Genomic DNA, 57,671 nt, shown 5'->3' with positions numbered 1-57,671 from the left:
TTTTTCGCAGGCAACGGCTATCAACCAACAACCGGAAATGGCGATAAGGATCACCGTTAGCACCATGGCACGCTTCATCTGGCTTTGCGTAATCATGCCTTTTTGCATGCCGCGCAATGGGCCAATGCGGTCTTCTTTATCGCTACCTTTCACCGCGTCACCGTAGTCATTGGCCAGATTGGACAGTATCTGTAACAGACCGGCAGTGAGAAGAGCCAACAGTGCCACGCCGGGCTTCAGATTGCCTTGCCATGCAGCAATCGCAGAACCCACAACGATAGAGGCAAAGGCCAACGGTAGGGTTCGTGGTCGTAAACTTTCCAGCCATGCTCGGGCTGGGGGGGTAGGGGTTGATTGGCTCATTTTTCGTTTCAGTAAGTCAAAAGGCGGTGCCTGTCTTAAAACAAATGTGGGAGGCAATGCCTCCCACATAGATAACTGACAGGACAGTGATAAAACGATTATAAGATAAAACGGCTCAGATCTTCATCCGCTACCAGTTCATCCAGATGATTGCGCACATATTCGGCATCAATTGTAATGGATTGGCCGCTAATTTCACTCGCATCGTAGGAAATGTCCTCCATCAGACGCTCCAACACGGTGTGCAGACGGCGCGCACCAATGTTTTCAGTGCGCTCGTTAACCTGCCACGCTGCCTCGGCGATACGGCGGATGCCATCGGCGGTGAAATCGATGGAGACACCTTCTGTGGCCATGAGCGCCTTGTACTGTTCGCTCAGCGATGCGCTTGGCTCTGTCAGGATACGCTCAAAATCTTCAGTGGTCAGCGCTTGCAACTCTACGCGGATCGGCAGGCGGCCCTGTAGTTCCGGAATAAGGTCAGAAGGGCTAGCGGTCTGGAAGGCACCCGAAGCGATAAACAGAATGTGGTCGGTTTTTACCATGCCGTGCTTGGTAGACACCGTACACCCTTCAACCAATGGCAGCAGATCGCGTTGAACGCCTTCGCGAGAAACGTCCGGGCCAGAGCTCTGACCGCTACGTTTACAGATTTTGTCGATCTCGTCGATGAACACGATGCCATGTTGTTCAACGGCTTCGACAGCCTGCTCTTTCAGTTCTTCCGGGTTGACCAGTTTAGCGGCTTCTTCTTCTACCAGCAGCTTGAAGGCTTCTTTGATCTTCACTTTGCGTGGCTTCTGTTTCTGCCCCCCCAGGTTCTGGAACATCGATTGCAACTGGTTGGTCATCTCTTCCATGCCCGGAGGAGCCATGATTTCGACGCCAATCGGTGCACTTGCCAGATCGATCTCGATTTCTTTATCGTCTAGCTGACCTTCGCGCAGTTTCTTACGGAATGCCTGGCGGGCTGCAGAAGGCTCTTGCTGCTCTTCCGGTTGGCCCCAGTTATTCTTGGCTGGCGGGATCAACACATCGAGAATGCGTTCCTCTGCCATTTCTTCTGCGCGGGTACGGTTTTTCTCGATCGACTGTAAACGCACCATTTTCACGGCAGCATCTGTTAGATCGCGAATGATAGAGTCTACTTCTTTACCCACATAGCCCACTTCGGTGAATTTGGTGGCCTCTACCTTGATGAAAGGGGCATTGGCCAGTTTGGCCAGACGACGAGCGATCTCCGTTTTACCAACACCGGTTGGGCCGATCATCAGAATATTTTTTGGGGTTACTTCGTGACGCAGCATCTCGTTGAGCTGCATCCGGCGCCAGCGGTTGCGCAGGGCAATAGCGACAGCACGTTTGGCTTTGTTCTGGCCAATAATGTAGCTGTCCAGTTCACTGACGATCTCGCGCGGGGTCATTTCAGACATGGTATTCGATCCTTACGCTTTGGAAGGCAATTCTTCAATGGTGTGGAAATGGTTGGTGTAAATACAGATGTCACCCGCGATGCTGAGAGATTTCTCAACGATCTCACGGGCGCTCAATTCGGTATTTTCCAACAGCGCGCGCGCGGCAGACTGGGCATAAGGGCCACCGGAGCCTATCGCAATCAAATCATTTTCTGGCTGGACGACGTCACCGTTGCCGGTGATGATTAACGAGGCGTTTTCATCTGCCACCGCGAGAAGGGCTTCCAGCTTGCGTAGCATGCGGTCGGTACGCCAGTCTTTTGCCAGTTCAACGGCGGCTTTCACCAAATGGCCCTGGTGCATTTCCAACTTACGTTCGAACAGTTCGAACAGGGTGAAAGCATCAGCTGTACCCCCGGCGAAACCGGCAATCACTTTGTCGTTATAAAGGCGACGGACTTTCTTGACGTTGCCCTTCATTACCGTGTTGCCCAGTGTGGCCTGGCCATCGCCACCGATCACTACCTGGCCGTTGCGGCGTACGCTTACAATTGTTGTCACGAGCAGACCCTCGTTGCAGACGGAAAGAAGTCCCCGCAGTCTCTGAGGGTGCAGAGACTACGAGGCATATTGAGAGTATAGATGGGGGGAAATTAACGCTTTTCAACCCCCAACGGCGAGGGGAATGCAACTTGACATGCCGCTACCCTTCAGATTGGCCAGGGCTTTATTCGCTGCAGCACGGGAGCTGTATGGGCCCAGCATAACGCGGTTCCAGCCTCCACCAGAGGTGATGCGGCTTTCGATACCTTCAAATGCCAACTGTGCCCGCACGGATTCAGCCTGATCGGTAGCGCGGAACGAGCCGCATTGCACCATCCATTTCTGCTTCTGCTCAGGTTTGGCTTCCTGCTTGGCAATTTCCGGTTTCACTTCCTGCTTCGGTTCTGATTTAACTTCTTGTCTTATTTCAGGTTTTACTTCTGGTTTTGGCTTCTGTTCTGCTTGCCGGGTTGGCTCCGGCGAAGTAACAACCTGTGGTTTGGATTGCTGATGCTGAGGTTGTTGCGAAGCGGCACCATTATTGAACGGATTACGTGGTTGTGCTACCTGTTGCTGTGCTGGTGGCTGTTGTACTTGTTGCTGCTCTACCTGCGGTTGCGGTACTTGTTGTTGTAGCGGCGGCTGACGGCCTGCATTACGCGGCTGTGTGGGACTGTTATAAGGCACTTCAGACAGTTGCGTTGGACGCTGTTGCATATCGGCCTGCATTTGTTCCAGCAATTGGCGTTGCTCATTGGTCAACTGAGTCTTGGAGTTGAGCTCGCCCCCAGCCGTTGGCTCGGTTGGCGACTGAACGCCAATCTGGCGGTTCTCCAGCTCTTTGATATAACGCCAGCGTTCTTCCGGTTTCGGCGGTAGGCCGTTACCCGGACGCGTGTTGTGCGCGGGGATGACTGGTGCATCATCTGGTTTGTTGTGCGTAATGAAATAGAGGCCACCGATAAACACAACCAGAAGGGCAACGGCAAGCGCTACCACGGTTTTGGGTACTTTCGGAGAACTGCGTTTTTTACGGCTGGTGCTCTTGCGACGCGCTGCTCCTGAGCGCCCGCTGCCTACATAGTCTCTCTGTGCCACTGTAATTCCGCTGTGTCCTGATGAGTTAAAAGCCTATCCCGTACTGAATTCTATGTTGGGAGGCTATTTTTAGACCACTCCGCATCAGCTTATTGCCCACGATTCTTGTGCCTGGAGCTGTGCTGGCAAAATGGCCACAACAATAATTTTCACGCCTGCCTGATAGGCACTGGGTCAGTCATGTTACTTAACCCAAAATTATTTGACTAGCGTTTCGGGGCCGCAGTGCTACCCCTAATGATCAATTCGCTATCCAAAAGCCGCGATCCGCTGTTTACCATTTGCCCGTGTAGCTGCTCCAATAGCAGTAACATTGCTTGCTGACCAATCTGGAAGCGGGGCTGAGCCACCGTAGTTAAAGGTGGGTCACAGTACTGGGTCAACTTGATGTCGTCAAAACCTACAATGGAGAGATCCTGCGGGACACGGAAGCCCATTTTTTTAGCCTGGTATAGCACACCAATAGCCATGGTATCACTGTGACAAAAGACAGCGGTGGGCGGTTTCGGTAAGGCCATCAGCGACGCCAACGCTTCTGCCCCTGCTTCATAGGTGAAATCACCACGGGTAATATAGCTACTCTCAACGTCAATGCCATTGCGGCGTAAGGCCTGAATATACCCCTGCAGCCGGTAATGGCTGAGCGGCATATTTTCCGGCCCAGCCACACAGGCTATTCGCTTGTGACCAAGTTGATGCAGATAATTAACGGCTTCAAATGCAGCGGTCAGATTGTCGATGTGAACCGTGGGTAGCTCCAGTTCTGGTGCAAATTCGTTGGCCATTACCATGGGGGGCAGGTTGCGTTGTTCTTCCTTGCTGGCGTCGAAAGGCAGATTTGAACCGAGCAGTAGCATGCCGTCAATTTGCTTGGTGATGATCAGATTGACGAAGGTACGTTCCTGCTGGTTTTGCTGAGCGCAGTCACCGATTAGCACCAGATAGCCATGTTTCGCGGCGGTCTGCTCGATCCCCTGGATCACGTCGGCAAAGAAGGGATCGCAGATGTTCGGGACGATCACCAGAATGGTGCGAGATTCATTACGCTTGATATTCCGTGACAAGGCATGGGGTGAGTAGCCCACGGCCAGTACGGCCTGTTCCACTTTCTGGCGTGTTGGTGTTGACACCTTCTCTGGGTTCATGAGTGCACGCGACACGGTTGCCGTTGAAACGCCGGCCATTTCGGCAACGTCTTTCATGGTTGCCATGGATAATTCTTTCTTGTGTTCCAACGCCTTTCTCCTTGCGTCAGCCCCATGCTAACGCGGCTACTTCAGTTTGCTCACAAATTCTGGCGTGTGGTGGTGTAATAATTTTTTTAGCGCCATCCACGTTCAAACATTCTGTTACTTAATCGAAAATGCCTGCGCAGACATTCTAAACAGATTACGGTTCGCTTTTGTTACCTAATTTGCATAAAAAGTGTGATGTTAGAAGGTTTTTTCGTATCCGCTCGCAAAACCAGGGGTAAACGTTTGCACACTCAGCCCTGAATCAGGTTTTCTCGGTCTAGCTATCGATAGGATCGACGTCCAATGTCCATTTCACTTTACGCGCCTGCGGCAAGGTACCAATCAATGGCAATGTGCTCTTCATCAACTGTTGCAGGAGACGCCGCGAAGGATGTTGCAATAACAATTGCCAACGGAACCGGCCACTGCGTTTTGGCTGTAATGCCGGGACCGGCCCCATAACCCACAGTGAGTCATCTTTTAGTGGGCTTGCCTCTAACAGATTGCGCAGTTGTTGTAGGAACAACGGGGCTTGCTGGTTATCGTGGTCTTCCGAACGCAAGATAATGTGGCTGGTATAGGGCGGCAGGAATACGCTGTTGCGCTCCGCCAGCGTTTGCTTGGCGAAGGCATCGTAACCTTGCTGCAGCAGGATCTGGAGTAATGGGTGTTCCGGATGGTGGGTTTGCAGCAGGACTTCTCCCTGTTTGCCTGCGCGCCCGGCACGGCCAGAGACCTGAGTATAAAGTTGAGCGAAACGCTCAGCAGAACGAAAGTCGGCCGAGAACAGGGCACCATCAACATCCAGCAGTGCGACCAGTGTCACGTTCGGGAAATGGTGGCCTTTTGCCAACATTTGCGTGCCGATCAGGATCCGTGGGCCGCCGCGGTGAATATCAGCCAGGTGCTGCTCCAGTGAGCCTTTACGGCTAGTGGTATCGCGGTCGATACGGGTGATGGCGGTTTCTGGAAACAGAGGCGCGAGTTCGTTTTCCAACTGTTCGGTCCCCACGCCAATGGAAACAAGATGTGTCGAACCGCACTGCGGGCACTGGTATGGCACCTGGCGTTGGCTGTCGCAGTGGTGGCAGCGCAACTGCCGCTGATTCTGATGGAACGTATAGTAGTGATCGCAGCGTTGGCACTCGGCGATCCACCCGCATTCATGGCAGAGCAGAGCCGGTGCGTATCCCCGTCGATTCAGAAACAACATCACCTGATTGCCGTTTTTAAGGTGATGCTGCATGCTTTTCAACAATGGTTGAGAGAGCCCGACCTTCAGCGGTAACCCTTTCAGATCGATCAGGTGCTGATTTGCCGGTTTGGCATTACCTGCTCGTTGGGTCAGTTTGAGCTGGCGATATTTACCCAACTGCACGTTATGCAGCGTTTCCAGCGCTGGAGTGGCGGACCCCATAACCATTGGGATATCTTCTGCGTGAGCGCGAAAGACCGCCAAATCGCGGGCGTGATAACGCCAACCCTCTTGCTGCTTATAAGAGCTGTCGTGTTCTTCGTCGATAATGATCACGCCCAGGCGTGAGAAGGGGGTAAACAGTGCCGAGCGTGTACCGATCACAATTGCGGCCTCGCCACTGCGGGCACGCAGCCAAACGGCAAGCCGCTCGCTATCGTTAAGGCCAGAGTGCAGAACCTCTACCGGGGCATTGAAGCGTTCACGAAAGCGGGCAATGGTCTGAGGGGTTAAACCGATCTCTGGCACCAGCACTAGGGCTTGTTTACCTTTCGCCAGGATGTTTTCCAGGACGCTGAGATAAACTTCCGTTTTTCCTGAACCGGTGACACCGGCCAGTAGCCAGGCGGCGAAACTGTCGTCCTCGCTGCGAATCGCGCCCACTGCCGTAGCCTGTTCGGTATTGAGCCTCAGGCGCTCACCAAGGACTTCAAAGCCTGGCCGCCAGTCCTGTGCTGCTACTGCTTGCGCACTCAGTTCACTCAATCCTTTGGCGCGTAATGCTTGCAATGCGCTTTCGGTCAGGTCTAGTTCGCCGATCTGATGGCGATACAGCGGGCGTTGCAGCAGGGCCGCCAGTGCCTGTTGCTGCTTTGGCGCGCGTTTCAGGCTCTCCAGTGGGGTGGCGCGCCCCTGCTCGGTGGCAAACCACTGCCAGAGCGGTGCGGCTTCAGCGGGCTTTCCCTGCCGCAGCAGAATCGGCAAGGCGTGAAAGAGCACTTCACCAATCGGGTAATGATAGTATTCGCTGGCCCACTGCAGGATACGCCATAGGCTGGTGGAAAATAGCGATTGGTTATCCAGTAAGCCTTCGACGGGTTTGAGCTTTGCCAAGGGCAGTTCACTGGTCTCACTGCAACCGGTGATGATACCTATTGCCCGCTGCTTTCCCCAAGGCACACTGACGCGCGCGCCGATAACCGGCTGCAGGTCTTCTGGCAGCAGATAATCGAAGGTACGGGCGAGGGGAACCGGCAAAGCGACGTGTACAACAGGCATGTGGCTATCCAGATGGAAAAAGATGTGGGCTAGTTTACACTGCCGGCCGCCAAATGTGCTGATCCGATTGCGCAGTGTATTTTATTCTGTATAATTTGCCGCCTTTGGTATAATTCCATATCAAAATCGATCATCAACCACGTGTGGTGTCTGGCGGAATAGGGCTGGATAGCGACACGGCCTTAACAGAGGTTTCCCATGAAACAAGGTATCCACCCAAAATACGAAGAAGTTACTGCTAACTGCTCTTGCGGTAACGTGATCAAAATCCGCTCTACTGTGGGCCATGATCTGAACCTGGACGTTTGTGGCGAATGCCACCCGTTCTACACTGGCAAGCAGCGTGATGTTGCTACCGGTGGCCGCGTTGACCGCTTCAACAAGCGTTTCAGCGTACCAGGCACTAAGAAATAAGATTTCTTACTGTCAGATGAAAAAGCCGCAAACGCGGCTTTTTTCTTTTTCTGCGATCCACAAACCACCTGCTCTAAGGGCGGTTTATGGCTTCCGCCACCTGAGCTTAGCCGATGGCGGCGGTATCAATATTCCCAAGTGTCGGGATCAACACCCAATTCACGCATCAGCACTTTCGCGGCTTCCGGGATTTCATCATTGCGTTCTTTGCGCAGATCTTCATCGTTCGGCAGCGGTTGGCCGGTAAAGGCATGCAGAAATGCTTCGCACAGCAGTTCACTGTTGGTAGCGTGGCGCAGGTTATTTACCTGGCGACGAGTGCGTTCATCAGTCAGGATTTTCAGCACCTTCAGCGGAATGGATACCGTGATTTTTTTTACTTGCTCGCTTTTTTTACCGTGTTCAGCGTAAGGGCTGACATACTCGCCGTTCCACTCAGCCATGGGATACCTTAAAATTTGTCAGAAAATTTACAACATTCTAAAAACCGGCTAATTATGCCCGATCTTCACTGTTCTCACTAAATAAATGTCAATCTTACGCGACAAGGGTCACCGAATCCGGTTTATTAATAGGCATAGCCTATACATATCGGGGTAACATCTTATTGTGATAACAAACCGCTACAATTTTAGCGGGTATTGTCTCTTTGCTCAATCTATACGCAAAGAAGTTTAGATGTCCAGATGTATTGACGTCCATTTGCTCTGCGGTTAATCTTTAAACCCAATCTTCCCACTTTCCGAGAGCTGAGCCATCCCATGACGCGTAAACCAGCCACGATTGCCGTACGTAGCGGCCTGAATGACGACGAACAGTACGGTTGTGTCGTCCCGCCGATCCACCTTTCCAGTACCTATAATTTCACCGACTTCAACCAGCCCCGTGCTCACGATTACTCACGCCGCGGAAACCCGACGCGAGATGTGGTGCAACGTGCGTTGGCGGAGTTGGAAGGGGGAGCGGGGGCGGTGATGACCGGGAGTGGGATGTCTGCAATCCATCTGGTGACAACGGTTTTTCTAAAACCAGGCGATCTGCTGGTGGCGCCTCATGACTGTTACGGCGGCAGCTATCGTCTTTTCGATAGCCTGAGCAAGCGCGGGGCGTATCGTGTGCTGTTCGTTGATCAGGGTAATGAAGCTGCCTTGCAACAGGCATTGGCGCAAAAGCCGAAACTGGTATTGATTGAAAGCCCAAGCAATCCACTGCTGCGGGTAGTGGATATCGCGGCGATCTGTGAAGCGGCACATGAGGTCGGTGCGCTGACCGTCGTGGACAACACATTCCTGAGCCCGGCGCTGCAGCAACCGATTGAACTGGGCGCCGATTTGGTTGTGCATTCCTGTACCAAATACCTTAATGGCCATTCCGATGTGGTTGCTGGGGCGGTGATCGCCAAAGATAAAGATCTGGCCGTCGAACTGGCATGGTGGGCGAACAATATCGGTGTTACTGGCGGTGCGTTCGACAGCTATTTGCTCTTGCGAGGCATGCGTACCCTGTCACCGCGTATCAAGGCAGCGCAACATAATGCCGAGGCCATTGTCAGTTATTTACGGCAGCAACCGCTGGTCAAAAAGCTGTATCATCCTTCCCTGCCAGAGAACCCAGGCCATGAGATTGCCTGCCGTCAGCAGCGCGGTTTCGGCGCTATGCTCAGCTTTGAGCTGGACGGTGATGAAGCGCTGTTGCGCCGTTTTCTGTCCGCACTGGAACTGTTCACTCTGGCGGAATCATTGGGTGGTGTTGAAAGCCTGATCTCCCATGCGGCGACCATGACCCATGCCGGCATGGCGCCTGAGGCACGAGCTGCGGCGGGTATTTCCGAAAGTTTACTGCGTATTTCCGTGGGAATTGAAGACAGCGAAGATTTGATTGCCGATCTGGAACAAGCCTTCCAGGCGGCGGCAACGAGGTAAGCATGAATGCAATTGCGTTAGCAGGGCCGGTGAGTGGGCGTCAACTACACAAATTTGGTGGCAGTAGTCTGGCAGATGTGAAGTGTTATCTGCGGGTTGCCGGGATAATGGCCGAATATAGCCAGCCAGGTGACATGATGGTGGTCTCTGCGGCTGGCAGTACCACTAACCAATTGATCAACTGGCTCAAACTCAGCCAGAGCGATCGCCTTTCCGCGCATCAGGTGCAACAGACTCTGCGCCGTTATCATAGTGAACTGATTGGTGGGCTGTTACCACCAGAAACGGCGGAACCGCTGATTGCCGAATTTATCCGCGATCTTGAACGTTTGGCAGGATTGCTGGACGGCAAGGTGGATGATGTGGTCTATGCCGAAGTGGTGGGCCACGGTGAAATCTGGTCAGCACGGCTGATGGCGGCAGTGCTCAATAAACTGGATATGCAGGCAGCATGGCTGGATGCGCGTGATTTTCTACGCGCTGAGCGTGCTGCACAGCCACAGGTAGACGAAGGCCGTTCGTACCCGTTATTGCAGCAGTTGCTAGTGCAACACCCAGGCAAACGCCTGGTGGTGACGGGTTTCATTTCGCGCAACGACCACGGTGAAACCGTGTTGTTAGGGCGTAATGGTAGTGACTATTCGGCAACCCAGATTGGGGCATTGGCGGGTGTGGCACGGGTTACTATCTGGAGTGACGTTGCGGGTGTCTACAGTGCCGATCCACGTAAAGTGAAAGATGCCTGCCTATTACCTCTGTTACGTCTGGATGAAGCCAGCGAGCTTGCGCGTCTGGCGGCACCGGTTCTGCATACCCGTACACTGCAGCCTGTGTCTGGCAGCGATATCGATTTGCAGCTGCGTTGTAGTTACCAGCCGGAACAAGGCTCTACGCGTATCGAACGTGTACTGGCTTCCGGCACCGGTGCCAAAATTGTGACCAGCCACGATGAGGTTTGCCTGATCGAGTTCAGTGTGGCATCACAGCATGACTTTAAACTGGCGCAGAAAGAATTGGAGCTGGTTCTAAAGCGTGCACAGATCAAGCCGCTAGCTGTCGGTGTTCATCCTGACCGTAACCTGATCCAACTGTGCTATACCGCTGAAATCGTGGGTAGCGTTCTGCGTATTCTGCAGGAGACGGTGCTTCCCGGTACATTGCAATTGCGCGAAGGGTTGGCACTAGTGGCGTTGGTGGGGGCCGGCGTGTGCAAGAATCCATTACATAGCCACCGTTTCTACCAGCAACTGAAGGGGCAACCCGTCGAATTCATCTGGCAGGCGGAAGATGGCATCAGTATGGTGGCGGTATTGCGTCAGGGGCCAACCGGTTTGCTGATCCAGGGTTTACACCAGACACTGTTCCGTGCAGAGAAACGTATCGGTCTGGTGCTGTTTGGTAAAGGGAATATCGGTTCACGTTGGCTGGAATTGTTTGCGCGTGAGCAGAAAAATATCTCAGCGCGCAGCGGTTTTGAATTTACTTTGGCAGGAGTGGTGGACAGCCGCCGCAGTTTGCTGGATTGCGAGGGGCTGGACGCTAGCCGTGCGTTGGCATTCTTCGAGGAAGAGGCCAAGGAGCTGGACGAAGAGTCGCTGTACCTGTGGATGCGAGCGCATCCGTTTGACGATCTGGTGGTGCTCGACGTTACTGCCAGCCAAGATCTGGCGCAACAGTATCTGGATTTTGCCAGCTATGGTTTCCATGTGATCAGTGCCAACAAACTGGCTGGCGCTTCGGGCAGCAATAATTACCGCCAGATCCGCGATGCGTTTGCCAAGACGGGGCGTCACTGGCTGTATAACGCTACGGTAGGTGCCGGGTTGCCGGTAAACCATGCCGTACGCGATCTGCGTGACAGTGGCGACAGTATCCTGGCGCTGAGCGGGATTTTCTCTGGCACCCTGTCATGGCTATTCCTGCAGTTTGATGGCACCGTGCCATTTACCGAGTTGGTTGAGCAGGCTTGGCAACAAGGGCTGACTGAACCAGACCCTCGCGTTGACCTGTCTGGGCAAGACGTGATGCGCAAGCTGGTGATCCTGGCGCGTGAGGCTGGTTATGACATTGAACCTAATCAGGTGCGCGTTGAATCATTAGTTCCTGTGGGTGCAGAGGAAGGCTCTATCGATCAATTCTTCGAGAACGGCGATGCGCTTAATCAGCAAATGTCGCAACGTTTTGAGGCGGCGAACGAGATGGGACTGGTGTTGCGCCATGTGGCACGCTTTGATGCGAATGGTAAAGCACGGGTTGGTGTTGAGGCCGTGCGGCCTGAACATCCCTTGGCCTCGTTGTTGCCCGGCGATAACGTGTTTGCGATTGAAAGCCGTTGGTATCGTGACAACCCGTTGGTGATCCGTGGGCCGGGTGCCGGGCGTGATGTGACGGCTGGAGCTATTCAGTCTGATCTTAACCGTTTGGCGCAGTTGCTTTAGCTTTTCCAGGGCGCGGTGTATGTCCGCGCCCTTTCGCTGCCTGCGATCATGAAATTCTCTCATGCTGTTTGAGGATTACTCATCGTATTCCCCTCACTTTCCTGTTGACTCTTTAGGCTATATACGGCATTTTCTATGTGTATCTAGACGTCTAAACGTATAGACGCTTAATAGAATAAAATAAAACAGTGATCGATAAGAGGCGGACAGGGTATGAGTTTTTTTCACGCAAACCAGCGGGAAGCGCTGAATCAGAGTCTGGCAGAGATAAGCGGCCAGATTAATGTGTCGTTCGAGTTTTTCCCGCCGCGTACCAGCGAGATGGAAGATACCCTGTGGCAGTCAATTGACCGGCTGAGCAGCCTCAAGCCCAAGTTTGTTTCCGTCACTTACGGTGCAAACTCAGGCGAACGCGACCGCACTCATAGCATTATCAAAGGCATTAAGGACCGTACCGGTCTGGATGCTGCACCGCATCTGACCTGTATTGATGCCAGCCCGGCACAACTGCGTGATATTGCTACCGACTACTGGAATAGCGGGATCCGTCATATCGTCGCTCTGCGCGGCGATTTGCCACCGGGCGGAGGCAAACCGGATATGTATGCTGCCGATCTGGTTACTCTGCTGAAAGACGTCGGTGATTTTGATATCTCCGTTGCAGCCTATCCGGAAGTTCATCCCGAAGCGAAGAGTGCTCAGGCCGATTTGATCAACCTGAAGCGTAAAATCGATGCCGGTGCCAACCGTGCCATCACCCAGTTTTTCTTCGACGTAGAGAGCTATCTGCGCTTTCGTGACCGTTGCGTATCCACGGGTATCGATGTAGAAATCGTGCCTGGCATTCTGCCGGTATCCAACTTCAAGCAGTTACAGCGTTTTGCCACTATGACCAACGTGCGTGTACCGAGCTGGATGAGTAGCATGTTTGCCGGTTTGGATGACGATGCGGAAACCCGCAAGATGGTCGGCGCCAACATTGCCATGGACATGGTGAAGATCCTGAGCCGTGAAGGCGTTAAGGATTTCCACTTCTACACGTTGAACCGTGCGGAAATGAGTTACGCCATTTGCCATACTTTGGGTGTGCGGCCAGCGGTGATATAACACCTTGATTAACGGAAAAAGCGCTGTGTTGTCACGGCGCTTTTTTAATTTCAGGCAGGTATAAAAAAGCACCGCGATGCGGTGCTTGAGGTTGATGACAAAGTCGCCTTCTGACCCGAGATACCCGGGCCTAGCGCACCGAGGGGCGCTCCGACGGCTTACGCCGTTACGACCCCATCGGCACGCTCTCCCTAATAACGGGGTTTGTCAGCAGTCTGAAGCACCGCGATGCGGTGCTTTCGGAGGGGCTAGCCGGTGTTACGCATCCCGGCAGCGACACCCGCAATGGTGACCATCAGCGCTTGTTCAACACGTGCATCCGGTTGCTCCTGCTGGCGCGAACGGTGCAACAGCTCGGCCTGCAAGACGTTGAGCGGGTCGGTGTAAACGTTTCGCAAGGCAATGGACTCGGCAATCCATGGCAGATCCTCCATCAAATTGTCGTCGTTGGCGATAGTCAGAATCACTTTGATGTCACTTTCCAACTGTTCGCGCAGCTGTTTACCCAGCGGCCAGAGGGATTCATCCACCAGACGCTGATCGTAGTATTCGGCCAACCACAGGTCGGTCTTGGCGAACACCATTTCCAGCATCGCGATACGGGTGGAGAAGAATGGCCAATCGTGGCACATGGCTTCCAACTGATCCTGCTTACCGGCCTTAACGGCTTCCTGCAGACCCGCACCGGCACCTAACCATGCTGGCAACATCAGGCGGTTTTGCGTCCAGGCAAAGATCCATGGGATAGCACGCAGGCTCTCTACGCCACCGTTCGGGCGTCGTTTGGCCGGGCGAGAACCCAACGGCAGTTTCCCCAGTTCCTGTTCAGGCGTTGCGGCGCGGAAGTAAGGCACGAAGTCCGGGTTTTCCCGCACATAGCCGCGGTACATTTTGCATGAAGTTTCTGACAGTTCATCCATCAGTGAACGCCACTCTTTCTTCGGCTCCGGCGGTGGCAACAGGTTGGCTTCCAGAACGGCACCGGTATAGAGCGCCAGGCTACTGATAGTGACTTCTGGCAGACCGAACTTGAAGCGGATCATCTCGCCTTGTTCGGTTACGCGCAGGCCGCCTTTCAGGCTACCCGGCGGTTGTGACAGTAAGGCCGCGTGCGCAGGCGCACCACCACGACCAATCGAACCGCCACGGCCATGGAACAGCGTCAGCGCGACCCCGGCTTTCTCACAAGTTTTGATCAAGGCATCCTGCGCACGGTATTGCGCCCAGGAAGCGGCCATCACGCCTGCGTCTTTTGCCGAATCTGAATAGCCGATCATCACCATCTGTTTGCCTTGAATAAAGCCACGATACCAGTCGATGTTGAGCAGTTGCGTCATTACGTCGTCGGCGTTGTTCAGATCGTCGAGGGTTTCGAACAGCGGCGCTACCGGCAGCGCGAATGGGCAACCCGCTTCTTTTAGCAGCAGGTGCACGGCCAGCACGTCAGATGGTGTACGTGCCATGGAAATCACATAAGCGGCAATCGAACCTTGCGGTGCTTCGGCGATAACCTGACAGGTTTCCAGCACTTCCCGAGTTTCAGCACTCGGATCCCACTTCAACGGCACCAGCGGGCGCTTGGAGTTCAGTTCGCGGATCAGGAAAGCCTGTTTGTCTGCTTCCGACCAGCTTTCATAATCACCTAACCCCAGATAACGCGTCAGTTCGGCAATGGCTTCTGTATGACGGGTGCTTTCCTGGCGCACATCGATGCGAACCAGAGGTACGCCAAAGCAACGCACGCGGCGCAGGGTATCCAGTAACTGCCCATTGGCAATGATACTCATGCCACAGGCCACTAATGATTGATAACAGGCATACAGTGGCTCCCACAGTTGTTCGTTGTTTTCCAACAGATCGTGTGGGCGCAGTACGCGTTCGCCTTTCAGACGGCCTTCAAGATAGGCCTGGGAGTTCATTAATTGGCTGCGCAAGCGCTTCATCAATTCGCGGTAAGGTTCCTGTACCTCATCACCACCGGCCAGCAAACGCAGTTCCGGGGTACATTCGGTCATCGACAACTCGGATACCAGCACCTGGATGTCGCGGGTAAACAGATCGCAGGCCTTCCAGCGGCTCAGTAACAACACGTGTCGGGTAACTTCCGCCGTTACGTTCGGGTTACCGTCACGGTCGCCCCCCATCCAGGAGGTGAAGCGAATAGGTACCGCCTCTACCGGCAAGCTGTAATCAATGGAGTTTTCTAGTTGCTCGTTAAACTCACGCAGGAAGGCAGGCACGCCTTCCCACAGGCTGTTTTCCACCACCGCAAAGCCCCACTTGGCTTCGTCGATAGGCGAAGGGCGATTTTTACGGATCTCGTCGGTATGCCAGGATTGCGCAACCAGTTGACGCAAACGGCGCATGATTTTATTGCGCTCGTAGTCCGCCAGATCGTTGTGATCTAGCTGGCTGAGGCAGGTGTTAACCTCAACCAGTTTATGGATCAGGGTACGGCGAGTAATTTCTGTTGGATGCGCCGTGAGTACCAGCTCGATAGAGAGATCATCCACCGCTTTTTGTAGATCTCTATCGCTGAGTTTTTTGTCTTTCAGCCGTACAAACAGTTGGGCCAGTGCTTCCGGATTACTGGCGGCTTCACCATGAGGTGAAATACTGTGATATTGCTCGGCAACGTTGGTCAGATTCAGGAACTGACTGAAGGCGCGGGCAACGGGCAGCAGTTCATCGTTAGACAGGTTTTGCAATGTTGATAGCAACTCCTGGCGATGCGCTTCATTACCGGCACGTGAAGATTTGGAAAGCTTACGGATAGTTTCAACGCGATCGAGAATATGCTCGCCCAGCGCTTCTTTAATGGTATCGCCGAGCAATTTGCCGAGCATACTGACATTACTTCGCATTGCCGAATATTGTTCGTTCATATAACCCCTGGCCCAATTCTATGCATACTCATTCTCCCGGGTTGCGGTGTTGCTCACCACCACCTGAAAGCCGCGAGTACATGATTTCTCATCTTGTAAGTAAATTTCACGTGTCTGGCAAAGACCGACTGTTTTTCCAGCCACGTTCCTGTCCAATCATCAATTGACACTATTTTCAGCAAAAAAACATCAATTTCAGCACATTTTCTGAAATTTAATTACGGGCCGCCGGTTATCAGTCTGGCTTATTGGCCTGATTTTCAACCGTTAAAGAGCTAAGGGGATGGTAAATTATCCCCCTATATTTAGTGTGGATTTATTGCTGGCAGAAATGGTCAACCAACTGCCCTAACAGCTTGCGCGTCGGTTCAATAAACGCGGTATCGAGATATTCATCCGGCTGATGTGCCTGATTGATCGAGCCGGGGCCCAGAACCAGCGTTGGGCAGACCTCCTGAATAAATGGCGCTTCAGTGCAGTAGTTGACGACTTCGGTGCGTGAACCCAGAAGTTTTTCGATTACCGCCACCATATGATGATCGGTTGGGCATTCGTAACCTGGAATGGGCGGATGGAGTTCATCTATCGACAAACGTCCTGGCCAACGCTGGCTAACTGGCTCCAACGCTTCATGTAACAGTTCGTTGATGTTATCCAGCGTCATGCCAGGCAGCGGGCGGATATCCATATGCAATTCACAGCAGGCGCAGATCCGGTTAGCGGCATCACCGCCACTGATATGGCCGAAGTTCATGGTTGGATAAGGGACGGCGAACGCTGGGTTGTTGTAGCGCTCTTGTAGCGTCTTGCGCAATTCCATCAGATGACCGATGGATTCATGCATCAGGTCGATCGCGTTAACTCCACGCGCCGGATCGCTCGAATGACCCGATTGGCCGACGATGCGGATTGCATTGGAAATATGCCCTTTGTGCGCACGTACCGGCTTCAGGGAGGTGGGTTCACCAATAATGGCGAAATCCGGGCGAACCTTGCTGGAAGCCGCAAAGTAACGTGCGCCAGCCATCGTCGTTTCTTCATCTGCCGTTGCCAGAATATACAGTGGCTTAGTCAGCTTGCTGGCATCAATATCGCGAACCACATCCAGGATAAAGGCAAAGAAGCCTTTCATGTCGGCAGTACCCAAGCCGTAAAGCTTGTTATCGTGCTCGGTCAAGGTAAAGGGATCTCGTGTCCACCGGCCTTCGTCGTACGGTACCGTGTCGGTATGGCCCGCCAGCAGCAGGCCGCCACTCCCTTCACCAATGCTTGCCAGCAGGTTGAATTTGTTGCGGGTACCTGGCACGGGTTGTACGTCGACACGGAACCCCAAATCATGGAACCAGCCCGCCAGCAAGTTGATTAATGCTTCATTACTCTGATCGAGAGCACCATCGGTGGCACTGATCGATTTTGTCGCAATCAATGCCCGGTACAACTCAATAAATGGAGGTAATTTCATCTTCACTGTTGACAGCCTTTGGTTAGGATAGTATCAATATTCATGCATTTATTTTGAATAAAAATACAGTAAGCAGGAGCGTAAGGGAACTATGCCCATGTGTGTGTAAAAACATCAACGCTCTACCACGTGGGTGAACCGCGCAACAACGCGACCAAACCCTATTACCTGGGTCGCCAGAGACTCTGATAGCTAGCCAAGAAGGTGAAAGGCCACATGTTGAATACGCTGATTGTTGGTGCTAGCGGTTATGCTGGAGCAGAGCTCACGGCTTACCTGAATCGCCACCCACATATGAACATAACCGCTTTAGCGGTTTCAGCGCAAAGCACAGATGCAGGAAAATTGCTTTCTGACCTGCACCCTCAATTGAAAGGTATCGTCGATCTGCCTTTGCAACCGCTGGTTGACGTTGCTGAAGCGGCCAAGGGTATCGACGTGGTGTTCCTCGCGACCGCACACGAAGTCAGCCATGACATCGCTCCGGCCTTTTTGGCGGCGGGCTGTGTGGTGTTCGATCTTTCAGGTGCTTTCCGCGTACAGGATATTGATTTTTATAGTCAGTATTATGGCTTTAAACACCAGCATGCGGATTGGTTGGCGAAGGCTGCGTATGGGTTGGCGGAGTGGCAGAGTGAAGAGATCCGCCAGGCCCAACTGATTGCCGTACCGGGTTGTTACCCAACGGCGGCACAATTGGCGCTGAAACCGTTGCTGGAGAAGCAACTGTTAAATCTGGATCAATGGCCAAACATCAACGCCGTCAGCGGTGTCAGTGGGGCCGGGCGCAAGGCCAGCATCGGCACCAGTTTCTGTGAGGTCAGCCTGCAACCTTACGGCCTGTTTAACCATCGCCATCATCCTGAAATTGTTGCTCATCTTGGGGTACCGGTCATCTTTACCCCCCATCTGGGTAATTTCCCACGTGGTATTTTGGAAACTATCACCTGCCGCCTGAAAACCGGGGTGACCGAGCAGGATGTTGCTGCGGCATATCATGCGGCCTACGACCAAAAACCGCTGGTACGGATATATGAAAAGGGCGTCCCAGCACTGAAATCAGTGGTGGGCTTACCCTTCTGCGATATCGGTTTTGCCGTGCAGGGTGAACACCTGATTGTGGTAGCAGCGGAAGACAATCTATTGAAAGGTGCGGCAGCTCAGGCGGTTCAGTGCTTGAACATCCGTTTTGGGTTCCCGGAAACCCAGTCATTAATCTAATGTCTGCCCAACAGATTCCAAGCTGCAACGATGCGGTAAGCGGCGGCTTGAAAGATGGCGGGCAAGTGTGAGTAAAACAGCAATGAATCCATTAATTATCAAGTTGGGTGGCGTACTTCTGGACAGTGAAGAGGCGCTGGAGCGCTTGTTTTCCGCGCTGGATATCTATCGCCAGGAACATCAGCGGCCGCTGGTGATCGTGCATGGTGGCGGTTGCGTGGTGGACGAGTTGATGAAGCAACTCTCCCTGCCGGTCGTCAAGAAAAATGGTTTGCGTGTTACCCCAGCCGATCAGATCGACATCATAACGGGTGCCTTGGCGGGTACGGCGAACAAAACTCTGTTGGCGTGGGCGGTAAAACATAAAATCGATGCGGTTGGGCTCAGCCTTGCCGATGGTGGGAGCGTTGTTGTCACGCAGTTGGATCCCGCTTTGGGTCACGTAGGCAATGCGCAACCAGGTTCTCCGGCACTGCTCAATACCCTGTTGGCTGCCGGTTATCTGCCCGTGATCAGTTCCATCGGCATTACTGCCGAAGGTCAACTGATGAACGTGAACGCCGATCAGGCGGCGACGGCGCTGGCGGCTACGCTAGGGGCAGATTTAATTCTGCTGTCGGATGTCAGCGGCATTCTCGATGGCAAAGGGCAGCGTATAGCGGAAATGACGGCGCAAAAAGCAGAACAACTGATTGCTCAAGGTATCATTACCGATGGTATGGTGGTGAAGGTGAATGCGGCACTGGATGCAGCGCGCACGCTTGGCCGCCCGGTGGAGATCGCCAGTTGGCGCAATGCCGAAAAGCTTCCTGCTCTGTTTAATGGTGTGCCGATTGGTACCCGGATCCTCGCTTAAATTTAGTATTAAAAAGGAATAATACAATGCAAAACAAAGGCATCAAGAAAATCGTTCTGGCGTACTCCGGTGGCCTGGATACCTCGGCCATCATTCCATGGCTGAAAGAAAACTACGGTGGTTGCGAGGTTGTCGCCTTCGTAGCGGATATCGGTCAGGAGCGCGGCGATCTGGAAGGCGTTGAGCAAAAAGCGCTGCAATCCGGTGCCTCTGAGTGTCATGTTGTCGATCTGCGTGAAGAGTTTATCCGCGATTACGTTTACCCGGTGCTGCAGACCGGTGCGTTGTACGAAGGCAGCTATCTGCTCGGTACATCGATGGCGCGTCCGATCATCGCCAAAGCCCAGGTTGAGCTGGCATTGAAAGTAGGCGCTGACGCGCTGTGCCATGGTGCGACCGGTAAAGGCAACGATCAGGTTCGTTTTGAAACTACCTATACCGCATTGGCGCCACACCTGAAAGTGGTGGCTCCTTGGCGTGAGTGGAACCTGCGTTCCCGTGAAGCCCTGTTGGATTACCTGAAAGAGCGTAATATCCCAACTACCGCGTCGCTGGAGAAAATCTATAGTCGTGACGAAAACGCCTGGCACATTTCCACCGAAGGTGGCGTGCTTGAGAGCCCGTGGAATGCGCCAAACAAAGATTGCTGGGTATGGACGGTCGATCCACTGCAAGCACCGGATCAGCCAGAGCAGGTAACAGTTACCGTAGAGAAGGGGCGCGTTGTTGCCGTCAACGGCGAAGCCATGAGCCCGTACAAATGTCTGGAAACCCTGAACGTGCTGGGTGCCAAACACGGCGTTGGCCGTATCGATATCGTGGAAAACCGCTTGGTTGGCATCAAATCCCGTGGTTGCTACGAAACCCCAGGAGGCACCATTATGGTTGCCGCACTGCGTGGTGTTGAGCAGTTGGTCCTGGATCGCGATAGTTTTAAATGGCGTGAGCAGTTGGGCCTGGAAATGTCCTACGTAGTCTATGATGGCCGTTGGTTTGCGCCACTGCGTCGCTCCATTCAGGCTTCTGCGCAGGCACTGGCTGAAGAAGTTAACGGCGAGGTGGTATTGCAACTGTACAAAGGCCAAGTCACGGCAATCCAGAAAAAGTCTGCCAATAGTCTCTACTCAGAAGAGTTTGCTACCTTTGGCGAAGACGAAGTTTACGATCACAGCCATGCTGGTGGCTTTATCCGTCTGTTCTCGCTCTCTTCCCGTATCCGTGCGTTGAACGAGAAGAAAAAGTAAACTTGGTTTAGCGTCAGTTTAAAGGGGTGCAGCATGCTGCGCCCTTTCGCATACTTATTCAGGAGTAAAATTATGGCACTTTGGGGCGGAAGGTTCAGTCAGGCGGCAGACCTGCGGTTCAAACAGTTAAATGATTCTCTGCGCTTTGACTATCGCCTGGCGGAGCAGGACATTGTTGGTTCCGTCGCCTGGTCAAAAGCACTGGTAACCGTCAATGTATTGACGCCTGCGGAGCAACAGCAGCTTGAGCAGGCATTGAATGTGCTGTTGGAAGAGGTGAGAGCCGACCCACAGGCGATTGTTAACAGCGATGCTGAAGACATTCATAGTTGGGTAGAACAGAAACTGATCGACAAAGTCGGCGATCTGGGTAAAAAACTGCATACCGGCCGCAGCCGTAACGATCAGGTAGCGACCGATCTGAAACTGTGGTGCAAACATCAGGTCAGCGAACTGCATCAGGCACTGGTACAACTGCAGCAGGCGTTGGTAGAAACCGCTGAAGCCAATCAGGATGCGGTCATGCCCGGTTATACCCACTTGCAGCGCGCACAGCCGGTGACTTTTGCCCACTGGTGCATGGCGTATGTTGAAATGCTGGCGCGTGACGAAAGCCGCCTGCAGGACACCCTGAAGCGTCTTGATGTTAGCCCGTTAGGCAGCGGTGCCCTTGCGGGCACGGCGTATCCGATCGATCGCGAACAACTTGCCGGGTGGCTGGGTTTTGCTTGTGCCACGCGCAACAGTCTGGACAGCGTTTCTGACCGCGACCACGTACTGGAACTGCTGTCTAATGCCGCCATCAGCATGGTGCATCTGTCGCGTTTCGCCGAAGACCTGATCTTCTTCAACAGCGGCGAAGCCGCATTTGTCGAACTTTCGGATCGGGTAACCTCGGGTTCATCGCTGATGCCGCAAAAGAAAAACCCGGATGCGCTGGAGCTGATCCGTGGCAAATCTGGCCGCGTGCAAGGGGCGTTAACCGGCATGATGATGACGCTGAAAGGCTTGCCGTTGGCCTATAACAAAGATATGCAGGAAGACAAAGAAGGGTTGTTCGACGCACTCGACACCTGGATGGATTGCCTACAGATGGCCGCGCTGGTACTCGATGGTATTCAGGTGAAACGCTCACGTTGCCAAGAGGCAGCGCAGCAGGGTTATGCCAACGCCACAGAACTTGCCGATTATCTGGTCGCCAAGGGAGTACCATTCCGTGAGGCGCACCACATCGTTGGTGAAGCGGTGGTTGAAGCAATTCGTCAGGGAAAACCGTTGGAAGACCTGCCGTTGGAAGACCTGCAGAAATTCAACAGCGTGATTGGTGACGATGTTTATCCGGTATTGTCACTGCAATCCTGCCTGGATAAAAGGGCTGCCAAGGGCGGCGTTTCTCCACAACAGGTCGCAAGTGCGATTTCTGAGGCTAAGAAACGTTTGGGGTGATAGCGTTTTAACAGGGCTGAACTTACTCGGCCCTGATTGAGCCGGGCACACAGGTAGCGGTTCAGGCTGACACCTTCCTCCATGGCGTTGATTGGCAAACGCCGATGCTGCTCTGGCGTTAGGCGTAGCACCAGTTTGGGGTGTATTACGCAAAAACCGGGCACAGCGGCCCGGTCTGATGTTTTGCAGAGATGAATATTTATTCACCAGGGCAGCGCTGGCAGCGTTCCGCCTCTGACTCCCCCAGCTTGAGTTTGGCTTGCAGATCGCGCAGCGCGGTACGCAAGCCTTCTTCGATCACCGGGTGGTAGAACGGCATATCCAGCATCTGGTTGATGGTCATCTGTTGCTGATGCGCCCAGGCCAGCAGATGAGCGATGTGTTCCACTTCTGGGCCAATCATTTCAGCCCCAAGGAAACGGCCTGTACCCTGTTCGCCGTAGACGTGCAGCAGGCCCTTGTTACGCAGCATCACGCGGGAACGGCCCTGATTTTCAAACGACACCTCGCCAACTTCAAAACAGCCACAGGCACTGAATTTCTGATTCAGTTCACGGAAGGTGGAACCGACCATGGCGATCTGCGGGTCTGAGAACACCACAGAAATTGCGCTACGGCGCAGGCCCGGGTTAATTTCCGGGAAGCTACCGGCATTTTGCCCGGCAATGCGTGCCTGATCGCTGGCTTCATGCAACAGTGGCAACTGGTTGCTGGCATCTCCGGCAATGAAAATATGCGCTACGCTAGTCTGCATGGTGAGACGATCGGCATGTGGAACGCCTTTGGCATCGAGCTGCAGGTTGGTATTTTCCAGCCCCAGTTTGTCCACATTTGGCCGACGGCCCGTGGCAGCAAGCACATAATCCACCATGGTTTCCTGGGTTTGGCCTTGCCGGTCCTGATAGCGGATATAAACCTTGTCACCTTCACGCTGCATGATGTCTACTTTGGCGTCTGGGTCGAGATAGAACTCCTCACCCAGCTTTTGCGCGGCATATTTGCGAACGGTACTGTCGGTCAGTGGGCCAACGGCACCACCCACACCAAAAACCTTTGTCTCAACACCGAGACGATGCAGGGCTTGCCCCAGTTCCAGCCCAATCACACCGGGGCCGAAAACTGCAACAGACTGGGGAAGTTCATCCCAATTAAAAACATCATCATTGATGATCAAACGATCCCCCAGTTCGTTCCAAGCTGCAGGCCAGCTTGGGCGTGAACCGGTGGCAATCACAATCCGCTGCGCCACGATGCGTGTATGATCGTCAACCTGCAGGGTATTGTCGTCAATGAAACGGGCGTAACCCTGAATTTTGTCCGTTGCAGGAATGCTTTCGACACCTTCCAGTACAAAGCCGACAAAACGATCGCGTTCGCGTTTGACGCGATCCATCACTTCGCGGCCATTGATGACTGTTTTGCCGGATGAATACACGCCAAACCCCGGAGCTCGTTCGAGCTGATGCACGGCTTCTGCTGCGGCAATCAGTAATTTGGAGGGCATGCAACCAACACGTGCGCAGGTGGTGCCAAAAGGTCCCCCCTCGATCATCACCACGCTGGGGGTAGAAAGTTTGGCTGCGCGATAAGCGCCCAGACCGGCAGTACCGCCACCGATAACGGCGACATCGACATTTAACTGTTTCATATCCGCTCCTGAATACCTCTTGATTTGCAGACCCTGGTGTTTAAAAAAGGGCGGGCTTGGCCCGCCAAAGGTTGATGTTTATTCCCCTCTGTTTTTCAAACGGCGGAAGGTTTAACCGCCTATAAAATTCATTGGGTGTTTTTTATCATTCAGGCCGACAGAAAGGTTTCCAAGTCATCGCTGCCACCAATATGGCGGCCACCGATGAACACCTGCGGTACGGTAGCGCGGCCGCTGACAGCTCGCAGACTGACCGTTGTCGCATCTTTACCCAACATGATCTCTTCATATTGGATGCCACGTTCTTGCAACATCTGTTTCGCTTTGGCACAGAACGGACAGCCTGGTTTGGTAAACAGGGAAACCGATTCTTGTACTTTGAACTCGGGGGCCAGGTATTTCAGCATGGTGTCTGCATCAGACACTTCAAACGGGTCACCCGGCTTGTTTGGTTCTACAAACATTTTTTCCACTACGCCATTACGCACCAACATCGAGTAACGCCATGAACGTGGACCAAAACCTAAATCGGCTTTCTCGACCAGCATGTTCATGCCTTTGGTGAATTCACCGTTGCCATCAGGTACGAAGGTAATATTTTCGGCGTGTTGGTCTGCTTTCCAGGCATTCATCACAAAGGTGTCGTTTACGGAAACACACAGGATGCTGTCGACGCCGTGTTGTTTGAACACGCCGGCCAGTTCGTTATAGCGTGGCAAGTGGCTGGAAGAACAGGTTGGGGTAAATGCGCCTGGTAAAGAGAAAACGATAACGTTTTTGTCTTTAAACAGATCGTCAGTAGTTACATCAATCCACTGGTCACCTTGGCGGGTGTGGAAAGTAACTTGAGGGACTTTTTTGCCTTCTTGACTGGTAAACATTGATTAACCCCTTAATTAGGAAAATAAATTTCTAGCGCTGGTGATGTGCCATTTCGTTGATGAGCATTATTCACGCTGGGGGTTGATAGTTCTAATCACTCATTGCTATCTTATCTATCGTCATGAGCTATCATGGTATAGAGGACAACAATGAATATTCGTGATTTAGAGTACCTGGTCGCCTTGGCCGAGCACCGCCATTTTCGGCGTGCTGCCGATTCGTGCCATGTCAGCCAGCCCACACTGAGTGGGCAGATCCGCAAGCTGGAAGACGAGTTGGGTGTGATGTTGCTCGAGCGAACCAGCCGTAAAGTGTTGTTCACTCAAGCGGGTTTATTGCTGGTGGAACAGGCGAAAACTGTGCTGCGCGAAGTTAAAGTCCTCAAGGAAATGGCAAGCCAGCAGGGTGAGGAGATGTCCGGCCCTCTGCATATCGGTCTGATCCCCACCGTCGCGCCTTATCTACTGCCGCAAATTATCCCAACGCTGCATAAAACGTTCCCCAAGCTGGAAATGTATCTGCATGAAGCACAAACCCACCAGTTATTGGCACAACTCGATAGCGGCAAGTTGGATTGCGCGATCCTGGCCTTGGTGAAAGAAACCGAAGCGTTTATCGAAGTGCCATTGTTTGATGAGCCGATGAAGTTGGCTGTGTATTCCGATCATCCATGGGCGCACCGCGATCGTGTGGCGATGTCTGATCTGGCCGGAGAAAAACTGTTGATGTTAGAGGATGGGCACTGCTTACGTGACCAGGCTCTGGGCTTCTGCTTCCAGGCCGGCGCTGATGAAGACACCCATTTCCGTGCAACCAGCCTGGAAACGTTGCGCAACATGGTCGCAGCAGGCAGTGGGATCACGTTGTTGCCAGCGCTTGCCGTACCGCGTGAACGTGAACGCGATGGCGTCTCCTACCTGGATTGCTACAAACCGGAACCGAAGCGTACCATTGCTCTGGTGTATCGCCCCGGCTCCCCGCTGCGTAGCCGCTACGAGCAGTTGGCTGAGGCGATCCGTGAGCACATGCAGAATGACATGGGCATGGACTTAAAACAGGCGGTTTAATCCGTTGAGCGCGGCAACACGGTAAGCTTCTGCCATGGTCGGATAATTGAAGGTAGTATTAACGAAATACTCGATAGTATTGCCTTCACCTTTCTGTTCCATGATCGCTTGGCCAATGTGGATGATCTCTGCCGCACGTTCACCAAAGCAGTGGATCCCAAGGATCTGCAGCGTTTCACGGTGGAACAGGATCTTCAGGCTGCCAACGTTCACACCAGCAATTTGCGCTCGTGCCAGATGTTTGAACTGAGCGCGGCCCACTTCATAGGGAACTTTCATTGCGGTCAACTCTTGTTCGGTTTTGCCGACGGAGCTGATTTCCGGAATGGTGTAAATACCGGTTGGAATATCCTCGATCAGATGCCCGCTACTTTCGCCTGCGGAAATCGCCCGTGCGGCAATGCGCCCTTGATCGTAAGCCGCTGAAGCCAGGCTCGGGTAGCCGATTACGTCGCCAACAGCATAGATGTGTGCGACGGCGGTTTGATACATGCTGTTGACCTTGAGTAGGCCCCGGCTATCGGCTTCCAGGCCGACATTATCCAGACGTAACGAATCGGTATTACCGGTACGGCCATTGGCGTAAAGCAGACAATCGGCCTTCACCTTTTTGCCGGATTTAAGGTGAACAATAACACCGTCATCCGTGCCTTCGATCTTCTCGAACTCTTCGTTGTGGCGTATCACCACCCCGTTATTCCAGAAATGGTAAGACAAGGAGTCTGACATTTCTTGATCGAGGAAGGCCAGTAGACGATCGCGGGTGTTAATCAAATCCACTTTGACGTTCAATCCACGGAAGATCGACGCGTATTCACAGCCAATCACCCCAGCACCATAGATAATCACATGGCGCGGTTCGTGGTTCAGTTCAAGAATGGAGTCACTGTCATAGATGCGCGGATGCTTAAAATCAACGCCGCTTGGGTGGTATGGACGCGAACCGCAGGCGATGATGATATGGTCGGCGCGGATCGTATCCTGAGTGTTATCCCTATACTTCACGCTGACGGTATTGGCGTCGATAAAGTGGGCATCACCGGCAAACAGTTTGCATTGGTTACGTTCGTAAAACCCTTGGCGCATACGCGTCTGCTGATTAATAACGCTATCAGCGTGGCGTAAAATATCGGGGAAGGTGGCGCTGAGAGTGCGGGAGTTGTTGTAAAGTGGGTTCTGATTGAATTCGATGATGCGGCTGACGGCGTGGCGGAGGGCTTTCGAGGGGATGGTTCCCCAGTGGGTACAACCGCCACCCACGCTATTGTACCGTTCAATCACCGCTACGCGGAGACCTTGTTTCACCAGCCCCATGGCGGCACCTTCACCACCAGGGCCCGAGCCAATAACAATTGCGTCAAATTGATAGTGCTGTTGCATGTGGAGAGACCTGTCTTTATACAAATTTACAACGGTATCTTAACACCTTCGGGTTGTGAGCCCAATGACCATTAGGTTTTTTGGGGCGAAGCGCAACCAACGTTATACGGAACTGTGACAAGGCGCGTTTGCACAAATGCTGTTGCAATAAATTTGCTATATTGCCAGTTCTGCGGCGTTAGACTGAAAGAAGGGAAGTTATCCGGATATGCAAATGGGCGTCAGAGCACAACAAAAAGAACGGACGCGTCGTTCCCTGATTGAAGCGGCCTTCAGCCAACTCAGTGCTGAACGCAGTTTTGCCAGCCTGAGCCTGCGCGAAGTCTCACGTGAAGCGGGTATTGCGCCCACTTCATTTTATCGTCATTTTCGCGATGTGGATGAACTCGGCCTCACTATGGTGGACGAGAGCGGTTTGATGCTGCGCCAGTTGATGCGGCAGGCACGTCAGCGGATTGCCAAAGGTGGGAGTGTGATCCGAACGTCGGTTTCTACCTTTATGGAGTTTATCGGTAATAATCCCAATGCCTTCCGGTTATTATTACGCGAGCGTTCCGGAACCTCCGCTGCATTCCGTGCAGCGGTAGCTCGAGAAATTCAACATTTTATCGCTGAACTGGCAGATTATCTTGAACTGGAAAACCATATGCCGCGCAGCTTTACCGAAGCGCAGGCGGAAGCCATGGTGACCATTGTGTTCAGTGCCGGTGCCGAAGCGTTGGATGTTGATATTGAGCAACGGAGGCAGCTTGAAGAGCGTTTAGTCTTGCAGTTGCGGATGATTTCCAAAGGGGCTTATTACTGGTATCGCCGTGAACAAGAGAAAGCATCTGTATCCCACGTTTAGAAAGGTGAAAGTGATGGAAAAACCAGGCCGTGAGAATGGAACTTTACTGCTGGCATTTATTGCTGGCCTGTCAATTAACGGCTCTTTCGCCGCGCTGTTCAGCTCGGTGGTGCCGTTTTCGATCTTCCCGCTGATTGCTTTGGCGCTGGCGGCGTATTGCCTGCATCAGCGCTATCTTAATCAGCCAATGTCTGACGGTATGCCAAAACTGGTCGCTGCCTGCTTCCTGTTGGGGATCCTGGCATTCAGTGCTTACGTGCGTGTGGAATATCCACAGATTGGTTCTAATTTCCTGCCGGCGATCATCAGTGTGGCACTGGTATTCTGGATTGGTCTGAAGCTGAAGGCGCGTAAAGCGCTGGTTGAAAGCCCTTTGCAATAAGACAATAAGGTGGGTGCCTCGCGCCCACCTTTTACCCCAATCGGTTAAGCAAACTTCTCCAGCAACACACCGCATTCCATATGATGGGTGTAGGGAAACTGATCGAACAGCGCCAGCCGGGTGATTTTATGGGTTACCTGCAATGTGCTCAGGTTGGCACATAGTGTTTCAGGATTGCAGGAAATATAAAGGATACGTGGGTAAGCCTGTACCATCTTCACCGTTTCGTCATCTAATCCACTGCGCGGAGGATCGACGAAAATTGTCTCACAGTTATAGCTACTCAGGTCTATGCCTTGCAGGCGGTTAAACTCACGAACGCCGTTCATTGCCTGTGTAAACTCTTCCGCAGCCATACGTATAATCTGTACGTTGTCGATATGATTGGCCGCGATATTGTATTGTGCTGCCGCCACCGAAGGTTTGGCGATCTCAGTGGCCAACACTCGCTCGAAGTTGCGTGCCAGAGCCAGAGAAAAGTTACCATTACCGCAATACAACTCCAGCAGGTCGCCTTTTGAACCTTGGGTTACCGCCAAAGCCCATTCTAGCATTTTCACGTTCATCCCGGCGTTTGGCTGGGTGAAACTGTTTTCTACCTGGCGGTAAATCATGTCGCGGCCACCCACCTGTAGCACTTCATCAACATGGTCCTGGTCTAGCAGAATTTTCATTTTCGACGCACGACCAATCAGATGCAGATCGAAGCCTTGAGCACGCAATGCATCACGTAGTGCGGTAGCCTCCCGTAACCACTGGTCGTCCAGCTTGCGATGGTATAGCAGAGAGGCCATGATTTTTCCGCTCTGCGTCGATAGATAGTCAATCTGAAACAGTTTATGGCGCAGCGTGGGATTTGGCCTGATGGCAGTCATCAGCGCGCTCATCAATTGGTTAATCAGTTTGCTGGCGGCCGGGAAAGTGTTAACGCGGATGCGCTGTTTCGTCTGCTGATCGAACATGATGTGGTACATATCATCTTCATCATGCCAAATGCGAAACTCAGCACGCATACGGTAGTGTTCAACCTGCGAGCGGAACACCTCCGGCTCTGGAGCCGTGAACGGTGACATCATCGTCTTCAGACGGGCAGTTTTCTCTGCCAGTTGTTCGTCGTAGCGTTCAATAGGCAAAATCTCGGGTGTCATGTTCTTCTCGTCAGGCAAATTTGATCTGCGGGGAATTGTAGGGATTCGGCCTGTGAAGTCCAGTTTTGTTGTGCCGAACCGTGGTAACTGCATTGGAGGTCTGGATATCTATTTTCATTGATCGTAGCATTGCCGTCCGGCCTCAAGCAGCGAGTGAAAAGGGAATCCAGTGCAAATCTGGAGCTGACGCGCAGCGGTAAGGGGAAGTCACGGCGATAGCGTCTTAACATGGAATAGGCCTCACCCATTTCTCAACGTTAAATGATGCAGACACTGTCCACTGCTGGATGGGAAGTCATCGCCCGGTGCGCTTTGCTAATGGCAACCTGCAAATCCCAAGCCCGAAAACCTGCCGGTGTACGTCGCAATATCCATCGCCGTCGCGAATTATCGACTATGGGCCTGCGGCATCCGCCAATTAAGTTTGGATGCTTTTCGTAATGACAATGATAAAAAATACACTGCTGGCGGTGGTTTCCTCCGTGACGGCATTTTCTGGCTGGGCGCAAGACAACACCTCCACTAATAACCACGATAAGCTGGTGGTGACCGCCAACCGCTTTCCTCAGCCGGTATCTTCCGTTCTGGCTCCCACTTCTGTAGTGACGCGTTATGATATCGATCGCTGGCAGGCTAAAAGTGTGGTTGATGTTATGCGCCGTTTGCCGGGTGTCGATATTTCCCAAAATGGCGGGTTGGGGCAGAGTTCCGCCGTGTTCGTCCGCGGTACTGAATCCCGGCATGTGCTGCTGTTGGTTGATGGTGTTCGCCTTAATCAGGCTGGGCTCAGTGGTTCCTCAGATTTGAGTCAGATCCCGATTTCCCTGGTACAACGGGTTGAGTATATCCGTGGCGCTCGTTCTGCGGTATATGGCTCAGATGCTCTTGGTGGGGTCATCAACATTATTACCCGGCGAGAAAAGAATGGCACCACGCTTTCAGCCGGTATAGGCTCCAATGGTTATCAGGCCTATGACGGCGCAACCCAGCAACAGTTGGGCGAGAGCACCATTGCGACCATCGCGGGTAACTACACCTATACCAAAGGTTATGATGTGGTGGCGAACCTGCCGGACAGTTTTGGTAATCCGGCCCAGCCCGATCGCGATGGCTTTATGAGCAAGTCGTTGTATGGCGAACTGCAACATCAGTTTACCGAGCAGTTGGGCGCTTTTGTTCGTGGCTATGGTTACGATAATCGCACCGGGTATGATGGTAACTATAACTTTCAGGATCCTCAGCATCCCGACGCATTGCCAGACACTCGCCAGCTATATAGCCAGTCTTGGGACAGCGGTCTGCAATATCGTGAAGGAATTTATGCGACACAGTTGACCGCTGGCTATGCCCACAGCAAAGACTACAACTATGATCCCAAATATGGTCGTTATGCCACGTCTTCCACTCTCGATGACACCACACAATATAATGTGCAATGGGGTAATAACTTCCGGGTTGGCCAAGGTAGTATCAGTACGGGCGTCGATTGGCAGGAGCAGACATTGGAGCCCGGCACGGCGTATATCAGTGACAGCAAGAGCCAGCGCAATACCGGGCTTTATCTCACGGCACAACAGCAATTTGACGCTTTCACTCTGGAAGGGGCCGTGCGCGGTGATGATAACTCTACCTTCGGCTGGCATGACACTTGGCAAACCAGCGCTGCCTGGGAGTTTATTGCAGGATATCGTGCCATTGCTTCTTATGGTACTGCGTTCAAGGCGCCCAACCTTGGGCAACAATACGGGCGCTTTGCCGGTAATCCGAATCTGAAGCCGGAAGAGAGTAAACAGTGGGAGGGTGGGGTTGAAGGGCTAACCGGCTCGGTGAGCTGGCGCATTACGGGTTATCGCAACGATATCGATAATCTTATTGACTACATTTACAGTGGATCCGGCTCCTCTTATTACAACGTCGGTCAGGCAACGATTAAAGGCATTGAAGCCAGCGCTTCATTTGATACCGGCCCGCTAACTCACCAAATCAGCTATGACTATGTTGATCCGCGTAATGCTCAAACCAACGAGATCCTGCTGCGACGTTCCAAGCAACAGGTAAAATATCAACTGGACTGGCAGCTCTATGATCTTGATTGGGCGGTAACGTACCAATATCTGGGGGAGCGATACGATCGCGATTACAGCGGTTATCAGACTCGGACTCTGAAATTGGGGGGAGTGAGTCTGTGGGATCTTGCAGTTTCGTATCCTGTCACATCTCATCTTACAGTTCGTGGTAGAATCGCCAACCTGTTTGATAAAGATTATGAGACAGCTTATGGCTATGTCACTCCAGGAAGAGAATACTACCTCACTGGAAGCTATACCTTCTAAATCCGCTGCGACTCTGCGGCCAACAGTGCTGGTATTTGATTCCGGTGTTGGTGGCCTCTCCGTATATAAGGAGGTTCGGCAATTACTGCCGGATCTCCACTATATCTATGCTTTCGATAACGTGGCATTCCCTTACGGCGAGAAATCCGAAGAGTTTATCATTGGGCGCGTACTGGAAATTGTCAGCGCCGTTCAGCAGTGCCACCCTCTTGCGCTTGTCATCATTGCCTGTAATACCGCTAGCACCGTATCTTTGCCCGCACTGCGTGAGCGTTTTGTTTTTCCGGTCGTGGGTGTGGTGCCTGCTATCAAGCCCGCGGCTAAACTCACGGCTAATGGCACTGTTGGATTATTGGCAACGCGTGGCACGGTCCAGCGTACATATACCCGTGAGCTGATTGAACGCTTCGCAGCGGATTGCAAGATTGAACTGCTTGGTTCTTCTGAATTGGTAGAACTGGCGGAAGCCAAGTTGCATGGCGAAGCGGTACCGCTGGCAACACTGAAGAGAATACTGCAACCTTGGCTGAACATGCGCGAGCCACCAGACACGGTAGTCCTTGGGTGTACCCACTTTCCTTTATTGTCTGAAGAATTGATGCAAGTGTTACCTGAAGGGACGCGTCTGGTTGATTCCGGGGCGGCTATAGCGCGCCGTGCTGCCTGGCTTATCTCTACACAGGAAAACCTGATCTCATCTCAGGAAGAGAATCTGGCGTATTGCATGGCATTAAATGATGCCACTGATGCTCTTTTACCCGTATTACAGGGCTATGGCTTTAATTCGTTGAAAAAACTACCGATTTAAGTGGCTTTTGATTAAACATTCGACGGTCAGAAAAAAAATTGAAATTAGGGGTTGCGGCGTTCTCAGAACTCCCTATAATGCGCCTCCACTGACCGGGAACAACGACTGACAAGTCGCCCAGCCAAGAAGCAGCAAGCCGGTGAAAACACCACTTCTTAATAAGAAAAAGGCTTGACTCTTCAGCGGGAAAGCGTATTATCTGCCTCCCGCGTTACCGAGAAACATAACGGTAACCGACGCTCTTTAACAATTTATCAGACAATCTGTGTGGGCACTCACAAGACGATATCCAGCTGCTTAGGCAGCAAAAAAATATCAAGTCTTGAAGAGTGACCAAGCAGTAATTCATGCGAATGAATTATTACGAAAGTTAATTTTCGAGCATCGCTGCACGAGTTGCAGCAAATCAAGCTTTTAATTGAAGAGTTTGATCATGGCTCAGATTGAACGCTGGCGGCAGGCCTAACACATGCAAGTCGAGCGGCAGCGGAAAGTAGCTTGCTACTTTGCCGGCGAGCGGCGGACGGGTGAGTAATGTCTGGGAAACTGCCCGATGGAGGGGGATAACTACTGGAAACGGTGGCTAATACCGCATAACGTCTTCGGACCAAAGTGGGGGACCTTCGGGCCTCACACCATCGGATGTGCCCAGATGGGATTAGCTAGTAGGTGGGGTAATGGCTCACCTAGGCGACGATCCCTAGCTGGTCTGAGAGGATGACCAGCCACACTGGAACTGAGACACGGTCCAGACTCCTACGGGAGGCAGCAGTGGGGAATATTGCACAATGGGCGCAAGCCTGATGCAGCCATGCCGCGTGTGTGAAGAAGGCCTTCGGGTTGTAAAGCACTTTCAGCGAGGAGGAAGGGTTTGGTGTTAATAGCACCATTCATTGACGTTACTCGCAGAAGAAGCACCGGCTAACTCCGTGCCAGCAGCCGCGGTAATACGGAGGGTGCAAGCGTTAATCGGAATTACTGGGCGTAAAGCGCACGCAGGCGGTTTGTTAAGTCAGATGTGAAATCCCCGAGCTTAACTTGGGAACTGCATTTGAAACTGGCAAGCTAGAGTCTTGTAGAGGGGGGTAGAATTCCAGGTGTAGCGGTGAAATGCGTAGAGATCTGGAGGAATACCGGTGGCGAAGGCGGCCCCCTGGACAAAGACTGACGCTCAGGTGCGAAAGCGTGGGGAGCAAACAGGATTAGATACCCTGGTAGTCCACGCTGTAAACGATGTCGACTTGGAGGTTGTGCCCTTGAGGCGTGGCTTCCGGAGCTAACGCGTTAAGTCGACCGCCTGGGGAGTACGGCCGCAAGGTTAAAACTCAAATGAATTGACGGGGGCCCGCACAAGCGGTGGAGCATGTGGTTTAATTCGATGCAACGCGAAGAACCTTACCTACTCTTGACATCCACGGAATTTGCTAGAGATAGCTTAGTGCCTTCGGGAACCGTGAGACAGGTGCTGCATGGCTGTCGTCAGCTCGTGTTGTGAAATGTTGGGTTAAGTCCCGCAACGAGCGCAACCCTTATCCTTTGTTGCCAGCACGTGATGGTGGGAACTCAAAGGAGACTGCCGGTGATAAACCGGAGGAAGGTGGGGATGACGTCAAGTCATCATGGCCCTTACGAGTAGGGCTACACACGTGCTACAATGGCATATACAAAGAGAAGCGACCTCGCGAGAGCAAGCGGACCTCATAAAGTATGTCGTAGTCCGGATCGGAGTCTGCAACTCGACTCCGTGAAGTCGGAATCGCTAGTAATCGTAGATCAGAATGCTACGGTGAATACGTTCCCGGGCCTTGTACACACCGCCCGTCACACCATGGGAGTGGGTTGCAAAAGAAGTAGGTAGCTTAACCTTCGGGAGGGCGCTTACCACTTTGTGATTCATGACTGGGGTGAAGTCGTAACAAGGTAACCGTAGGGGAACCTGCGGTTGGATCACCTCCTTACCTAAAGATATGCAGTTGAGTGCAGTGTCCACACAGATTGTCTGATGAAAAAGTAACGAGCAGAAATACCTTTATAGGCTTGTAGCTCAGGTGGTTAGAGCGCACCCCTGATAAGGGTGAGGTCGGTGGTTCAAGTCCACTCAGGCCTACCAAATTCTTCCTCATACTGCGTTGCTTCCTCACTCGCATATTTCAATATGCGTCGCGAGATCGCGCCTTGTCTGAGAAAGAATTAACTCTTTTACGAGTGGTAATCAAAGGTATCTGCACGGACGTATGGGGCTATAGCTCAGCTGGGAGAGCGCCTGCCTTGCACGCAGGAGGTCAGCGGTTCGATCCCGCTTAGCTCCACCATATAGTCCTTGATAATACTTCAGAGTGTACTGGCAACAGTATGCTGCGAAGTATTTTGCTCTTTAACAATCTGGAACAAGCTGAAAATTGAAACCTGACAGCTGAAACTTATCTCTCCGTAGAACTATTGAGATAAGAACTAACCTGTCAGAGAGTCTCTCAAATGTTTACAGCACGAAGTGCGTCGAAAGACACCTTCGGGTTGTGAGGTTAAGTGACTAAGCGTACACGGTGGATGCCTAGGCAGTCAGAGGCGATGAAGGGCGTGCTAATCTGCGATAAGTGTCGGTAAGCTGATATGAAGCGTTACAACCGGCAATACCCGAATGGGGAAACCCAGTGCAATTCGTTGCACTATCGTTAAGTGAATACATAGCTTAACGAGGCGAACCGGGGGAACTGAAACATCTAAGTACCCCGAGGAAAAGAAATCAACCGAGATTCCCCCAGTAGCGGCGAGCGAACGGGGAACAGCCCAGAACCTGAATCAGGGTGTGTGTTAGTGGAAGCGTCTGGAAAGTCGCGCAGTAAAGGGTGATAGCCCCGTACACTAAAATGCACATCCTGTGAGTTCGATGAGTAGGGCGGGACACGTGACATCCTGTCTGAATATGGGGGGACCATCCTCCAAGGCTAAATACTCCTGACTGACCGATAGTGAACCAGTACCGTGAGGGAAAGGCGAAAAGAACCCCGGCGAGGGGAGTGAAATAGAACCTGAAACCGTGTACGTACAAGCAGTGGGAGCCTTCTTAATGGGGGTGACTGCGTACCTTTTGTATAATGGGTCAGCGACTTATATTTTGTAGCAAGGTTAACCGTATAGGGGAGCCGTAGGGAAACCGAGTCTTAACTGGGCGAATAGTTGCAAGGTATAGACCCGAAACCCGGTGATCTAGCCATGGGCAGGTTGAAGGTTGGGTAACACTAACTGGAGGACCGAACCGACTAATGTTGAAAAATTAGCGGATGACTTGTGGCTGGGGGTGAAAGGCCAATCAAACCGGGAGATAGCTGGTTCTCCCCGAAAGCTATTTAGGTAGCGCCTCGTGAACTCATCTTCGGGGGTAGAGCACTGTTTCGGCTAGGGGGCCATCCCGGCTTACCAACCCGATGCAAACTCCGAATACCGAAGAATGTTATCACGGGAGACACACGGCGGGTGCTAACGTCCGTCGTGAAGAGGGAAACAACCCAGACCGCCAGCTAAGGTCCCAAAGTCATGGTTAAGTGGGAAACGATGTGGGAAGGCATAGACAGCCAGGATGTTGGCTTAGAAGCAGCCATCATTTAAAGAAAGCGTAATAGCTCACTGGTCGAGTCGGCCTGCGCGGAAGATGTAACGGGGCTAAACCATGCACCGAAGCTGCGGCAGCGACGCTTAGGCGTTGTTGGGTAGGGGAGCGTTCTGTAAGCCGTTGAAGGTGGACTGTGAGGTCTGCTGGAGGTATCAGAAGTGCGAATGCTGACATAAGTAACGATAAAGCGGGTGAAAAGCCCGCTCGCCGGAAGACCAAGGGTTCCTGTCCAACGTTAATCGGGGCAGGGTGAGTCGACCCCTAAGGCGAGGCCGAAAGGCGTAGTCGATGGGAAACAGGTTAATATTCCTGTACTCGGTGTTACTGCGAAGGGGGGACGGAGAAGGCTAGGCTAGCCGGGCGACGGTTGTCCCGGTTTAAGCGTGTAGGGGGTGTGACCTGGTAAATCCGGTTGCATATCAACCCTGAGGCGTGATGACGAGTCACTACGGTGGCGAAGTGGTTGATGCCAAGCTTCCAGGAAAAGCCTCTAAGCATCAGGTAACATCAAATCGTACCCCAAACCGACACAGGTGGTCAGGTAGAGAATACTCAGGCGCTTGAGAGAACTCGGGTGAAGGAACTAGGCAAAATGGTGCCGTAACTTCGGGAGAAGGCACGCTGGCGCGTAGGTGAAGAGACTTGCTCTCGGAGCTGAAGCCAGTCGCAGATACCAGCTGGCTGCAACTGTTTAATAAAAACACAGCACTGTGCAAACACGAAAGTGGACGTATACGGTGTGACGCCTGCCCGGTGCTGGAAGGTTAATTGATGGGGTTAGCGGCAACGCGAAGCTCTTGATCGAAGCCCCAGTAAACGGCGGCCGTAACTATAACGGTCCTAAGGTAGCGAAATTCCTTGTCGGGTAAGTTCCGACCTGCACGAATGGCGTAATGATGGCCAGGCTGTCTCCACCCGAGACTCAGTGAAATTGAACTCGCTGTGAAGATGCAGTGTACCCGCGGCAAGACGGAAAGACCCCGTGAACCTTTACTATAGCTTGACACTGAACATTGAGCCTTGATGTGTAGGATAGGTGGGAGGCTTTGAAGTGTGGACGCCAGTCTGCATGGAGCCAACCTTGAAATACCACCCTTTAATGTTTGATGTTCTAACTCGGCCCCGTAATCCGGGGTGAGGACAGTGTCTGGTGGGTAGTTTGACTGGGGCGGTCTCCTCCCAAAGAGTAACGGAGGAGCACGAAGGTTAGCTAATCACGGTCGGACATCGTGAGGTTAGTGCAAAGGCATAAGCTAGCTTGACTGCGAGAGTGACGGCTCGAGCAGGTACGAAAGTAGGTCTTAGTGATCCGGTGGTTCTGAATGGAAGGGCCATCGCTCAACGGATAAAAGGTACTCCGGGGATAACAGGCTGATACCGCCCAAGAGTTCATATCGACGGCGGTGTTTGGCACCTCGATGTCGGCTCATCACATCCTGGGGCTGAAGTAGGTCCCAAGGGTATGGCTGTTCGCCATTTAAAGTGGTACGCGAGCTGGGTTTAGAACGTCGTGAGACAGTTCGGTCCCTATCTGCCGTGGGCGTTGGAAGATTGAGAGGGGTTGCTCCTAGTACGAGAGGACCGGAGTGAACGCACCACTGGTGTTCGGGTTGTCATGCCAATGGCACTGCCCGGTAGCTAAGTGCGGAAAAGATAAGCGCTGAAAGCATCTAAGCGCGAAACTTGCCTCGAGATGAGTCTTCCCTGGGCCTTTAAGGTCCCTGAAGGAACGTTTAAGACTAAGACGTTGATAGGCTGGGTGTGTAAGTGCAGCGATGCATTGAGCTAACCAGTACTAATGATCCGTGAGGCTTAACCTTACAACACCGAAGGTGTTTTGTATTTGAGAGAGAAAGATTTTCAGCGAAGTTCCCAGATTGGTTCTGATGGCTGTACGCGAGTGAGCGTGAAGCGGTTGGAATGAAACGAATTTGCCTGGCGGCCATAGCGCGGTGGTCCCACCTGATCCCATGCCGAACTCAGAAGTGAAACGCCGTAGCGCCGATGGTAGTGTGGGGTCTCCCCATGCGAGAGTAGGACACTGCCAGGCATCAAACAACGTTATCAGAGTGACACCTGGTAATGAGCAGGATCGCCAAGAGCGGTTTTGCCGGCATCGAAAGATGCAACGTAAAAGAATCGGTGGAGCGGTAGTTCAGTTGGTTAGAATACCTGCCTGTCACGCAGGGGGTCGCGGGTTCGAGCCCCGTCCGTTCCGCCACCCTATTTAGGGGCGTAGTTCAATTGGTAGAGCACCGGTCTCCAAAACCGGGTGTTGGGAGTTCGAGTCTCTCCGCCCCTGCCATAAATTTAAAACCCTTTGCTGATGCAAAGGGTTTTTTTTTGCTTTAAATATTTATCTCATATTCATTTTTTCTATAAAACTTGCCTGAAACTCCTACCAAAATCGTTCCCAATTTAGACTTTTCTAGCTGTATCCATGTACAAAATGGTTGTAATCCCGCGCTGTGATACCGCTCATCATTCTAGTCTGAATTTCAGTTACATCTTATTAGCACCCAAGTCTCTGTGGGGCACGTTTCATTAAAGTGAACACATAACAGCCATCTCGGCCACGGTTTCTTACAACCAGGGTTGAGCGAGGAGAAAACATGTATAAACGTTTACTGTTAACGGCCGCTATAGGCGGTGTGCTGATGGGAGTGGCTCAGGCTGCCCCGTTAGTTGTCGGCTTTTCCCAGATTGGTTCTGAATCAGGGTGGCGTTCAGCAGAAACCAAAGTGGCAAAACAGGAGGCAGAAAAGCGTGGTATTACGTTAAAAATCGCTGATGCGCAACAAAAACAGGAAAATCAGATCAAGGCTGTAAGATCTTTTATTGCGCAAGGAGTTGATGCCATTTTTATTGCGCCAGTTGTGGCGACCGGTTGGGCTCCGGTATTACAAGAAGCGAAAGAAGCTAAAATTCCAGTATTTCTGTTAGATCGTATGATCGAGGTGAATGATCCAACACTTTATACCTCTGTAGTGGCATCTGACAGCGTGCATGAAGGGAAAGTTGCAGGAGACTGGTTGGTCAAAGATGTGGCCGGCAAACCCTGTAATGTTGTTGAACTGCAGGGCACAGTGGGAGCCAGCGTGGCCATCAACCGCAAGAAAGGTTTTGCAGAAGGTATTGCTGCTGCTGAAAACGTCAAAATTGTGCGTTCGCAGTCTGGAGATTTTACTCGCAGTAAGGGTAAAGAAGTGATGGAGAGCTTCATCAAGGCTGAACAGAACGGCAAAAACATCTGTGCTGTTTATTCACATAACGATGATATGGCAATTGGTGCTATTCAGGCCATCAAGGAGGCAGGTCTCAAGCCCGGTTCGCAAATCAAAGTGGTTTCTATCGATGGCGTACCCGATATCTTCAAAGCGATGATGAACGGTGAGGCAAATGCCACGGTCGAACTGACACCAGATATGGCAGGTCCAGCATTTGATGCCTTGCTGGCCCTGAAGAAAGAGGGGACTCAACCGCCAAAATTTATTCAAACCGAATCGAAACTGCTGCTGCCTGATACTGCCAAGCAGGAGTTTGAGATGAAGAAGAATATGGGATATTGATAAGCAACAGGCGGAACCGATGATGGCTACACCTCAGGCAGCGTTGTTGACAATAAGCGGATTATCCGTTGAGTTTCCCGGCGTAAAGGCGCTGGATCAGGTTGATTTCACACTAGGGTGCGGTGAAGTAGTGGCGCTCCTGGGAGAAAATGGTGCCGGGAAATCTACGCTGATTAAAGCGCTAACGGGTGTTTACCAACGCTCTGCGGGTGAAGTCAGGTTAGAAGGCAAAGCGATTGCGCCACAGAGCACTGCTCAGGCGCAATCATTAGGTATTGGTACTGTGTACCAAGAAGTTAACTTGCTGCCAAATATCTCGGTAGCCGCCAATCTTTTCATCGGTCGCGAGCCAACTCGTTTTGGTCTTGTCGACCAAAGCACCATGTTGCGTAAGGCTCACAAACTGCTGGAAGGCTATGGTTTACAGTTAGATGTCAGCCAACCGTTGGGTAACTACTCGATTGCTATTCAGCAAATTGTGGCTATTGCCCGTGCAGTTGATCTCTCTGCCAAAGTATTGATTCTGGATGAACCCACCGCCAGTTTGGATGCCAAGGAAGTCACCATGCTGCTGGATATTATGAGCCAGCTCCGTTCTCAAGGAATGGGGATGATCTTTGTCACCCATTTTCTTGAGCAGGTTTATCGCATCAGCGATCGTATTACGGTACTACGTAATGGCAAGTTGGTGGGCACACGTATCACTGCCGAATTACCGAGGCTGGAGTTAGTGCAGATGATGCTGGGGCATAGTTTCGATGAAACTCTGCTGAAACGTGCTGAACATAAGGCTACGCAGGCATCGCCATTAGTGGAGTTCAGTGGCTATGGCAGGCGCGGTATGGTTGAGCCTTTTGACTTGGTTTTGCGGCCAGGGGAGATAGTGGGTCTGGCTGGTTTATTGGGTTCAGGGCGAACCGAGACGGCACAATTGATATTCGGCATTAAAGCTAGGGACAAAGGCTCGGCAAAAGTGGAAGGTAAACCCGCACACATCCAGAGCCCGCGCAAAGCGGCAAGTTTAGGGTTCGGTTATTGCCCGGAAGATCGTAAGACTGACGGTATTGTGGGAGCCGCCACAGTAAGGGAAAACATCATTCTGGCGTTGCAGGCGCAGCGGGGCTGGTTGAAACCTATACCGTTGCAAGAGCAGACCAGGATAGCAGAAGAGTTTATTAAGCTTTTGGCTATCCGAACGCCAGGGACAGAGCAGCAGATCCAATATCTCTCTGGGGGAAATCAGCAGAAAGTGCTGCTGTCGCGTTGGTTAGCGACTAAACCCCGCTTTCTGATACTCGATGAGCCAACGCGCGGTATTGATGTTGGGGCTCATGCCGAAATTATCCGTCTGATTGAACGCTTGTGTAGTGAGGGATTAGCGTTACTGGTTATCTCTTCCGAACTGGAAGAATTGGCCGGGTATGCCGATCGGATAGTGGTATTACGCGATAGAAAGCATGTGGCTCAGCTTGAGCATGATGCTATTACGGTTCCCGCTATTATGCAGGCTATTGCAGTGCAACAGGGGGCAGGATGAACAGGGGTTTTCCAATGACCAATGGAGCGCGCAAAGTCAGGTGGGTAATGCCCACCGGTTCAACACAGTTGGCTGCGTTGATGGCTATTTTACTCATCAACAGTGTTGTTTCTCCCCATTTCTTTTCGATCCACATTCAGGATGGCCGCCTTTTTGGCAGCATCATTGATATTTTTAATCGCGGCGCACCCGTGGCAATACTTGCGCTGGGAATGACATTGGTCATTGCGACCGGCGGGATAGATCTTTCTGTCGGTGCGGTAATGGCCATCTCTGGCGCAACCGCCGCAACCCTGACCAGTGCAGGATACCCGCTGATTTATGTATTAGGGGCTTCGTTGGCGGTCGGTGCCTTGTGTGGCTTGTGGAACGGTTTTTTGGTGGCAGTGCTACAGATACAACCGATTGTGGCTACCTTGATGCTGATGGTTGCCGGGCGTGGTATTGCCCAACTGATTACTGAAGGGCAAATTGTCACCTTCGAGAATCAAGGGCTGGCAAAGCTTGGCAGTGGCGCGCTGATGTACCTCCCGATGCCGGTGATCATTGCGGCCACTATGCCGCTACTGATTTGGCTTCTGACGCGTAAAACCGCATTGGGATTGTTTATTGAAGCGGTTGGTATCAACTTGCGTTCTGCTCGATATGCAGGCATCAGTACTCGGTGGGTGATCGTTTCTGTGTATGTCGTTTGTGGCCTGTGTGCTTCTGTCGCCGGGGTTATCGTCACGGCGGATATCCGAGGAGCAGATGCCAACAATGCTGGGTTATGGTTGGAACTGGATGCGATTCTGGCGGTAGTCATTGGCGGTGGATCGCTGTTGGGCGGCCGTTTTAATCTTCTGCTTTCGGTCGTGGGGGCGCTAATCATTCAAGGCATGAATACCGGAATTCTGCTTTCGGGCTACAAACCAGAGTTTAACCTGGTACTTAAAGCGGTGGTGGTTTTAGCCGTATTGATGATGCAATCACCGAGCGTTTCATTACACCGGCTTGGCTGGAGACGAAAACCATGATGAAACGTAATCTGCCGCTGTTAATCACTATTGCTGTATTTCTGTTTGGCTACGCTTTTTGCCTGAGCCAATTCCCAAGCTTTTCATCAACCCGTGTCTGGTGTGACCTTCTTACCGATAACGCTTTTCTGGGTATTGTTGCTGTAGGTATGACTTTTGTGATCCTCTCTGGCGGGATTGACCTGTCAGTGGGTTCGGTGATTGCCTTTACCGGTGTGTTGCTGGCGAAACTGATCGGTACTTATGGTATTGCACCAGGTTATGCATTTGTCATTGCCTTGCTGATGGGCGCATCATTTGGCGCGTTGATGGGTTGGATTATTGATGCACTAAAACTCCCGGCATTCATCATTACGCTCGCAGGTATGTTCTTCGTGCGGGGTATGAGTTTTATCGTTTCGGAAGAGTCGCTTCCAATCGATCATCCACTGTATGCCACATTAGCCAACTATGCCTGGAAAGTGCCTGGTGGAGGGAGGTTTACCTTACTGGCGCTGGTGATGTTACTTGTGGTGGCGATGGGGATGATCCTGGCGCATCGTACACGCTTTGGCCATAACGTCTATGCGGTTGGTGGCAACCCGGTTTCTGCTGCACTAATGGGGGTACCGGTGCGGCGTACCACGGTATCAATCTACATGCTTTCCAGCACACTGGCGGCACTCTCGGGTATTGTTTTTTCGCTATATACCTCAGCTGGTTACGCGTTGGCAGCGAGCGGTGTTGAATTGGATGCCATTGCGGCGGTTGTGATCGGGGGAACGCTATTGACCGGTGGGGTGGGCACCATATTAGGGACTTTGTTTGGCGTATTGATTCAAGGATTAATCCAGAGTTACATCACTTTCGACGGTTCGCTCAGCTCCTGGTGGACAAAAATTGTCATTGGCATTCTTTTGTTCTGCTTTATCGGCCTCCAGAAGGCGATGAGCGCCTTCTGGCAAAGGAGAAGGGAAGGACCAGGCCGCCCAGATCTAAAGCCGTCCTAGTGGTTCAGGTTGCGGTATTCAAAGGGATTTTCAGCAACTGACGGATTAATGGCTGCTGATCGCTGTTTTGCAGCCAGACGGCATATAGTGGACGAATGATGGGTTGCACATCTTTTACGGCGTTCAGCTGTGGGTACTCTTTTTCCCATTGGCTGGGTAAAAAAGCACAGCCGCCGGTTGTTTCCAGCAATTGTCGCGTCAGATGTGCCGAGGTGGTCGTCAATACTGGCATGCTATCGCTTTCCAACATACGGCTTTCCTGTGGGTGAAAGTCGGCACCCCATTCCAGTTTGACATAAGGCATCGGGGCTTCTTGGTCGCGTAATGTTGATGAAAACAACCGCAAAGAGAAATTACCCAATGGTTGGCTTGCCAACTCATCCATTTTTGGAGGCTCGGTAGTAATGAGCAAATCGAGCTGTCTTTCATGCAACTGCTTCACCAACGAATGACGCAGCGCAACTCTTGCCTCAATCTGCAGCGATTCCCGTTGCTGGTAAAGAGACTGCAACCAGGGCGTCAGATAAGCCTCCCATAGCGAAGCCGTGGCACCGATTGAAAGCTCTGTAAGCTGTAGCGACCGCACCACATCCTTTTTTGCCAATTGCCAAGTATGCATCAGACTTTCTGCATAAGGTAACAGTCGTTCCCCGGCAGGCGTTAGGCGAATGTTATTGCGGTGGCGGGTGAATAAACTTGCACCTAGTTGATTTTCAAGTTGGCGGATGCGGAAACTTACCGCAGATTGCGTTAAGTACAGTGATTCCGCCGCTCTGCCAAAGTGACGCGTTCTACTGACCTCCAAAAAGGTTTTCAGTAATTCGGTATCCACACCAATCTCCAAAATTATTTGTCGTTAAGATTTAAATGTTTTGTTTTACACGGTGTCAAGCCTATCTAATACTCCGCGCCATAAACAGCACGGCCATGAGAGAATTAGGAGCGTGTCAGATGGCGGATAGCTTCATCACGACCAATCGGTTTTTTGATAATAAACATTATCCTCGCGGGTTCTCCCGTCACGGCGATTTCACCATTAAAGAAGCACAATTGCTAGAGCGTTTCGGTTATGCATTCAACGAGCTGGATGCAGGTAAACGTCAGCCAGCTACGGAAGAAGAACAACTGTTCGTTGCTGTGTGCCGAGGTGAACGTGAGCCAGTTACAGAGCAAGAGAAGGTATGGTCTAAATATCTGGCGCGGACTCGCCGCCCGAAAAAATTCCATACGCTGTCAGGCGGTAAGCCTCAGGCTGACGTAGTAGAAGATTACACGGAAAGTGACGATTGATCACCATGGGGCCTTTGGGCCCCATTTTTACTCCAGGCTGCGGTGTAATTGCAGTAAAAGGCGATCCATACAGCGGTAGCTGAGAGCCTCGCTGAGATGACGTTTAGCGATATTTTTTTCCCCGGCTAAATCAGCCAGCGTACGTGCTACTTTCAGAATACGATGCCAGGCTCGAACTGATAACCCCAGTTTACTCAGGGTTTCCTCCAGGAAATCCGCATCTACCGCTGGTAGATGGCAATCCCGATCCACCTCCCGGTTATTCAACAGCGCATTTATCTTTCCTGCGCGCTCCAGTTGCCGTTCACGCGCCTTCAGTACCCTTTCACGAACCTGTAAGGTGCTTTCTCCAGGATGGTGTTGTTTACTGAGCATCCCAGGGGGTAATAACGGAACTTCAATCGACAAGTCAAACCGATCGAGAAATGGGCCAGAGAGGCGCCCCAGGTAGCGCAAAACCTGCTGTGGCGGTGTCCGGTTGTGTATTCCCTGATAGTGTCCCGTGGGGCTTGGGTTCATCGCCGCAATTAACTGTACCCTGGCGGGAAAGCGAACTTTGGCGCTGGCTCTTGAAATGACGATTTCGCCGGACTCCAACGGTTCGCGTAGTGCGTCCAGAACTCGCCGTTCAAACTCGGGTAATTCGTCGAGAAACAGCACCCCATTATGCGCCATCGAGATCTCCCCGGGCCGAGGTAAAGATCCCCCACCTACCAAGGCCGCCATGGATGCACTGTGGTGCGGGGCACGAAATGGTCGCTGACGCCACGGTAATTTCTCATCCGGGTGATGCGATAAGCTGGCAACAGCGACGCTTTCCAAGGCTTCCTGGTCGCTCAATGGTGGTAACAAACCGTTAAGGCGACTGGCCAACATAGTTTTGCCGGTACCGGGAGGGCCAAGCAGTAACAGGTTATGGCCGCCTGCTGCGGCAATTTCCAGTGCTCTTTTGGCTTGCTCCTGGCCGATGATTTCCTGCAGATCAGCGGTTTCCATTAGTGCTTCAACTGCGGGAGGCGCGGCAGCAACAGGTAGTTCACCTTTGCCTTGCAAGTATGCGCAGACTTCCAGTAAGTGGCTCGCTACCCGAGCCGTGCTTTGGGGGAGTAGCCCCGCTTCTGGGCCGTTTGCGGTGGCCAGAATGAGTTCACGCTTTGCCTCAGTTGCAGCTATTGCTGCCGGAATAGCTCCGTTGACCGCTCTCAGTGCACCGGAAAGCGCCAACTCACCGAGGAACTCATAGCGGGCCAACTGATTTGCGGGGATCTGTTCAGAGGCCGCGAGAATGGCGAGCGCAATAGGCAAATCATAGCGTCCGCCTTCTTTGGGCAAATCCGCCGGGGCCAGATTGACAGTGATCCGCTTGGCTGGGAAGGTGAACCCATTGTTGATCAAGGCACTACGCACCCGATCTCGCGCTTCTTTTACCGTAGTTTCAGGTAGACCGACCAGCGTGAGCCCGGGTAATCCATTGCTGATATGAACTTCTACCGTGACCGAGGGGGCCTGCACGCCGATCGTGGCGCGTGTGTAGATTACCGCCAGTGACATATTACTCTCCTTACCGAAGTCTCGATAATGCGGTATTTGGTTGATATCTGCGCCTGGTGAATGGCTAACTTGCGCAATGATAGCCAGTTAAAAGAATTTTATTTCATAAGGTTAAGTATAAATTTCGAGCTGGAACGCATTTTTTCGCCATGCTCATTAACAGGGATAACAAAGCTGTAGGTGTTGAGCATCTGAGGCAAAATTACGAGGTGGCAATGGCGATGATGCCTTGGTGATAGGTTGGTGGTGGTGGGACCGGGTTTTCGCCGAGAGGAGTACCAGAGTGAAAGTAAGGTTAGTTAATGCAAAATACCACTCACTCATGTTACTGATTGAATTAAATGAATATTAATTGAGGTATGACCAGTGCATGATGAAAATTAGTACAAAAAAATGTTGTCATACCACATACAGCTATGGTAACTCTGTAGGTATTAGTTCGGAATGAGCACAGTGAACAACTCTATTATGAAAGCCCTAGCCCAAGTGATTAGCCTAGTCGTGATTAGCGTGGTGGTGATTATTATCCCACCGTGCGGGGCTGCACTTGGACGAAGAAAGGCTTAAAAAACAAGCCGGAATCGCAAAAAAACCCCCGCACCGTCAGGTCCGGGGGTTTTTTTATGCAAAGGAAAAGTGAATTGAGGAGCAGAGAATGAGTAACGGAATAAAAACCTGCAAATCCCGCAATAAGGCGGGGGAATAACAATGAATGGTGCTCAGTGGGTAGTTCAAGCGTTGCGTGCGCAGGGAGTTGATACCGTATTCGGGTATCCGGGGGGCGCAATCATGCCGGTCTACGATGCGTTGTATGACGGGGGAGTAGAACACCTGCTGTGCCGCCATGAGCAGGGGGCGGCGATTGCTGCCATCGGTTACGCTCGCTCGAGCGGTAAAGTAGGCGTCTGTATCGCTACTTCGGGTCCGGGAGCAACCAATCTGATCACCGGGCTGGCGGATGCATTGCTGGATTCGGTGCCTGTAGTCGCTATCACCGGGCAGGTCGGATCACAGTTGATTGGCACTGATGCTTTTCAGGAGATCGATGTCCTTGGCCTCTCTCTGGCCTGTACCAAACACAGTTTCCTGGTCGAGTCGCTGGAAGCGTTGCCAGGGATTATGGCAGAGGCTTTCGCCATTGCTACCAGTGGCCGTCCTGGCCCGGTATTGATCGATATCCCGAAAGACATCCAACTGGCCGAGGGAGATTTACCCCCTCACTTGCAGCCGGTGGAGAATGAACTGGAGCATCCGGTGGCTGAGCTGGCAGCGGCGAAACAACTGCTGGCCCAGGCGAAAAAACCGATGCTTTACGTCGGAGGTGGCGCTGGGATGGCGCAAGCAGTGGCAGGATTGCGCGATTTTATCGCGACGACGCAGATACCAACGGTGGCTACGCTGAAAGGTTTAGGCGCTCCAGACGCCAATCATCCGTACTATCTTGGCATGTTGGGGATGCACGGCACTAAAGCGGCCAACTTTGCGGTACAGGAGTGTGACCTGTTAATTGCCGTTGGTGCGCGTTTTGATGATCGTGTAACCGGCAGATTGAATGCTTTTGCGCCTGAGGCCAAAGTTATCCACATGGATATTGACCCGGCAGAGATGAGTAAACTACGCCAGGCGCATGTTGCTCTGCAGGGAGATTTGAAAAAGCTGCTGCCAGCACTGCAGCAACCATTGAATATCGCCGCTTGGCTGCAGCGTGTTGCCGAATTGAAAGAGCTTCACCCTTGGCGCTATGATCACCCTGGCCAACCTATCTATGCTCCCCTGTTGCTTAAACAACTCTCAGAACGGAAGCCTGCCAATACCGTAGTGACTACTGATGTGGGCCAGCACCAGATGTGGGCTGCTCAGCACATGATTTTTGAACGCCCGGAAAATTTTATTACTTCCAGTGGGTTAGGTACGATGGGGTTCGGCATTCCCGCAGCGGTCGGGGCCCAGATGGCACGGCCCGAAGATAAAGTGATCTGTGTCTCTGGGGACGGTTCCTTTATGATGAATGTTCAGGAATTGGGCACCATAAAACGAAAACAGTTACCGCTTAAGATCGTTTTACTGGATAACCAGCGCTTAGGCATGGTTCGCCAGTGGCAGCAGTTGTTTTTTGATGGGCGTTACAGTGAAACCAATCTCTCCGATAACCCCGATTTTCTGATATTGGCCAGTGCATTCGGTATTCCCGGCCAGCGTATTACCCGTAAAGATCAGGTCGCAGATGCGCTCGATGCATTGCTCAACAGCGAAGGGCCGTACCTGCTCCATGTTTCCATAGATGAACTTGAGAACGTCTGGCCGCTGGTGCCACCAGGCGCAGGTAACGAAACCATGTTGGAGAAAGTATCATGATGCAGCATCAACTCTCGATCCAGGCCCGCTTCCGTCCTGAAATGTTAGAACGCGTATTGCGTGTTGTACGCCACCGTGGCTTCCAGGTCTGTGCTATGAATATGGCGACGGGTATCAACGCTGACGATATTAATATTGAATTGACCGTTGCCAGCCAGCGCTCGGTGGATTTGCTGTCATCCCAGTTAAGTAAGTTGATGGATGTCTCCCGCGTCGAGATCCAACAGCTAGCCTCACAACAAATACGCGCCTGACTGCGCAAAAAGGAACAGAATAATGACGAAGAAAGCCGATTATATTTGGTTCAATGGTGAGATGGTTCCTTGGGCCGATGCCAAGGTGCACGTTATGTCGCATGCGCTGCACTATGGAACGTCGGTATTTGAAGGCGTGCGTTGCTACGACTCTCATAAGGGCCCGGTTGTCTTCCGCCACCGTGAACACATGCAGCGTCTGCATGATTCGGCAAAAATCTACCGCATGCCAGTGGCGCAAAGTGTTGATGAACTGATGGAAGCGTGCCGCGCTACGCTGCGTAAAAACAATCTGGTCAGCGCCTATATTCGTCCTCTGGTGTTTATTGGGGACGTGGGTATGGGGGTCAATCCGCCTGCTGGTTATAAAACCGACGTGATTATCGCTGCGTTTCCTTGGGGCGCTTATCTGGGTGAAGAAGCGCTGGAGCAAGGCATCGATGCGATGGTTTCTTCGTGGCAACGTGTTGCACCTAACACCATCCCTACCGCGGCTAAAGCCGGTGGTAACTATCTCTCCTCATTGCTGGTGGGAAGCGAAGCGCGCCGCCACGGTTATCAGGAAGGGATTGCTCTGGATGTTCATGGCTATATCTCTGAAGGGGCAGGCGAGAACCTGTTTGAAGTGAAAGATGGTGTATTGTTTACGCCGCCGTTTACCTCGTCTGCACTGCCGGGCATTACCCGCGATGCGATCATCAAGCTGGCGAAGGATATGGGCTTTGAAGTGCGTGAACAGGTACTTTCCCGTGAGTCTCTTTACCTGGCAGACGAAGTATTCATGTCTGGTACCGCAGCAGAAATCACCCCTGTGCGCAGCGTTGATGGCATTCAGGTGGGTATCGGCAAGTGCGGTCCTATCACCAAGCAGATCCAACAGGCGTTCTTTGGCCTGTTCACCGGCAAGACCGAAGACAAATACGGCTGGTTGGATCCGGTCAATCAATAACAACTCGACCCGTCGTCTTTCACGCAGCAGCTTGAAACCCTCAGGGGAGTAACGACAGACACGTACAAGCGGGCGGTTCGTTCACCACCTGCAAAATGACTATATTTGGAGTAAAAAGAGCATGCCTAAGTACCGTTCCGCCACCACTACACATGGCCGCAATATGGCGGGTGCCCGCGCATTATGGCGCGCAACCGGGATGACCGACGACGATTTCGGCAAACCGATTATTGCGGTGGTCAACTCCTTTACCCAGTTCGTTCCGGGCCACGTGCACCTGCGCGATCTGGGCAAGTTGGTTGCAGAACAGATAGAAGCCTCCGGCGGCGTTGCCAAAGAGTTCAATACTATTGCGGTGGATGACGGTATCGCCATGGGCCACGGCGGTATGCTCTATTCCCTGCCGTCACGCGAACTGATCGCCGACTCGGTAGAATACATGGTGAATGCTCACTGTGCCGATGCGATGGTTTGTATTTCTAACTGCGACAAAATCACCCCAGGGATGCTGATGGCGTCATTGCGCCTGAATATCCCGGTGATCTTTGTTTCCGGTGGTCCAATGGAAGCGGGTAAAACCAAGCTTTCCGATAAAATCATCAAACTGGACCTGATCGACGCGATGATCCAGGGGGCGAACCCTAACGTCAGCGACGCTGACAGTGCGCAGATCGAACGTTCCGCCTGCCCGACCTGCGGTTCTTGTTCTGGCATGTTTACTGCCAACTCAATGAACTGCCTGACAGAAGCCTTGGGCTTGTCACAACCGGGCAATGGTTCATTGCTGGCAACCCATGCCGATCGTAAAGACCTGTTCCTGAATGCCGGGAAACGCATTGTTGAGCTCACCAAGCGTTACTATGAGCAGGATGATGAAAGTGCGCTGCCACGCAACATCGCCAACAAGGCTGCATTTGAAAATGCCATGACGCTGGATATTGCGATGGGCGGTTCAACCAACACCGTTCTTCACCTACTGGCGGCGGCGCAGGAAGGTGAAGTCGACTTCACCATGGCGGATATTGACCGTCTTTCCCGCAAGGTCCCGCACCTGTGTAAAGTGGCGCCAAGCACCCAGAAATACCATATGGAAGACGTACACCGTGCTGGTGGCGTGCTGGCTATTCTTGGTGAGCTGGATCGCGCCGGTTTGATGAATCGCAACGTTGACAACATCCTGGGGATGAAACTGACCGAGACGTTGGAAAAATACGACATCATGCTGACCAACGACGAGGCGGTGAAAAAGATGTTCCGCGCCGGTCCAGCAGGGATCCGCACCACGCAGGCATTCTCACAGGATTGCCGTTGGGACTCTTTGGACAACGACCGCGCCGAAGGCTGTATCCGATCTTTGGAAAATGCCTTCAGCCTTGAAGGTGGCCTGGCGGTGCTGTACGGCAACATGGCAGAAGATGGCAGCATCGTCAAAACCGCCGGTGTTGATAAAGATAACCTGACCTTCCGTGGGCCTGCGAAAGTTTACGAGAGCCAGGATACGGCCGTTGAGGCGATCCTGGGTGGCAAAGTGGTGGCAGGCGACGTAGTGGTGATCCGTTACGAAGGGCCAAAAGGTGGGCCAGGCATGCAGGAAATGCTGTATCCAACTACTTATCTGAAATCAATGGGGTTGGGTAAGGCCTGTGCATTGATCACCGATGGTCGCTTCTCTGGTGGTACTTCTGGTCTGTCGATTGGCCACGTTTCTCCTGAAGCGGCTAGCGGTGGTCTGATAGCGCTGATCGAAGAAGGCGATATGATCGATATCGATATCCCTAAGCGCAGTATGGTGCTGGATGTGCCAGAGAGTGTATTGGCTGCGCGTCGTGAAGCGGAATTGGCTCGTGGAGACGCTGCATGGACGCCGAAAGCGCGTGAGCGTCAGGTATCTTACGCGCTGCGTGCCTATGCCACATTGGCGACCAGTGCCGATAAAGGCGCGGTGCGCGACAAGAGCAAGCTGGGAGGCTAAGCATAATGGCAGTATCGCAACCCCTACCCGACGCCCCCTGTGGCGCGGAATATTTGCGAGCGGTGCTCCGCTCGCCGGTTTACGAGGTGGCTCAGGTCACCCCGTTAGAGGCGATGGACAAGATCTCTTCGCGTCTCGGCAATACGATCCTGGTGAAACGCGAAGATCGTCAGCCGGTTCACAGCTTCAAACTGCGCGGTGCTTACGCGATGATCGCCAGCCTGGATGAAGAGCAGAAAGCACGTGGCGTAATCACCGCTTCAGCCGGTAATCATGCACAAGGCGTGGCGCTTTCCGGCAACCGGTTGGGGATCAAAACCCTGATCGTGATGCCGGTGTCTACTGCGGATATCAAAATAGACGCAGTGCGCGGTTTTGGCGGTGAGGTGTTGCTGCACGGTGCAAACTTCGACGAAGCCAAGGCCAAGGCAATCGAACTTTCACGGCAACAGGGCATGACTTTTGTACCACCGTTTGATCATCCAGCGGTGATTGCCGGGCAGGGTACGCTGGCGATGGAACTGTTACAGCAGGATGCACATCTGGATCGCGTTTTTGTTCCGGTCGGGGGTGGTGGTCTGGCGGCAGGGGTGGCGGTACTGATCAAGCAACTGATGCCGCAAATCAAAGTGATTGGTGTAGAAGCCGAAGATTCGGCTTGTCTGCGTGCCGCGTTGGATGCCGGGCACCCTGTCGATCTGGCTCGCGTTGGGCTGTTTGCCGAAGGTGTGGCGGTGAAACGCATTGGTGACGAAACCTTCCGCCTGTGCCGCGAGTATCTGGATGACGTAATCACTGTGGATAGTGACGCGATTTGCGCCGCGGTGAAAGACCTATTCGAAGATGTACGTGCTATTGCTGAGCCTTCAGGTGCATTGGCGCTGGCGGGGTTGAAGAAATATGTGCAGCAGCACAACATCCGTGGCGAAAGGTTGGCACATATCCTTTCCGGTGCGAATGTGAATTTCCACGGTTTGCGTTATGTTTCCGAACGCTGTGAATTGGGGGAACAACGGGAAGCGCTGCTGGCGGTGACCATACCGGAACAGAAGGGCAGCTTCCTGAAGTTCTGCCAATTGCTGGGCGGGCGGTCGGTAACCGAGTTTAACTACCGTTATGCGGATGCGGACAGCGCCTGCATCTTTGTTGGCGTGCGTCTGAGTAGAGGCCATACCGAACGGTTGGAAATCATCGATCAATTGAACAACGGTGGTTATCAGGTGGTGGATCTGTCTGACGACGAGATGGCGAAACTTCACGTGCGCTATATGGTCGGCGGGCGGCCTTCTAAACCGTTACGGGAGCGGCTGTATAGCTTTGAATTCCCAGAGTCGCCGGGGGCATTGCTCAAGTTCCTGCAAACGCTGGGCACTCACTGGAATATTTCCCTGTTCCATTACCGCAGTCACGGCACCGACTTTGGCCGCGTACTGGCGGGCTTTGAGCTTTCGCAGACCGAACCCGAGTTTGAGCAGCACCTTACCGCGCTAGGTTATGATTGCCATGATGAAACCAATAACCCGGCATTCCGTTTCTTCTTGCAGGGATGAACGCAGCGAAAAGGACAGCGTATCGTGAGTCAGTGTTCCGGCTTCAGTCAGAAAGGGTTGAATTTTCTTCAGCAGGTACGGATCGAGAACGACAAAGCGTGGTTTGACGCCAATCGTGCGGTGTATGACCGTGAGTTGTTAACGCCTTTTCGTTCGCTGGTGGATGCGCTGAGCCCGGTGATGCTAACGATTGATCCACAGTTCGAGACTCGCCCGGCAATCGGCAAAACGCTGTCGCGTATTCATCGCGACACGCGATTTTCGCATGATAAATCTCGTTACCGCAGCCGCATGTGGTTAACCTTCAAGCGGCCAAGCAAGGATTGGAAAGATGCGCCGGTGTACTTCTTTGAACTGGGGCCAGACATGCTGCGCTATGGCCTGGGGTATTACAGCGCAAACAAGGCCACGATGGATTTATTTCGCCATACCCTGCAGCACAGGCCACATCAGTTTTTAGAGATTGCGGCTTGCTGCCGTGCGCCGTTCGAACTGGTGGGCGAGAGCTACAAGCGCCCGTTGGTGAAGGAACAGGCGGCAGATATTGCCACCTGGTACAACCGCAAATCCTTTGCGGTAATGGTTACCGACAGTGAAGTGGAAAAACTCTTCAGTGCCAATCTGGTAACCTTGTTGGCCCAGAGCTTTCAGCAGTTGGAACCGCTTTACCACTGGTTGATGCAGGTTGAGGCGATGAAGCAGGTTGACCCGCAAGATTTATGAATACCCGTCGTCTTTCAAACCACAGCGTTGTTGGCTGCGCTTACTCACCCCAGTCACTTACTTAAGTAAGTGACTGGGGATGAGCACGCTGGCCGCCTAGCTGTGACTCGAAATCCATAGGGTATTTTCAGTTTTTAATGAATGAGTTAATGGAGTTCATAACGAAATGGCATTTCGTTCATAGTAAATGCCAGAATGCCTCGATCAGCGGTTCGTTGAGGCGTTTTTTCTGCACGCATACGCCCAGTTCAAATGGCTCGACCATGGAAATATTCTCCAATTGGCAGATGCGGTTACGTACCGGCTCCGGGCTGTTGTCTACCACTACGCTGGGGATCAGTGCGATGCCGCAGCCCAAGGCTACCATTGAGACGATCGCTTCATGCCCGCTGACCGTGGCGTAGATTAACGGGTTAGTGATGCGCTGGCGGCGGAACCATAACTCGATGCGTTTTCGAGATGGGCCATGCTCCGGCAGAATAAATGGCATATTGGCCCAGTCGGGTTGTTCGGCAAAAGCCTGGGTACGCACCGCACATGGTAGGGCAGGAGCAATCAGCACCAATGGGATCTCACCGATCTGGGTGAAAGCCACGCTGTTGGGTAGTGTTTCCGGCCTACCGGCGATACCGAGATCGGCCTCATTGGACTGCACCTTGTCTACCGCATCGGCAGCATCGCCCGTAGTCAGTTTGATTTCCACCAACGGATGCTGGGCGCGGAAACGGTCGAGGATCGGCGGCAGATGGCTGTAAGCGGCGGTAACCGAGCAGAACAGGCGCAGCTCGCCGCTAAGAGATGGCCCATGTTGACCAAGCGCATGCTTCAACTGCTGATATTGCAGCAGCGTTTGTTGAGCGAAGACTTTCAGTTGTTCACCGGCATCGGTGAGTTGTACGGTGCGGTTATCGCGCAGAAACAGCGGTTGCCCAAGAATTTCTTCGAGCCGTTGGATCTGGCGGGAAAGCGTCGAAGGGCTGACGTGCATGGCTTTGGCAGTGCGGCCAAAGTGATGGCTTTCAGCAAGATGCAGGAACAGTTTGAGATCACGCAAATCCATATTAGTACGCTCGCAGCGAAGTGTTGCATAAATTGCAATATCACATTCGTAATATATCAATTTAAGCAACGCAATTCCTGTTATACATTGAGTTCAACGGATCCCGCACAGACAGGGCGGGGTGAAAATAATTTTGCTAGACATAACATCTTACTGGAGTACCACCATGGCTAACTATTTCAACACATTAAACCTGCGTCAGCAGTTGGCGCAATTGGGTAAGTGCCGTTTCATGGCGCGTGACGAGTTTGCAGATGAAGCCGGTTACCTGAAAGGGAAAAAAGTGGTGATTGTCGGCTGTGGTGCGCAGGGTTTAAACCAGGGTCTGAATATGCGCGACTCTGGCTTGGATATTGCCTATGCATTGCGCAAAGAAGCCATTGATGAGAAACGTGCTTCATGGCGTAAAGCAACCGAGAACGGTTTCAAGGTAGGTACTTACGAAGAGCTGATCCCACAGGCCGATCTGGTTGTTAACCTGACGCCGGACAAGCAGCATACCTCCGTTGTTCGCGCCGTCCAGCCGTTGATGAAAGATGGTGCAGCGCTGGGGTACTCCCATGGCTTTAACATTGTTGAAGTCGGCGAGCAGATCCGTAAAGACATCACCGTGGTGATGGTTGCGCCTAAGTGCCCAGGTACCGAAGTACGTGAAGAATACAAACGCGGTTTTGGTGTACCGACGCTGATCGCTGTTCACCCGGAAAACGATCCAAAAGGTGAAGGTATGGCGATCGCCAAGGCGTGGGCAGCCGCCACCGGTGGCCACCGTGCGGGTGTACTGGAGTCTTCTTTCGTAGCAGAAGTGAAATCTGACCTGATGGGCGAGCAAACCATTCTGTGCGGTATGTTACAGGCCGGTTCTTTGCTGTGCTTCGACAAACTGGTATCTGAAGGTACCGATGCCGCTTACGCAGAGAAACTGATTCAGTTTGGCTGGGAAACTATCACTGAAGCACTGAAGCAGGGTGGGATCACCCTGATGATGGATCGCCTGTCCAATCCAGCGAAGCTGCGTGCATACGCTCTGTCTGAGCAATTGAAAGGCATCATGGCTCCGCTGTTCCAAAAACACATGGACGACATCATCTCTGGCGAATTCTCCAGCGGTATGATGGCAGACTGGGCAGCAGACGATGTGAAATTGCTGACCTGGCGTGAAGAGACCGGTAAAACTGCCTTTGAAAATGCACCACAGTTCGCAGGGAAAATCAGCGAGCAGGAATACTTCGACAACGGCGTTCTGATGGTCGCGATGGTGAAAGCGGGCGTTGAGCTGGCGTTCGAAACCATGGTGGATTCCGGCATTATCGAAGAGTCTGCATATTACGAATCTCTGCACGAGCTGCCGCTGATTGCAAACACCATTGCGCGTAAGCGTCTGTATGAAATGAACGTGGTTATTTCTGATACCGCCGAATACGGTAACTATCTGTTCTCTTATGCTGCAGTACCGCTGCTGAAAGAGTTCATGACTACGCTGCAGGCTGGCGATCTGGGTAAGTCCGTTGCAGGAACCACTGTTGACAACGCGCAACTGCGCGATGTGAATGAAGCGGTGCGTAACCACCCAATCGAATCTGTTGGCCGCAAGCTGCGTGGCTATATGACCGATATGAAACGCATCGCGGTTGCAGGCTAAATACTCTTAGTCCTTCAAGTTGCAGTCTACCTGCAACTTGAAATCGATAGGGTACGAAATTGCCCTATCGAGCCCAATAAAAAGGCCAGCATTGCCGCTGGCCTTTTGCTTTTATCAGCGTTGGATTACTTCGGCATCGCGTCTCGTGGGATGATGGCACCACGGTATTGGATCACCGTACTGGCGGTCAGGTGGCCGCGTTTAGCCGCACTGGTTTCGTCACCGCCGGTCAGGCGCACAGCCAGATAGCCTGCGCTGAATGAATCGCCTGCTGCCGTGGTATCGATCACTTTCTCTTTGGGCAATTTGACGGCGGGCACGTCGTGGATTGCCCCATCTGCACTGAATACCAGGCAGGAGTCTGCCCCACGCTTAATCACGATCTCACTGACACCAAAATCCCGTGTGCGGTTAACGACCTGCTCAACGGGCTGTTTACCCCACAGTAAATCTTCGTCATCCAGCGTGAGGAAGGCAATATCGGTGCATGAAAGGATATCACGGTAGGCTTGCTGGGTTTCGTCACGGTTTTGCCACAGTCGTGGACGGTAGTTATTGTCGAAAATCACCTTGCCACCGTGAGCACGGCATTGGCGCAGCAAGTTCAGCAGCTTCTCCCTGCTTGAGGGGTTAAGGATAGCAACGCTGATGCCACTCAGATAAATGTAATCAAACTGTGCCAGCTGCGCGCACAGGCTCTCTGCCTGCGGGCTATCCAGCCAGTAACGGGCTGCGGCATCATTACGCCAGTAATAGAAGGTTCGCTCGCCGGTTTCGTCGGTTTCGATCACATACAACCCTGGCAGTTTGTTTTCCAATTGCTGAGTCAGATCGGTTTTCACCTGTTCCTGCTGCCAGGTTTGAAGCATTTCCCGGCTGAAACTGTCGGTGCCCAGTGCGGTGACATAATGCACGCTCAGTTCCTGCTCAGGCACTTGGCGAGCAATATAGACTGCGGTATTCAGAGTGTCGCCGCCGAATCCGCGG

The 57,671-nt window shown here is 52.5% G+C and carries 44 protein-coding genes, 4 tRNA genes, 3 rRNA genes and 1 riboswitch (2 of these 52 cut by a window edge); of the genes, 33 read left to right on the top strand and 18 right to left on the bottom strand.

All coding sequences use genetic code 11. The features are described 5' to 3' along the window. The 6 genes from SAQUA_RS23780 to priA all read right to left on the bottom strand — a co-directional run. Window positions 1–363, bottom strand: partial view of a 1,4-dihydroxy-2-naphthoate polyprenyltransferase gene (locus tag SAQUA_RS23780; RefSeq protein WP_380674294.1) — the 5' portion only. It extends 555 nt beyond the left edge of the window; the window shows 363 of its 918 coding nt (coding positions 1–363); its start codon is at window positions 361–363; the stop codon falls past the left edge of the window. 98 nt (window positions 364–461) lie between these two features. After that, window positions 462–1,796 (bottom strand): HslU--HslV peptidase ATPase subunit, encoded by a 1,335-nt coding sequence (hslU, locus tag SAQUA_RS23775; protein WP_380674296.1) that lies wholly within the window; start codon window positions 1,794–1,796, stop codon window positions 462–464. A 12-nt stretch (window positions 1,797–1,808) separates the two neighbouring features. Continuing rightward, window positions 1,809–2,339, bottom strand: coding sequence for an ATP-dependent protease subunit HslV (hslV, locus tag SAQUA_RS23770; RefSeq protein WP_037404291.1), 531 nt, complete (start codon window positions 2,337–2,339; stop codon window positions 1,809–1,811). Between the two features lie 102 nt (window positions 2,340–2,441). Then, complete coding sequence (gene ftsN, locus SAQUA_RS23765; protein ID WP_380674298.1) at window positions 2,442–3,419, bottom strand: cell division protein FtsN; 978 nt, start codon at window positions 3,417–3,419, stop codon at window positions 2,442–2,444. Between the two features lie 206 nt (window positions 3,420–3,625). Next, window positions 3,626–4,654: a DNA-binding transcriptional regulator CytR gene (gene cytR, locus SAQUA_RS23760; protein ID WP_380674300.1), complete on the bottom strand. Its 1,029-nt coding sequence runs from the start codon at window positions 4,652–4,654 to the stop codon at window positions 3,626–3,628. A gap of 277 nt (window positions 4,655–4,931) precedes the next feature. After that, window positions 4,932–7,127, bottom strand: a complete 2,196-nt coding sequence (gene priA / locus SAQUA_RS23755; protein WP_380674302.1) for a primosomal protein N' — start codon at window positions 7,125–7,127, stop codon at window positions 4,932–4,934. A 198-nt stretch (window positions 7,128–7,325) separates the two neighbouring features. Between priA and rpmE the strand changes: the two genes are divergently transcribed. Beyond that, entirely contained in the window at window positions 7,326–7,541 is a 216-nt protein-coding gene (gene rpmE / locus SAQUA_RS23750; RefSeq protein WP_317693811.1) for a 50S ribosomal protein L31, read from the top strand. Between the two features lie 125 nt (window positions 7,542–7,666). Here rpmE and metJ read toward each other — a convergent pair whose 3' ends face one another. Beyond that, window positions 7,667–7,984, bottom strand: coding sequence for a met regulon transcriptional regulator MetJ (gene metJ, locus SAQUA_RS23745; protein ID WP_004956495.1), 318 nt, complete (start codon window positions 7,982–7,984; stop codon window positions 7,667–7,669). Window positions 7,985–8,302: 318 nt separating this feature from the next. Here metJ and metB point away from each other — a divergent pair, with 318 nt between their 5' ends. The 3 genes from metB to metF all read left to right on the top strand — a co-directional run bounded on the left by metB (window position 8,303) and on the right by metF (window position 13,008). After that, window positions 8,303–9,463, top strand: a complete 1,161-nt coding sequence (gene metB / locus SAQUA_RS23740; RefSeq protein ID WP_380674305.1) for a cystathionine gamma-synthase — start codon at window positions 8,303–8,305, stop codon at window positions 9,461–9,463. 2 nt (window positions 9,464–9,465) lie between these two features. Beyond that, complete coding sequence (locus SAQUA_RS23735) at window positions 9,466–11,901, top strand: bifunctional aspartate kinase/homoserine dehydrogenase II (protein ID WP_380674307.1); 2,436 nt, start codon at window positions 9,466–9,468, stop codon at window positions 11,899–11,901. A 213-nt stretch (window positions 11,902–12,114) separates the two neighbouring features. Next, entirely contained in the window at window positions 12,115–13,008 is an 894-nt protein-coding gene (gene metF / locus SAQUA_RS23730; protein ID WP_380674309.1) for a methylenetetrahydrofolate reductase, read from the top strand. Between the two features lie 248 nt (window positions 13,009–13,256). On the opposite strand, the gene ppc is transcribed toward metF, so the two are convergent. Next, window positions 13,257–15,893 (bottom strand): phosphoenolpyruvate carboxylase, encoded by a 2,637-nt coding sequence (gene ppc / locus SAQUA_RS23725; RefSeq protein WP_380674311.1) that lies wholly within the window; start codon window positions 15,891–15,893, stop codon window positions 13,257–13,259. Window positions 15,894–16,209: 316 nt separating this feature from the next. After that, window positions 16,210–17,355, bottom strand: coding sequence for an acetylornithine deacetylase (gene argE / locus SAQUA_RS23720; protein WP_380674342.1), 1,146 nt, complete (start codon window positions 17,353–17,355; stop codon window positions 16,210–16,212). A 216-nt stretch (window positions 17,356–17,571) separates the two neighbouring features. On the opposite strand from argE, the gene argC reads away from it, so the two are divergent. The 4 genes from argC (at window position 17,572) to argH (ending at window position 22,122) form a co-directional block, all read left to right on the top strand. Then, window positions 17,572–18,576, top strand: coding sequence for an N-acetyl-gamma-glutamyl-phosphate reductase (gene argC / locus SAQUA_RS23715; protein WP_380674313.1), 1,005 nt, complete (start codon window positions 17,572–17,574; stop codon window positions 18,574–18,576). Between the two features lie 82 nt (window positions 18,577–18,658). Then, the gene (argB, locus tag SAQUA_RS23710; RefSeq protein WP_380674344.1) at window positions 18,659–19,432 is read left to right on the top strand and encodes an acetylglutamate kinase; all 774 of its coding nucleotides are present in this window, start codon (window positions 18,659–18,661) and stop codon (window positions 19,430–19,432) included. A 26-nt stretch (window positions 19,433–19,458) separates the two neighbouring features. Continuing rightward, entirely contained in the window at window positions 19,459–20,676 is a 1,218-nt protein-coding gene (locus SAQUA_RS23705; RefSeq protein WP_380674315.1) for an argininosuccinate synthase, read from the top strand. A gap of 72 nt (window positions 20,677–20,748) precedes the next feature. Then, window positions 20,749–22,122, top strand: a complete 1,374-nt coding sequence (argH, locus tag SAQUA_RS23700; protein ID WP_380674318.1) for an argininosuccinate lyase — start codon at window positions 20,749–20,751, stop codon at window positions 22,120–22,122. Here the strand turns inward: argH and SAQUA_RS23695 are convergent. From SAQUA_RS23695 to SAQUA_RS23685, 3 genes are all read right to left on the bottom strand, one after another. Further along, window positions 22,011–22,253 (bottom strand): toxin-antitoxin system HicB family antitoxin, encoded by a 243-nt coding sequence (locus SAQUA_RS23695; protein ID WP_404413224.1) that lies wholly within the window; start codon window positions 22,251–22,253, stop codon window positions 22,011–22,013. The two genes, argH and SAQUA_RS23695, sit on opposite strands and share 112 nt — an antisense overlap. Before the next feature lie 68 nt (window positions 22,254–22,321). Continuing rightward, window positions 22,322–23,770 carry a dihydrolipoyl dehydrogenase gene (locus tag SAQUA_RS23690; RefSeq protein WP_380674322.1) on the bottom strand — a complete coding sequence of 483 codons (1,449 nt, stop codon included), beginning with the start codon at window positions 23,768–23,770 and terminating at the stop codon, window positions 22,322–22,324. 149 nt (window positions 23,771–23,919) lie between these two features. Continuing rightward, window positions 23,920–24,651, bottom strand: coding sequence for a glutathione peroxidase (locus SAQUA_RS23685; RefSeq protein WP_380674324.1), 732 nt, complete (start codon window positions 24,649–24,651; stop codon window positions 23,920–23,922). A 150-nt stretch (window positions 24,652–24,801) separates the two neighbouring features. Here SAQUA_RS23685 and oxyR point away from each other — a divergent pair, with 150 nt between their 5' ends. Next, window positions 24,802–25,719, top strand: coding sequence for a DNA-binding transcriptional regulator OxyR (oxyR, locus tag SAQUA_RS23680; RefSeq protein WP_380674326.1), 918 nt, complete (start codon window positions 24,802–24,804; stop codon window positions 25,717–25,719). Here the strand turns inward: oxyR and sthA are convergent. Continuing rightward, entirely contained in the window at window positions 25,702–27,099 is a 1,398-nt protein-coding gene (sthA, locus tag SAQUA_RS23675) for a Si-specific NAD(P)(+) transhydrogenase (RefSeq protein WP_380674328.1), read from the bottom strand. The genes oxyR and sthA overlap by 18 nt on opposite strands. Before the next feature lie 214 nt (window positions 27,100–27,313). Here sthA and fabR point away from each other — a divergent pair, with 214 nt between their 5' ends. Together fabR and SAQUA_RS23665 are read left to right on the top strand one after the other, a co-directional pair. Continuing rightward, entirely contained in the window at window positions 27,314–27,946 is a 633-nt protein-coding gene (gene fabR, locus SAQUA_RS23670; protein ID WP_380674330.1) for an HTH-type transcriptional repressor FabR, read from the top strand. 13 nt (window positions 27,947–27,959) lie between these two features. Further along, window positions 27,960–28,328, top strand: a complete 369-nt coding sequence (locus SAQUA_RS23665; protein ID WP_380674332.1) for a YijD family membrane protein — start codon at window positions 27,960–27,962, stop codon at window positions 28,326–28,328. A 44-nt stretch (window positions 28,329–28,372) separates the two neighbouring features. On the opposite strand, the gene trmA is transcribed toward SAQUA_RS23665, so the two are convergent. Continuing rightward, window positions 28,373–29,476 (bottom strand): tRNA (uridine(54)-C5)-methyltransferase TrmA, encoded by a 1,104-nt coding sequence (gene trmA, locus SAQUA_RS23660; RefSeq protein ID WP_380674334.1) that lies wholly within the window; start codon window positions 29,474–29,476, stop codon window positions 28,373–28,375. A gap of 120 nt (window positions 29,477–29,596) precedes the next feature. Further along, window positions 29,597–29,848: riboswitch (cobalamin riboswitch) on the top strand. Between the two features lie 68 nt (window positions 29,849–29,916). Between trmA and btuB the strand changes: the two genes are divergently transcribed. The 13 genes from btuB to yjfF all read left to right on the top strand — a co-directional run bounded on the left by btuB (window position 29,917) and on the right by yjfF (window position 43,338). Beyond that, window positions 29,917–31,809: a TonB-dependent vitamin B12 receptor BtuB gene (gene btuB, locus SAQUA_RS23655; protein WP_380674336.1), complete on the top strand. Its 1,893-nt coding sequence runs from the start codon at window positions 29,917–29,919 to the stop codon at window positions 31,807–31,809. Further along, window positions 31,754–32,617 (top strand): glutamate racemase, encoded by an 864-nt coding sequence (murI, locus tag SAQUA_RS23650; RefSeq protein ID WP_380674338.1) that lies wholly within the window; start codon window positions 31,754–31,756, stop codon window positions 32,615–32,617. The genes btuB and murI overlap by 56 nt, the downstream gene beginning before the upstream one ends. 415 nt (window positions 32,618–33,032) lie before the next feature. Beyond that, window positions 33,033–34,575: ribosomal RNA gene (locus SAQUA_RS23645) — 16S ribosomal RNA — on the top strand. Window positions 34,576–34,650: 75 nt separating this feature from the next. Continuing rightward, window positions 34,651–34,727, top strand: a tRNA-Ile gene (locus SAQUA_RS23640). A 126-nt stretch (window positions 34,728–34,853) separates the two neighbouring features. Beyond that, window positions 34,854–34,929 (top strand) — tRNA-Ala (locus tag SAQUA_RS23635). 208 nt (window positions 34,930–35,137) lie between these two features. After that, window positions 35,138–38,047 (top strand): 23S ribosomal RNA (locus tag SAQUA_RS23630). Between the two features lie 114 nt (window positions 38,048–38,161). Further along, window positions 38,162–38,277: ribosomal RNA gene (gene rrf, locus SAQUA_RS23625) — 5S ribosomal RNA — on the top strand. The 16S, 23S and 5S rRNA genes sit together here with 4 tRNA genes alongside, the layout of an rRNA operon. Window positions 38,278–38,371: 94 nt before the next feature. Continuing rightward, window positions 38,372–38,448, top strand: a tRNA-Asp gene (locus tag SAQUA_RS23620). An 8-nt stretch (window positions 38,449–38,456) separates the two neighbouring features. After that, window positions 38,457–38,532 (top strand) — tRNA-Trp (locus tag SAQUA_RS23615). A 307-nt stretch (window positions 38,533–38,839) separates the two neighbouring features. Further along, window positions 38,840–39,796, top strand: a complete 957-nt coding sequence (ytfQ, locus tag SAQUA_RS23610) for a galactofuranose ABC transporter, galactofuranose-binding protein YtfQ (protein ID WP_380678712.1) — start codon at window positions 38,840–38,842, stop codon at window positions 39,794–39,796. Between the two features lie 22 nt (window positions 39,797–39,818). Beyond that, complete coding sequence (gene ytfR, locus SAQUA_RS23605) at window positions 39,819–41,333, top strand: galactofuranose ABC transporter, ATP-binding protein YtfR (RefSeq protein ID WP_380678718.1); 1,515 nt, start codon at window positions 39,819–39,821, stop codon at window positions 41,331–41,333. 14 nt (window positions 41,334–41,347) lie between these two features. Beyond that, a complete protein-coding gene (gene ytfT, locus SAQUA_RS23600; RefSeq protein WP_380678710.1) occupies window positions 41,348–42,349 on the top strand; it encodes a galactofuranose ABC transporter, ATP-binding protein YtfT in 1,002 nt (333 codons plus the stop codon). After that, window positions 42,346–43,338 carry a galactofuranose ABC transporter, permease protein YjfF gene (gene yjfF, locus SAQUA_RS23595; protein WP_380678708.1) on the top strand — a complete coding sequence of 331 codons (993 nt, stop codon included), beginning with the start codon at window positions 42,346–42,348 and terminating at the stop codon, window positions 43,336–43,338. Before ytfT ends, yjfF begins: the two co-directional genes overlap by 4 nt. A gap of 4 nt (window positions 43,339–43,342) precedes the next feature. On the opposite strand, the gene hdfR is transcribed toward yjfF, so the two are convergent. Next, a complete protein-coding gene (gene hdfR, locus SAQUA_RS23590) occupies window positions 43,343–44,170 on the bottom strand; it encodes an HTH-type transcriptional regulator HdfR (RefSeq protein WP_380678706.1) in 828 nt (275 codons plus the stop codon). A gap of 119 nt (window positions 44,171–44,289) precedes the next feature. Between hdfR and SAQUA_RS23585 the strand changes: the two genes are divergently transcribed. Beyond that, entirely contained in the window at window positions 44,290–44,628 is a 339-nt protein-coding gene (locus tag SAQUA_RS23585; RefSeq protein WP_380678704.1) for a DUF413 domain-containing protein, read from the top strand. A gap of 27 nt (window positions 44,629–44,655) precedes the next feature. Here SAQUA_RS23585 and SAQUA_RS23580 read toward each other — a convergent pair whose 3' ends face one another. Further along, complete coding sequence (locus tag SAQUA_RS23580; RefSeq protein WP_380678702.1) at window positions 44,656–46,179, bottom strand: YifB family Mg chelatase-like AAA ATPase; 1,524 nt, start codon at window positions 46,177–46,179, stop codon at window positions 44,656–44,658. Window positions 46,180–46,647: 468 nt separating this feature from the next. Between SAQUA_RS23580 and ilvL the strand changes: the two genes are divergently transcribed. The 7 genes from ilvL (at window position 46,648) to SAQUA_RS23545 (ending at window position 53,982) form a co-directional block, all read left to right on the top strand. Further along, window positions 46,648–46,746, top strand: a complete 99-nt coding sequence (gene ilvL, locus SAQUA_RS23575; RefSeq protein WP_071681478.1) for an ilv operon leader peptide — start codon at window positions 46,648–46,650, stop codon at window positions 46,744–46,746. A gap of 141 nt (window positions 46,747–46,887) precedes the next feature. Beyond that, window positions 46,888–48,534, top strand: coding sequence for an acetolactate synthase 2 catalytic subunit (gene ilvG / locus SAQUA_RS23570; RefSeq protein ID WP_380678699.1), 1,647 nt, complete (start codon window positions 46,888–46,890; stop codon window positions 48,532–48,534). Beyond that, window positions 48,531–48,788: an acetolactate synthase 2 small subunit gene (ilvM, locus tag SAQUA_RS23565; RefSeq protein WP_380678697.1), complete on the top strand. Its 258-nt coding sequence runs from the start codon at window positions 48,531–48,533 to the stop codon at window positions 48,786–48,788. The genes ilvG and ilvM overlap by 4 nt, the downstream gene beginning before the upstream one ends. 22 nt (window positions 48,789–48,810) lie before the next feature. Then, window positions 48,811–49,737, top strand: coding sequence for a branched-chain-amino-acid transaminase (gene ilvE / locus SAQUA_RS23560; RefSeq protein ID WP_380678695.1), 927 nt, complete (start codon window positions 48,811–48,813; stop codon window positions 49,735–49,737). Between the two features lie 121 nt (window positions 49,738–49,858). Continuing rightward, complete coding sequence (ilvD, locus tag SAQUA_RS23555) at window positions 49,859–51,709, top strand: dihydroxy-acid dehydratase (protein ID WP_380678693.1); 1,851 nt, start codon at window positions 49,859–49,861, stop codon at window positions 51,707–51,709. Window positions 51,710–51,714: 5 nt separating this feature from the next. Beyond that, complete coding sequence (gene ilvA, locus SAQUA_RS23550; RefSeq protein ID WP_380678691.1) at window positions 51,715–53,259, top strand: threonine ammonia-lyase, biosynthetic; 1,545 nt, start codon at window positions 51,715–51,717, stop codon at window positions 53,257–53,259. Between the two features lie 24 nt (window positions 53,260–53,283). Next, window positions 53,284–53,982: a DUF2461 domain-containing protein gene (locus SAQUA_RS23545; RefSeq protein WP_380678689.1), complete on the top strand. Its 699-nt coding sequence runs from the start codon at window positions 53,284–53,286 to the stop codon at window positions 53,980–53,982. A 178-nt stretch (window positions 53,983–54,160) separates the two neighbouring features. Here SAQUA_RS23545 and ilvY read toward each other — a convergent pair whose 3' ends face one another. After that, window positions 54,161–55,042 carry an HTH-type transcriptional activator IlvY gene (gene ilvY, locus SAQUA_RS23540; protein WP_380678687.1) on the bottom strand — a complete coding sequence of 294 codons (882 nt, stop codon included), beginning with the start codon at window positions 55,040–55,042 and terminating at the stop codon, window positions 54,161–54,163. A 166-nt stretch (window positions 55,043–55,208) separates the two neighbouring features. Here ilvY and ilvC point away from each other — a divergent pair, with 166 nt between their 5' ends. After that, window positions 55,209–56,684, top strand: coding sequence for a ketol-acid reductoisomerase (gene ilvC / locus SAQUA_RS23535; protein ID WP_380678685.1), 1,476 nt, complete (start codon window positions 55,209–55,211; stop codon window positions 56,682–56,684). Window positions 56,685–56,809: 125 nt separating this feature from the next. On the opposite strand, the gene SAQUA_RS23530 is transcribed toward ilvC, so the two are convergent. After that, window positions 56,810–57,671: the 3' portion of a sugar kinase gene (locus tag SAQUA_RS23530; RefSeq protein ID WP_380678683.1), read on the bottom strand. The gene runs 71 nt beyond the window's last position; 862 of the gene's 933 nt are visible here — the last part of the coding sequence; the start codon falls outside the window, past its right edge; its stop codon occupies window positions 56,810–56,812.

The sequence above is a fragment of the Serratia aquatilis genome (assembly GCF_044865145.1).
In the GTDB taxonomy this organism is placed as follows: domain Bacteria; phylum Pseudomonadota; class Gammaproteobacteria; order Enterobacterales; family Enterobacteriaceae; genus Chania; species Chania aquatilis.
This window is presented reverse-complemented; position numbering and strand designations above follow the sequence as displayed.

Excerpts from the sequence above, each read along its gene's own strand:
- yjfF (WP_380678708.1), top strand. The coding sequence starts at position 42,346 with ATGATGAAACGTAATCTGCCGCTGTTAATCACTATTGCTGTATTTCTG.
- sthA (WP_380674328.1), bottom strand. The coding sequence starts at position 27,099 with ATGCAACAGCACTATCAATTTGACGCAATTGTTATTGGCTCGGGCCCT.
- SAQUA_RS23585 (WP_380678704.1), top strand. The coding sequence starts at position 44,290 with ATGGCGGATAGCTTCATCACGACCAATCGGTTTTTTGATAATAAACAT.
- argH (WP_380674318.1), top strand. The coding sequence starts at position 20,749 with ATGGCACTTTGGGGCGGAAGGTTCAGTCAGGCGGCAGACCTGCGGTTC.
- ytfT (WP_380678710.1), top strand. The coding sequence starts at position 41,348 with ATGACCAATGGAGCGCGCAAAGTCAGGTGGGTAATGCCCACCGGTTCA.
- priA (WP_380674302.1), bottom strand. The coding sequence starts at position 7,127 with ATGCCTGTTGTACACGTCGCTTTGCCGGTTCCCCTCGCCCGTACCTTC.
- SAQUA_RS23580 (WP_380678702.1), bottom strand. The coding sequence starts at position 46,179 with ATGTCACTGGCGGTAATCTACACACGCGCCACGATCGGCGTGCAGGCC.
- argE (WP_380674342.1), bottom strand. The coding sequence starts at position 17,355 with ATGAAATTACCTCCATTTATTGAGTTGTACCGGGCATTGATTGCGACA.
- metJ (WP_004956495.1), bottom strand. The coding sequence starts at position 7,984 with ATGGCTGAGTGGAACGGCGAGTATGTCAGCCCTTACGCTGAACACGGT.
- SAQUA_RS23685 (WP_380674324.1), bottom strand. The coding sequence starts at position 24,651 with ATGTTTACCAGTCAAGAAGGCAAAAAAGTCCCTCAAGTTACTTTCCAC.
- trmA (WP_380674334.1), bottom strand. The coding sequence starts at position 29,476 with ATGACACCCGAGATTTTGCCTATTGAACGCTACGACGAACAACTGGCA.
- fabR (WP_380674330.1), top strand. The coding sequence starts at position 27,314 with ATGGGCGTCAGAGCACAACAAAAAGAACGGACGCGTCGTTCCCTGATT.
- ytfR (WP_380678718.1), top strand. The coding sequence starts at position 39,819 with ATGGCTACACCTCAGGCAGCGTTGTTGACAATAAGCGGATTATCCGTT.
- ilvD (WP_380678693.1), top strand. The coding sequence starts at position 49,859 with ATGCCTAAGTACCGTTCCGCCACCACTACACATGGCCGCAATATGGCG.
- metB (WP_380674305.1), top strand. The coding sequence starts at position 8,303 with ATGACGCGTAAACCAGCCACGATTGCCGTACGTAGCGGCCTGAATGAC.
- argB (WP_380674344.1), top strand. The coding sequence starts at position 18,659 with ATGAATCCATTAATTATCAAGTTGGGTGGCGTACTTCTGGACAGTGAA.
- ilvC (WP_380678685.1), top strand. The coding sequence starts at position 55,209 with ATGGCTAACTATTTCAACACATTAAACCTGCGTCAGCAGTTGGCGCAA.
- murI (WP_380674338.1), top strand. The coding sequence starts at position 31,754 with ATGGCTATGTCACTCCAGGAAGAGAATACTACCTCACTGGAAGCTATA.
- SAQUA_RS23735 (WP_380674307.1), top strand. The coding sequence starts at position 9,466 with ATGAATGCAATTGCGTTAGCAGGGCCGGTGAGTGGGCGTCAACTACAC.
- rpmE (WP_317693811.1), top strand. The coding sequence starts at position 7,326 with ATGAAACAAGGTATCCACCCAAAATACGAAGAAGTTACTGCTAACTGC.
- btuB (WP_380674336.1), top strand. The coding sequence starts at position 29,917 with ATGACAATGATAAAAAATACACTGCTGGCGGTGGTTTCCTCCGTGACG.
- SAQUA_RS23705 (WP_380674315.1), top strand. The coding sequence starts at position 19,459 with ATGCAAAACAAAGGCATCAAGAAAATCGTTCTGGCGTACTCCGGTGGC.
- SAQUA_RS23690 (WP_380674322.1), bottom strand. The coding sequence starts at position 23,770 with ATGAAACAGTTAAATGTCGATGTCGCCGTTATCGGTGGCGGTACTGCC.
- argC (WP_380674313.1), top strand. The coding sequence starts at position 17,572 with ATGTTGAATACGCTGATTGTTGGTGCTAGCGGTTATGCTGGAGCAGAG.
- metF (WP_380674309.1), top strand. The coding sequence starts at position 12,115 with ATGAGTTTTTTTCACGCAAACCAGCGGGAAGCGCTGAATCAGAGTCTG.
- ilvE (WP_380678695.1), top strand. The coding sequence starts at position 48,811 with ATGACGAAGAAAGCCGATTATATTTGGTTCAATGGTGAGATGGTTCCT.
- ilvL (WP_071681478.1), top strand. The coding sequence starts at position 46,648 with ATGAAAGCCCTAGCCCAAGTGATTAGCCTAGTCGTGATTAGCGTGGTG.
- SAQUA_RS23665 (WP_380674332.1), top strand. The coding sequence starts at position 27,960 with ATGGAAAAACCAGGCCGTGAGAATGGAACTTTACTGCTGGCATTTATT.
- ilvG (WP_380678699.1), top strand. The coding sequence starts at position 46,888 with ATGAATGGTGCTCAGTGGGTAGTTCAAGCGTTGCGTGCGCAGGGAGTT.
- ilvA (WP_380678691.1), top strand. The coding sequence starts at position 51,715 with ATGGCAGTATCGCAACCCCTACCCGACGCCCCCTGTGGCGCGGAATAT.
- ilvM (WP_380678697.1), top strand. The coding sequence starts at position 48,531 with ATGATGCAGCATCAACTCTCGATCCAGGCCCGCTTCCGTCCTGAAATG.
- oxyR (WP_380674326.1), top strand. The coding sequence starts at position 24,802 with ATGAATATTCGTGATTTAGAGTACCTGGTCGCCTTGGCCGAGCACCGC.
- ilvY (WP_380678687.1), bottom strand. The coding sequence starts at position 55,042 with ATGGATTTGCGTGATCTCAAACTGTTCCTGCATCTTGCTGAAAGCCAT.
- ppc (WP_380674311.1), bottom strand. The coding sequence starts at position 15,893 with ATGAACGAACAATATTCGGCAATGCGAAGTAATGTCAGTATGCTCGGC.
- hslU (WP_380674296.1), bottom strand. The coding sequence starts at position 1,796 with ATGTCTGAAATGACCCCGCGCGAGATCGTCAGTGAACTGGACAGCTAC.
- ytfQ (WP_380678712.1), top strand. The coding sequence starts at position 38,840 with ATGTATAAACGTTTACTGTTAACGGCCGCTATAGGCGGTGTGCTGATG.